Origin of the sequence: Stratiformator vulcanicus, from assembly GCF_007744515.1 — a bacterium.
In the GTDB taxonomy this organism is placed as follows: Bacteria; Planctomycetota; Planctomycetia; order Planctomycetales; family Planctomycetaceae; genus Stratiformator; species Stratiformator vulcanicus.
The window spans coordinates 288,358-346,028 of sequence record NZ_CP036268.1; the positions used below are offsets into that span (position 1 = coordinate 288,358).

A 57,671-nucleotide genomic window follows, 5' to 3' on the forward strand; every position below is an offset into this window, starting at 1 on the left:
GTTCGCATTGAAGAAGCCGTGTACTTGCTTGGGGTAGCCTACGACGACGCAGCGATTACCGTTGTCGTGCATCTTCTGAGCAAAAGCTCTTGCCCCTTCAAACTTTGTCAAAGGGTCGTCTATTCCGTTGACGATCAAAGTGGGCGGTTCATCTTCGCCTACATGGCGATAGGGACACAGGGCCCGCATCTGATCGGGACCGCCGAACCGATCGGAGAGCTTGGAGTGGCGTTCCAGTGAATCCAATTCCTCGCCTTCGACATTGGCGATGATCAGCGCGGGATTAAACAAGATCATCGCGTTCGACTCTGAAGACGTCACGTCCGCCGCGCGGACCTGCTCTTCGATAACGCCGAGGCACGCCGCGAGATGACCCCCGGCCGAGCCGCCCGAAGAGACGATGCGATTCGGATCAACGCCCCACTCATCGGCGTGGTCTCTGACATAGCGAATGGCATCACGAGCGTCCTCGAGACACTTGGCGGGCTTCACGCGGTGCCGACTGTGCACGCGATACTCCGCACTGATCGCGACGATCCCCCGCTTCGCAAAGTGCTCGCAATGCGGAAAGAACTGCTTGGGGTCACCCCCGGCCCAACCACCGCCGAAGAAGAACACGATCGCCGGGCGTGCCTGCGCCTCATCCGATTCCTCGACGGCAGGCCGATAGACATGCAGCTTGAGATCGGAGTCACTGGCATGTTTATAGACGATCTCTTCGCGCTGCGGCGCATCGTCAGCGGTCGCGGCGTGCGAAACGATCAGTAATAAGGCCGCCGCAAGTGATGCGATCGCTTTCATCTTGGTTCCTTCTTCGAAATCGATGAGTCAATAAGAAGCCCCGCCAACCGGTTCTCGCCGGTCGACGGGGTGGAGTCAAGGTTGCGGGCGGTAGCTTCGTTAAGATGAACCGCTCGCATCGGACGGTTGGGTTGCGTGGCCACGCCAGCGGGAAAACATTCTTGCCGGAATCCACTTCGCTTTGTGGCTGCTAATGATTAGAGCGCCGATGAGGGCCGCGATGCTCCAGACCAGTGCCGAGACGGCCATCCAGCCGTAGGTCTGGGCCAGCATTCGGAAGCCGATGGCGATGCCTTCGTAAGCTCCGATTCCCAAACAAATCGCGGCCGAGCCTGCGAAGACCGGACTCCGATGAACGCCCGCGACAATTGCCAGTAGCATCAGCAAAGCCGTCACGTAACCGACTTTGTACTCGGCGGGAATTGTTTCGACCTGCGGCGCGAACAGCACCAAGCCTGTCACGACGGGAAAAAGCCCTGCCCCGATGAGCGAGAAAGTTCGTCCCAGCCAATCCCGACAGGCAAGGCCGATCGCGATCATCAGCGGCCACAGCACGTGCAGGCAGATGGAATGCCGAAAGGCTTCGAGTTCTGTCCCGTCGAGCCACAGGTAAACCGCGCCGACCGCCACAAACGCGGAGGCCGCGAGGGACCAGGAAGACAGCCGGCGGAAGCCGTCCGCCGCGATAATCGTCGCCAGGCCGATCAGCACGTAAGCGTTCGGCTCCGCGAGTGTGTCAAAGCCGATTGTGGTCGGATGCACTACGGTCGCGACGCCCAATGCGGCGACCGCTCCGTATCCCGCCCAGCGGACGCCGCGCAGCCAGCACACGCCATAAAGCGTGATCAGCAGCATGACCGCCATCCACAGGGGCGACCCGAATGTCTCGGTCACATGCAGATAGAACGACTCGAAGACGGCCGTCTGCCCCCATGGGAGCGCGAGTACGACAAGTGCGGGAGCGGCCACCAGGGCGCCGTTGAGCAGGCGGGTATTTCGGCGAACGATCCCCGCTTCCGCGATGAGCACCATGACGGCGAAGAGCATAGGAACGAGAAAGTACGATCCCCAGATCGTCGCCAGTACGATCGACCGTCCGGTTTCATGGATGCTCCAGATCGGGCCGGTCGGGCCGAAGGTGAGCGAGAGCGCATAGCTGCGCAGGGCGGCTCCGCCGGCGAGAAAGGCGAAGATCGACCATGGAAACCACGGCCATGGCCAAGGCGTGCCGCTGGATCGCGCCGTTTCAGCGCCTCGTCGCACCGCCGGAATTAATAACAACAGGATTGCCCCGGCCGCGGTGGGAAATGCCAGCAGCAGCCATTCGACGAGTCGCGCGTCCTGCGTGTCGCCACTGGGGGCAAGTAACCAAGGGGCCGCAAAGAACAACGCCAGGAACAGGTAATATGGCAGTCGATAAGCGACAGCGAGCCGGATTCCCGAAAACAGTAACACCGCTTCAGACAATATAGCCGCAAAGACAAATCCGAGCAGCATCAGGCTCGCCCCGTCGCGGGTCGAATCCATCGCCACGAACAGGTCGTCCGCTCCGACCGATATCGCCAGGAACATTAACAGGCACAGTAGCAGGACCGAGCGGACATCGTCCCACACTTTGCCGAAGCGGATCAGCACGACGGCAATCGCCGCCAGCACCATGGTGTAGACCGCGAGCACGCCAATGAGCATGCCGCAGTTGATATAGCCGATCTGCAACTCACCGTATGCCGCGCGCACCGCGAAGATCAGCAAGACCGCACTGATCACGTAAAATGGATTGTGCGTGTAGAGATATTCCCAAAAGGGTTTTTGCGGTTTGCGAACCGGTGTGGCGAACTTCACCTCGCCGTCCGGGGCTTCGGGAATCTTCTCCGGCAAATTCTCAGGTGTGTTCGACATCAGTCAGCTCCGTGATAGGAAAAGAGAATAACGCATCGATATGTGTTGAATTGTCCTTTCCGAGTGCTGAAATGTCGAGATGAATTACCGCCGACATCCAAAACGCGAAGCGGGCGGCGTTGTCTAATCGTGAATCAGATCGGACAAGTAGAAACTTCAAACTGGTGGTTGTAGACGGCACCTCGACGGCGCTCACAGTGATGGCGTGTTCGGTGGCACCTTGGTGTAGCAATCTCAAGTTCGAAAATTGGCGTTCCGGGGGCGGCGAAAGCGCCATCCCCGGCCACCCGACAGGAATCCCCCGTCGTTCCCACAAAAAAAACCGCCCCCTCCCGGGGCCGGTTTGCGGCTTTGGGAGAGGGCGGCTGGTCGTTTTTGCGTCGGCTGTGACGCGTTAGTTCATCCGCAAACTACGGGTTGATCTGGATGCCGACGCTGGCACCGCGACCGGCGCGGTTGTCGTAGGCTCCGCCGTCACGGGCACCACTGAAGTCCCCGGTGGGGTCTTGGCCGAATCGATCAGCATCGCCACCGCGGAAGCCCGCGGTCACGCGACCACTCTGGCGATCACCGCTCCACTGGCGATACTGGTTCCCGTCCCAGCTTCCTCCGATGTAAACGCGGCGGCCGTTGTGCATCACCGCTCCGTCCGAGGGGCGGCGTCCGCTATCGGCCATTTCGCGGCTGCGTGAGTCATCAGAGCGGACGATCGTGCGTCGCTGATATTGCTCGCCGCGAACGTAGCCCTGTGAATGACTGGACTGGTGCGACCGGCTGTTCGACGCACAGTCGGGTCCGGTGCAGTACGAACTGCCGCTTGAGTGGCTGGGCGAATGATGCGATTCGTAGCTCGCACTTCCGCACGATGAGCATCCGCTTGACGAATGCTCGTGCGACACTGTGCCGCAGGACGAGCAGTCGCTCGACGCGTGCTTGTAGGAACTACTGCAGGCTGTTGAGCCGCCACAATGATGGCTCGCCGTGCTGTAGCTGCTGCAGTGGCTGCCAGACTTCTTGCAGGCAAATGCATCAGCTCCGGTTCCGACCAGCAGCGCCAAGGCGGAACAAATAACAGTCATTTTCAACATTAAGAGTCCTCCAGACAGGTAGGGACGGCTCGGCGGCACAACTACCCACACGGCAGTCTTGAACGCCTCAGGCCGCGAGCCGTGACCGCGATCACCGCGGCAGTCTGGAAGGATGCGCAAACCGTGCCGTTTGTGAGGAAGATTCCGCATTGCTGGGAATCAGTCGGAACGTTCAGTGCCCGACGATCCGCTCGGTCGACGGGCAATCGGACGAGGCCAGTTCGAATTCCAATGTCGAATGTTGAATGCGAAAGTCGTTTTCCAGAAGGGATTTAAGTCGTTGCTTGGTCACCTCGAATGTCAACAAATTCGACTCGTCGATCACCACGTGGGCCTCCAGTGCCCGGTGTTGCTCGTCTTGCTGCCAGACATGAATATGGTGGACGCCACGGACGTGCTCGACGGCCTGCATGGCTTCCACGAGATCACCCAGTTCGATGTCGGCCGGTACGCTGTCCATCAAAATGTGGATGGTCTGCCGCAACATCTCCCAGCCGTGCCACAAGATGTAGAGGCTGATCAATAGCGTGGCGAGCGGGTCGATCCAGTACCAGTCGTAAAGCAGGATCAACGTCCCCGCGATGATGACTGCGACCGACGCGAGTGCATCTGAGACGTTGTGGATGAAGGCCGCGCGGATGTTCAGGCTGTCTTTGCTCTGAGCGTAAGTCAGCAGGGCGGTCGCGACATCGACCACCAGGGCGATCCCCGCGACGATCACCACGATCCAGCCCGCAATCGGCTCTTGTGCCGCGAACCGCATCACCGCCTCGTACATCAGGTAGATGGCCACGAGCATCAACGTGACAAGATTGATCAACGCCCCGATCATCTCCGCCCGGCGATATCCGAACGTCCGCTTTGAGTCGGCGGGTCGCCGCGCGATTCTTCTTGCCACCAGCGCGATGACCAGCGAGCCGGCATCATTGAAGTTGTGCAGCGCGTCGGCGATCAGCGATAACGACCCGGCGATGAGTCCACCGATCAATTGTGCGAGCACGAGGACCAAATTGACGGCGACGGCAACGATCAACCGAAGATCGCTTTGGTCTTTCGCGTGAGCGTGGGCGTGCGAATGCCCGTGTCCGTGATCGTGGCTGTGGCTGTGATTGTGAGGCAACGATGAGGCCCGCGATCGATGAAGGAAAGCAATGAGCAGCGTCGACTTCGCGTTCTGCGACGCGGCAACGACGTAGACCACCGCGGGCGTGCCATTGTTCCGAACTCAGCGTGGATTCCCAACCAACAACGTCGATCTTCGGTTATGATGTCACGGCGTGCAGTGCGGGGTATCGAACGTCCCTCACATCCGACGGTCGATCGAGATGACCAGGAAAGGAAATTATCGATGAAATGGCTCGCCATCGTATTAGCGCTCGTGTGCGCGGTCCCGACGATCGCGCAGGCAGAGGAGGGGGATTTGATTCTGGTCCCTCTCAAGGATCCGACGAAATCATCCGAACTGGCGGTTGAGATGAGTATCTCCCTGCTCGACCGAGAAGCGTGGGGGCAAATGCCCGATTCCCGCGTGAAGGTGCATCACCTGCCGAACCGCCCGCTCTCAGTACGTCATCTGCTCAATAGCATCGAGGCCATCCCCGCCGATTCGGATGATGCGGTCCTGCTGCTGTACGCCGGCCACGGCTATATCAATCAGCAGCGACAGCCTTATATCAAGCTCAATGGCGACGGCAAACCGGTTTTAATTAAAGAGATACTGCGGCGTTTAAAGAAAACCAAAGCCCGTAAGACAGTCGCCCTGTTTGAATGCTGTCAGGCGATCGGCAATGACTCTTACTGGGCCCCCGCCCCGAACTCTCCGCGTGAGCCTTCGAAGCTATTTAAGGCTCTGTTCTTTGATCAGCCCGCGGACATTCCGGTCTGCATCATCTCGTCGAGTGCCGGTGAATATGCGATCGGAGCTCATCTTGAGCCGTCATTCGATGACCCGAATCAACTGCAAGTCGTGAATGGCGGTATTTTCTCCTACGAGATGGCCGGGGCGCTCCATCGACATCGAAACGAGGCCCTGAGTTGGAAGGAGATTTTGGCAGAAGTCAAAACTAAGACCGGGCAGCACTACGCGAAACTAAAAGCTCGCCGTGACGTGGTGCTCCTGTCAGGCAATGCGATCAATGATTTAAAGCAAAAATCACAGACGCCGCAGTTGTACGTTCCGATCGAATTAAAGCGACCTTAAGCGACAGCGTTGATGAAATACGATGACCGTTTCTCGATTTAAGTTTGCACTGCTCGGGGCACTGACCGGGTTGATTCTCTCGCTCGTCTACATAACGGCGCCCGGGGTCAACGCCGAAACGGTGCCGTCCGCTCTGTCGCGCGAGCCGTCGATGGGAAATAGTGCCGGGCAAAATCCCGGTTCCACTGCCGTTGTGACATTCGGAGCAGGTGGTGCGGGATGGAATGCGGGCGATGACGGGTCCCGCGGATACTGGGAGCTCATTGCCACGGAACTGAAATTTGATGGCGTGGCCAAAGCGGTCAGCACGATTCAAGAATTGCCAGACCGTTATACGGACGTGTTCTTTGCCCGCTTGGTCGGGGTCATGATTTCGAAAGTCGAGCAGGGTCACGAAATCAGCATGGAAGACATTCGGTTGCTCGAGCAATTTGCGATGAATCATCTCGACTCCGGACCGGCAGCGTGCCGAGGTTGGAGCCTGCTCGCCACGCTGCGATATTATATCTCCGATTCCGAGACCGAGCCGACATCACAGCAGCTTCTCGCTCAAGCCCGGGCGGCGGTCGAAGAGGACGTCGGACATTCGGTCGCGTCAGATCGCAGCCCGTATCTGCCTTACTTATGGCCGGCGATGGCTACGGTCGGCGGGTTTATCGCATCGCTGTTTATCGCCGGCATCGGGGAGGGCCTCGCCGGAACGATCGCCGCGGGGGTCGGCATGAAGGTCGCCAAGTCGATCGCGAAGACACCGGAAAAATAAAACCGACGACGAGGTTTCAATCCGCGAACTGCGGTCTTCGCGGCACCGCCTACGAATCGATATTCCGCCGGCAGGCGAGAACGATCTTGATATCTTCGTAAGTGATCTCGCCGTCGAGGTGCTGAAAGATCGGCTTTAACATGCGGTCGCCGACTTCGTCGATCGCTGAGAGGACTTTGCTCACGGCGTCGCCGGAAACCCAAGGGGTCGGGTCATCAATACCTTCGTGCTCAATATATTGCAGCAGATAACCGTTGACGGTCGACGCGGCCCGGCCGCATCGCTCGCCGACGTCTTCTCGCGAGCAACCGTCGCGGAAGAGTTCGAAGGCGGCGATCGCGCCGGCTGACGGCCCGCGCTTCTCCGGCATTTCCAAATCATCGGGCAGGCCGACGTCGGTCTGCAACTGTCGCTCAGCGCATTGCTCTTTAATTACGGCGAGAAACTCCTCGCCGTAGGTATCGGCCTTGGTGCGACCGACACCGCGGACCTGCAGGAAGGCGGGAATCGATGTCGGCCTTAAGCGAGCCATATCCCGCAGGGCATCGTCGGCGAACACGACATAAGGCGGTACGCCCTCCTCTTCGGATTTCTGTGACCGGACCTCCCGCAGCGCTTCAAACAGCTCGCGGTCGACACCCTCCCACGACTCGGCCGCGGCGGTCGATCTTTGTTTCGGTTTCTCAGCCGGTTTGAGCAACCTGGGAGTGGCTTCGCCTTTCAGAAGCAACCGCCCCTCCGGCGTCACGCTGAGCGTGTTGTACTCGCCGGTCTTGGCGAGAAAGCGTTGCCCGACGAGTTGTTCAACCCACCCTCGTACCGCCTGCTTGGAATGCTCCGAGAGCAACCCGTAGGTACTGAGTTGATCGTGTTCGGCGGCGAGAATTTTCTCCGACTTCGAGCCGGTCAGCACCATCGCGGTGTAGTCGCCGCCGAATCGCTGGCCCAGCCGCACGACACAACTTGCGATCTTCTGCCCGATGACCAGCGAGTCCTCCACGAGGTCAACCTCACCCAGGCAAACGTCGCACGCCCCGCAGTTGTCGTGCTCCAAATCCTGCCCGAAGTAGTTGACGATCGCGCGGTGCCGGCACGTCGCGCTCTCGCAGAAGCCCTCCATCGCGGCGAGCGACGCGAGAGCCCCGGCATTGGCTTCGCCCTTATCGATCAAGCGGTTCCACAGCTGCACATCGGCGGATGAGTACAGCAGCACGCAGTCGGCCTCCAAACCATCGCGTCCGGCCCGACCGCTCTCCTGCTGATAGTGCTCCAGGCTCTTCGGCATACCCGCGTGGATCACGAAGCGGACGTTCGACTTGTCGATACCCATCCCAAAGGCGACGGTCGCCACAACGACGTCGGCCTCTTCATTCAGAAACATGTCCTGATGCCGATGTCGCTCTTCATCAGCCAGTCCGGCGTGATACGGCACCGCGCGGATGCCGAGACTCTTCAGCGAAGCGGCCGTCTCATCGACCTTCTTCCGGCTGATGCAGTAAATGATGCCCGATTCGTGCTTGTGTCGATCGATGACTTCGCGGATTTGATCAAGAGCCCGTGACCGCCTCGTGACGCGATACAGCAGGTTGGGTCGGTCGAAATGTCCGACGACATATTCCGCCTTCGGCAGCCCGAGTTGGTCGGCGATGTCGAGCCGCACTTTTTCCGACGCCGTCGCCGTCAGTGCGTGGACGCCGACGTTCGGGTAACGCTCCTTGAGCACGCGGAGCTGTCGGTACTCGGGCCGAAAATCGTGACCCCACTGACTGATGCAGTGTGCTTCGTCGATCGCGAACAGCGAGACATTTTGATCGTCGAGGTAGTTGAGCATCCGCTCGGTGACGAGCCGCTCGGGGGCGACGTAGAGCAGTTTCAATTCGCCATCGCGAACGCGATCGGCTACCTCCAGCCGGTCGGCCGCCGAGAGTGTGCTGTTGATACAGGCGGCGGGCACGCCGCAGGCGGTCAGGGCGTCGACCTGATCTTTCATCAGAGAGATCAACGGCGAAACGATGACCGCGATGCCCTCCTTGCAGACGGCAGGAACCTGATAACACAGCGATTTGCCGCCCCCGGTCGGGAGCACGACCACGGAGTCACGATCGGACATCACGTTGTCGATCGATTCCCGTTGCAGCGGCCGGAAACTGGAGTAGCCCCAGTAGCGCCGCAGGGCTTCGTCGAGCGGATCGGCAGAAGAGGTCACGTCGGCGATCTGCGACATATCTCGACTTTGGGCAGGGATACTGGTCAAAAGACAATGTAACCGAATTCAAATCAGCTTCAAATCAGCCGTCGAATTCTCGCGCGATTTGCGTTTCACCATGTTAGTGTGGGGCGACGTCATCTCAATTGCGGTGATGTCGGGAAAATTTTGGCAATTCGAACGTGGTCAAATCAATACCGCGGTGCGAGTTGGCGGCCCACGTGACTCAACTGATTTTCGATCCGGCGCATCATCGCGAGTCATCCGCTCGCTGGTACGCGGGCGGATTTTACTGCATCTCAGGTGCGCACATGTCCTAGGCGTAATGGCCAATCATCGGTTTCTACAACGCTGCAATTCGCAACCAGACAGTCCCCGGATCGTTCTCGACGGTGGGCAATTAGAAATAGTTCGCAACCACACCCTCAACAGTTTACAGCCAGGCGGATTCAAAGAGGTGGCACTCGTTCAACGAGGTGGTGCAGCAGGCATTGGCTGTTCAGTCCAGTCGTGGAATGTTCGCAAACCGATTGTTCCGCTACATGAGTGAAGAGTGAGATGCCCATTGGCCGGCCCGATTGGTTCCTTGTCTATTATCGAAATAGTAAATAGCGACTTATGCTCCGATACGACCGCGTGTGCTTACTTGCTGCGCTTGCTCTGTTCTGTATTCATCGAGAATCGGATTGTGCTGAAACGGTTACTTTTGCACCGCACACTTTCACGATTCCCGGTGGTTTTGAACTCAAGCGTGTGGCCGCACCGCCTTTGGTAAGGCGTCCGATTCATATGTGCTTCGACGATGAGGGCGTTCTGTATGTCACCGACAGCTCTGGCAACACGGATAAGGCCCCGGCACAACTGAAGAACCCCGCGCACCGGGTGTTGCGACTGGTAGATATCGACGGAGACGGCGTTTTTGATAAGTCGACCGTGTTCGCCGATCGGGTGCCATTTCCTGAGGGAATCCTTGTTTACCACGATGCGATTTACGTGGGGGCACCGCCCTATATTTGGAAGATGTCGGATACCGATGGCGATCACGTCGCGGATCAGCGATCCGTTTGGTTCGACGGAGGGTCGATCGAAGGGTGCGGAAACGACCTGCACGGTCCGTATCTGGGACCAGACGGATTCTTCTATTGGTGCAAAGGCGCGTTCGGCCCGCAGGAACACGAACTGGACGGTGGCAAAACACTGAATTCACGCGCCGCCCACATCTACCGTGCTCGCCCCGATGGCAGCCAACTGGAAGTAGTGATTACCGGCGGCATGAACAACCCGGTCGGGCTGGCTTTCGGGGAAACTGGCGAGCGGTTTCTCAGCGGAACTTTCTTCGATTTATCTGAACCCGGCAGGCGTGATGGAATTCTGCATGCCGTCTATGGAGGAACCTACGGAAAGGAACATGAACGAGTTCTGGCGCCGCTTCCCAATACAGGAAGCCTGCTGCCAATTATGGCGCAGCTCGGTCCGGCAGCACCTTCAGGCATCGTCATGCCACGTCATCGGGCAGCGGGTTGGAAAGATGACCTTGTCTGCGCCGAATTTAACACGCGTCGTGTTTCGAGGCATCGGCTATCGATATCCGGTTCGTCCTACTCTGCCGAACCGAGTGTCCTTATCGAAAGCGATCAGTCAGATTTTCATCCGACTGATGTGATCGAGGATGCGGACGGAAGCTTACTGGTCGCCGATACGGGCAGCTGGTACATGATCTGTTGCCCGACTTCTAAGATTGCCAAACCTGATATCCTCGGGGCGATCTATCGAATTCAAAGAAAGGGAACGGCGCCGCACAAGGATCCGCGCGGCCTGAACTTTGACTGGAGTCTTCCCGAAGTCAATTGGCTTTCCGATGAGCGACCCGCAGTGGTCAAGCGAGCGATCGACGCGCTAGCGGCCCGTGGAGAAGGTTCGTCGAATCCTGTTGTCGACGAGCTGCGAGCGGCCACCGCTGGCGTTCCGGCGGTGTGGTCGTTGCACCGAATCCGAAGTCAGCAGGCGCGGTTGGCCGTTAGGAAGTTATTAAATGCGGATGCCTCTGATGTGCGCGTCGCGGCGATCCAAAGCGTTGCACTTTGGCGCGATCGAGAATCCATAGAGCCACTTCTCGCCATTATCTCCGATGATGACGCGCGGCTTCGTCGACTTGCGGCAATGGCTCTCGGCAGAATCGGCGACAGCAAGGCGGTCGAGCCGCTGCTGGCGTCCTACTCCGCCGAACTCGATCCGTTTTCAAAACATGCAATTATCTACGCACTCTACGAGATCGGGGAAGTCCGCGGCCTACCTGCAAATCACCCTGCTGCTCGTCAGGTTCGGAAAATGAGATATGTTGACGAACGAGGTGTTGTTCCGAGTGACTATCCAGAAATTGAGTTTTCGGAACCCTCGCCGCCGGACGAAGAGAAACTCGCCCGACAGAAGAAACGCCTCGACGAACTCTCCACGTTTCTGCCCCGTGGCGATCTACGACGTGGCGCGAAGCTGTTCGAAGATCGACAGAAATCCAAATGCGTTATTTGTCATCTCAAAGGCGAGCGGGGCGCCAGGCTGGGGCCGGATTTGACAAGGATTGGTACAATTAGAAGCGAACGAGATTTGCTGGAAGCGATTGTCTTTCCGAGCGCATCAATTGCGCGTTACCACGAAACCTTGACCGTTCTGACGAAGGACGGGATCGTCGTCTCCGGCCTACTGGTGAAGGAGACGGTGGACACCATGTTCCTTTCTTCTGCGGAAGGGGTCGTTAAGTCGGTCGCGTTTCAGGATATCGAAGAAGCTCGATATTCCAGCGTTTCGTTAATGCCTGACGGATTTGACAAGTTGTTAAATCCTGGCGAAATTGCAGACCTTGTGGCCTTTCTAAAGCAGCCACAGCTGACAATTGAGCCTGCGCAGTCCGACATCGAATAGTAACATCTTTAATGAAATCACACGAGAAATAATTTGCTGTGTTCATTACTGTGAAGAAAGCTGCCACATTGTGTTCTACAATGATGATCCGACGGCGACATCGGTGAGCTATCGGGCTTGGATCGGTTCAAACTCGAACTGGCAAATAAGCGTGGGGCAATTATTCACTGCATCCGTTTCAAATCGGGTGAGGATACCGAAGTCGACAAGAAGCTGATGCAGTTCTCGAAACACTTCGGTGGCCGGTACCACGTCATCGACGTCCGGCAACTTTCCAAAGACTGATGCTCCGCGCCGCTGCAACTCGGATCGACTTATTGAGAGCCAGCCATGACCAATCTGATCACCACAACCCGGCTGGCCGGAAGTTTGCCGCAGACCGTCCCTGCGCGACCTGGGTGGTATCGAGATGCCGCCGATCAGCACGGCGAGGCATCGGCGAATCCCGAGACTGCGGCGCGGTCGGCTTCTTATCTGCCGACCGCTTGGAAGGGACTGGCGGTCAGCTTCCTGGGGCACGCAGCGCTGCTACTGCTGCTCGGCCTGATCTTCTTTCATCGGGACCTGGCACCGGCATCGGAAGCGATCGTGATCTCGACGGCTCTCGACACGGCGGTCGAACCGCTGACAGCCGTGTCGATCGACGTCTCCGATTCCGCTTCGGCTTCGGTCCCGACGTTCGAGCAGACATTCGAGCATGTCGCCTCTGATTCCTTTCTGCCGACCGCCCCGTCGTCCCCATTTGCTGCGAATGTCGGTGCGCAAGCGACGCTCGCGGGTGTGAATCTCGGATCGCTCGTCGGGGACGCCGGCGGGACAACCGGTTCGGGTGGGGCCGCCAAAGGCAAAAGCAAAACGAGCTTCTTCGGCATCGAGGCCAACGGAAAACACTTTGCCTTTATCGTCGACCGGTCCGGCAGCATGTCGACCTTTAATGCGATCTACCATGCGAAGAAAGAACTTATCCGCGCCATCGGCGCGCTCGGCGTCGACTCGCGGTATGACATCGTATTTTACAACCACGAACACGTCGCGGTCGCCTCACCGCAGGGATCTGAAACTCTGCGGGCATCGTTTAAGGAACAACTTCCTCAGCAAATTAATGCCGTCCTGCCGTTTGGAGGCACGAATCCGATGCCAGCGCTGCGTGTCGCTTTGAAAAGGCGACCGGATGTCGTGTTCTTTTTAACAGATGCAAACTTCGGTCTGTTCGACCGGAACGACTTAATGGCGATCTCAAACTGGAACGAACACGGTTCGACGATCCACTGCATCCGCTTTAAGACCGCGGAAAACACGTACGTTGACAGCTTGCTGAATGCGCTCTCGGTGCATCACGGCGGCCGATATAACGTCGTCGATCTCAGGCAAATCGGACTGGAGTGGATTGGTCAGTGATGGCGTTCGAATTGCGAGCCCGCAACCAGATGAATCGCCCTTGCTTGCGCTGCGGGCTATCAGCAGTTCGGGCTTGTCTTCAGCGCCGTGATTAATCGTCGATGTCGACTTCGACGTAGCCATTCTTGAAGCGATAGTTGACTTCGTATTTGCCGTAGGGGCCGTAATATTTTTCGGTGTAGCGGCGCGGTGAAAAGCGGGTCACGGTCGGCAGCGGCTCGTAGACCGGCGGGCGATAAGCGGCGACCGGAACGTAGGGCTCGTAATACGAGAACGCCGGGGCATAGGTGACCGGCGGGGCATAGAATCGCTGCACCACAACCGGCGGACCGTAGTAGTAACTCGGCGCCGCGTAGTAATAGCCCCCCGCTTCGGAACTCGCCGCGTAGAAGGACGCTCCCGCGCTGATCATTAGAGCGACGGCGACGGCACGAATGCCGTGGCTGGAATGCATGCTCATCGAATTCTCCTTCGCAGATTGTCGACCCCAATGCGGACGATCGCCCGCAGGTTCTCATCTGAAATCATACCCGAACACCGCCGCAAAATCCGCGCATGTATTCTTTGGAGAGGGGGTCAGTTTGAATGTAAGGGCAGCTCATTTGTTGGCTGTGAGTGCCTCCTTAACGACTCGCAGAGATCGCGACCTCATTCGTGCCAGCTTGAAGCCGTCACGACTTTGAGATTGCTCGTTCCGGGGGCGGCGAAAGCGCCGTCCCCGGCCACCCGACGCGCCCTTAGGCGCGGCAAACTCTTTTGTTCCGATCGCTTCTGCTACCGAATGGGCCGGAAGATCCGGGCGAAGTTCGGAATAAACGGCACTCCGAACTGCTGGTAGTCTTCGTCGATCGTGACGTAATCGCGGCCGTCAGGGCCGCGCTTGACGACTTTGTGATAGCAGAACCCCTCCAAGCCGGGGATCGCCCAACCTTGCGGGACGCCGTCCTCGGTCTCGTTTCCGATCGGCAAGCCGTGGGGCCACAGGAAGAAGAACGCTTTGCCGACAAGTGCCGACCGATGTACGGCGTAGCGATGCGTCGCCCCGCGGACGTTGCTCCACAACCGGCTGTCTTTTGATCGCTGGCTATTATCGCCGAGCATTAAGAACTCATCCGGCCCCAGTTCATAGCGGTAGACTTCGGGAGGCACGGCCTGAGCCAGCGCGAGCAGATTGTCGAGGTACAACCGTCCCCATCGTTCGGGATCGGTCACGGCGTCGTTGAGGACTTCGTCGGGCACCGCCGATTCCAAAAAGAAGTCGCCGGCCTGTTCGAACCGCTCGAACAGCGGGTTGAGATATTCGCCTCGGTAGTAAATGTCGCGGTCGATTTTTAAGTCGCCGACGGTCAGGTCGACCCCCCGCGCGGCGATCCCCACCGGCGCGAGATCATTCCCTGTCGGTAGCTGCACCTCTAAGGCACCGTAAGGCTGATACTCGGCTGCTGCGCCGAACTTCACCTCCGAACCGTTAATGAGCAGCCGGAGCCGATCGTCGGTGTTGCTGAAGACGACATCGTAGGCCCCCTCGCCTTTGAGCCACGTATCGGCCTCGGCGAGCATCATCTCATCGTCCGGATCGTCCCCCGCGCTGAGCGCGTCGAGAAACGACAGGCGTGCCAGACCTGTGGAGGGATCGATCCGGCAGCGATAGCGCCGCTCGCCTTCGACAAGCTCGATCAGTACTTCGGGATTTTCGCCGATCGCGGCGATGTCGAACGAGGCTGAGACGGCCAGATCGCCGACCCAATACCGCTGATTGTCGATCTGATTGATCCGAGACGACCACGCGTTGTAACCGCAGAAATCAAGAATGAGGGACGCCTGCGGGTCGGGTTGTTCTCCGGCAAGCACCCGCTCCCAATCTCGTTCGGTGGGTGGCAAATGCCGGTAGCGAAGCCAACGCGGCTTATCGCCTGTTGCCGCGTCGCCGGAGAGGGCGAACGTTCGGCTCTCGTAGTCGGCATCCCAGCCGACGGCGTCGAGCGACCAACCGGCCACGTTGCCCGGTGCGCCGTCTTTGGCGGCGGGGAACCATCGCTCGGGATAGCCGGCTTCGCTGAGTGCCGATGCGGGCAGATTATTGTCATAAACGACAAACCGCATCGCTTGCTCTTTGGCATACGCCTGCTTGCGCAAGATTTCGGCCCGCCCGTCTTCGCCGATGCGGTACAGATCGCCCTGCTTGATTTCGAGCGTCTCGCCCGGCAGGCCGACGAGCCGTTTGATGTAGTTCGTCTCCGGGTCTTCGGGATATTTGAAGACGACGACGTCCCATCGATCGGGGTTGCCGACTTCGTAGGTGAATTTGTTGACGATAATGCGGTCGCCGCGGAACGCCGGATTCGATTTGACGTCGAACTCATAGCGGCAGTTGGGGCAGGTCGCCGTTTGAATCCGCTTCGGTGCGATCACGACCCCTTCGAACTGGTTGCGGCCGAATTCCTCGCTCGCACCGATCTCGAAGTGAAAATCGCACTCAGGACATTCAATGTCTTTGTGCCGGCCGAACAGCGTTTCCGCCATCGAGCCGGTCGGTATCACGAAGGCTTCAGCTTCGAACGTCCGGACCAGGAACGCGAAGATGAAGGCGATCACGATCGATTCGATCGTGTCGCGCGTCCCGTCCTTAGAGCGGGATTTCTTCTGCTTGGCTTTTTTCTGTGCCGGAGTCGCACTCGGCGTTTTTTCGCCCTTCGACTTCGTTCGTGCGGCTGCCTTGGCCATCGCGTCGTCACTCCGTTGAAAGGCATCAGGTTCGATCGCGCACCGAAGTTCGATCCGATGTGCAAATTGGATCGCTCAGGGAACTGCGATCAACGAACCCGAGAGTTGCCAATGCCACTGAAATCAATCCCCGCGATCAGCGTACGAATCTTACGCGGCTGAAGTCGGGGATTCGAACGTCGAGCGTTCGATTTCCAAAGTTCAATGTGCCCGGGCGAGATGGCAAGTGCACGACGAACGGTTTGCCGATCAGCAAATCTCCAGCGACGGCGCCTTCCGGCCAGGCCCGGCTGTCGAGCGACACGGGACTGTTATCGCCGAGCACGAAGTACTCGTCGTCCCCGAGCTGATAGGGTTCGTCGATGCCGTTGCGGGCCCGTCCCGCCGTGTAATGAACGTCGCGGAACAGTCGCAGCCGATCGATGGTCACTTCTCCGCGGCGCACCCCGATCCGCACCGGTGACGGACCGGGTTCGTACTCTTCGGAAGAGGCATACGTCAACGGCTCCAGGGCCAATTGGCCGTCGAGTGCCACGAGTACCTGGCGATCGATCACCGACAGCTCGACCGAAATCGGCCCGGTCAAATCATCTGGGCGGAGCGTCGTCTCCCGCAGAATTTCCCCCGGACGCTCGGTCGAAACCAATTGCATGCGGCCGTCGCCGGCATCGATCAAGACCCGGAAATGCTCACGACCGTCGGCGATCTCGAAGGCGATCTCCGCTTTTGGGGAGAGGGTCACATCGGCAACGAGCATCAGATCGCGGACGTCCCGCACCCCGACACCAGCGGGGTCATGGTTGTAGGCGTAAGCATCGGTGATCGGGGCTTCGTGCGATTTGCGGCGCAGTTCGTCGACGGTCGCGTGAAAGATCGGGCTTCCGTTCCATAATTTGATCCGCTCGGCCCAATCGGCTGAGAGCACCCCGGTGACAGTCAGCGTCCGCTTCGACGGGCTCCAGTCGAACGGCATGAGCGGCCCGCTGATGACCGGCTCGATCGGTCCGGCGCTCTTGGGAATCGTGGCCGAAGTCCGGTGCATCCCGCCGGCGCGAATCCGATGCCGATACCTCATCCAGTGATAAGTCGGTTCGCCATTTGATTCGGCGTCTAATTTCGCTAGCTCAAATCGGTATCCGCCTCCCTCGGCGGGACTCCAGCCGCTGCCCCGGGAGGCGGTCCAGCGAGACTGAAAGTCGGGATCACCCAACGGCAGGAACGACGTGTCATGCACGTTGATCCGCATCCCACGTTGCGATTCGAGCGACTTGCGACACAGCTTGCCTTCGACGTAGACGTCACCGTCACGCACCTGCACCGACTCGCCCGGCAGACCGACGACCCGCTTTACGTAAGCCTGCTGCGGATCGCCGGGGTTGCGAAAGACGACGACCTCCCACCGCGCGGGATGTCGAAAATCGTAAGCGTTCTTCAGTACGAGAAGTTGGTCGCCGTGATTGCGTGGCACGATCCCGGCATTGATATGACGCTGCCCGCAGTTCGGGCAGTCGGCCCGATCACGATCCGACAGCCGGATCACCCCTTCGTACGACGAATCGGAGTCGCTCGCGTCACTGTCATCAGACCCCATTGCCGGACCGGTTGGGGAATTCTCGTCGATTGACACGCCGACCGCGAAATATCGTCCACATGAAGGGCATTCGACCCGCTTGTGGTAACCGTACAGTGTCGGAGCCATCGACCCCGTCGAGATCATATAGCCTTCGACCTCGAAGGCGCGAAACAGCACGACCGACATCGCCAGCCCCGCCAACGTTTCCGCCAGCGCGCGAAACCGCGTGCCGCCGGATTCGGCGGTGTCACCGTTCGGAATCTTTTCCGATGCTGCAGACGGTTGGTTGATTGGCACGGCGGGCGGGGAGAGGCGATAGAAATGTGTCGGTCGCGGAACAGCCATGTATGCGGCGCGGCCGCGAGCCGCGGGCGTCGATCATCATTCTAGTCGACAGGGCGGGGGCACGGGAACAGGGAAGCCGCACGATCACGCAGCTCGCCATTTCGTTCGATTATCAACTGGCGATATTGCTGCTTGTGAAGGTGGCGATGGACAGCGCCCGCTGTGATCGCGGCTTCACATTCGTTTCCGACGGGAATATTTCCGAGCAGTTCCGACTTCGAGGGTTTGCGTTCTGGGGGCGGCGAAAGCGCCGCCCCCAGCCACCCAAGAAGATCAATTCCGGCATTTTGAATCCAATCGCGACTTGGATTTGCTGCGCCGCTGCGGATCGAACTGCTACGATGACGGGGGGGCCGTTCCGAATTCTGAGGAGAATCACCGATGCGAATTGTTTGTTGCCGCGAAGTTCTTGCCGCGGTTTGCGTCGCCGCCATCCTTTCCGCGGGCTCGGTGTCTGTGGGCGTTGCGGCTGACGACAAGCCCTCGTACACGGGCCAATGGAAGAACTTCAAGTACGGCACCAGCGGCCCCCTGACCTGTACGTTTCTGGAACAGGATGGCGAGAAGTGGAAGGCCGAGTTCACCGGGAAATTCAAAGGCGAACCGTTTCGCTACCCGGCAACCTTCAGCGCCAACGAGCAGGACGGAGGTATGGCCTTCAAGGGGGAAACCATCCTCGACGGAGACAAGTACGAATGGTACGGCGGTCTGAAAGACGGCAAGATCGCCGGCCGCTTTAAATCGCTCAAAGGCTACTACGGCGAGTTTCATCTGAAGAAGGATGACTAGAAGCGAAAAATCGAAAGCGACCAACGGCCCTCAAGCAACTGGAGCCCCGGCCGTTGGCATCGTCTTTGCGTCAGTGATTCTCCGGAACAAATATCGGCTATCAACGGCTTGAGTAGCGACGAGTTGGTCGCTTAACGACCAATGTTGCCGAGCCGGTTGCCGGAACGAGAGTCACTTTCACAAGCACAATGCCATGATGAATTGGTTCGGAGGTTGGGAACCACTGATTGCTGTCATCGCGACAGCACCGGTCGTCTATCTGGCCGTCGTGGCCATGATCCGCATCGCGGGCAAACGCACGACATCACAGATGAACAATTTCGACTGGATCGTGACCGTCGCGATGGGCTCGCTCGTCGGTTCGACGTTGATCTTGAAAGACGTGTCGGTCGTGACCGGACTGACGGCGATTTGCGCTTTGCTATTCTTCCAGTGGCTTGTGACTTGGGGGCTGATTCGCTCTCCAAGGCTGGAGACGGTCATTCGATCGAAACCGACTCTGCTTTATTATCGCGGCGAGTTTTTGAAGTCTGCCCAACGCGAAACGCGTGTCTCTCAAGGCGAAATCCTTTCCGCCGTTCGCGGGTCCGGAGCTCAATGTATGGAAGAGGTGGCTGCTGTCGTCTTGGAAACAGATGCCACACTCAGCGTCGTCGCGTATGGGGACAATTATTGCAGTGAAGATATGAAGGGGATGGATATTCTCAGCGACATCCCGAACATTCCCGATGACGGATCTCCCACACCGGATCCGGTGAATGCCTGAGCGACATCAGATGACGAAATCGGTCTCGCGGCCGAGGATGCGATCGACCAGATCGAGTGGGAGATCGATCGACAGTTTATCGGGGGACATCATGTCGGTCGGGTTGATGCCGCAGTATTGCGACCACGGCCCGAGATGCCGCCATCGCCCCGCGCGGCCCGGCTCGTTCTCCATGACCGGTGTCGTGCAGCGATTGCAGCCGATCGTCGCGTAGCCTTGGGCGTGCAGCGGATTGACGATCACGCCGTTCTCGCGGATGTACTCGCTCAATTGCTCCGCCGAGAAGGTCGACAGCGGATTGATCCGAATGCAATTGGTTTGCGGGTCGAGAGCCAGAATCGGCAGCTGAGAGCGGTTTCCGCCGTCGGAGCGGCGCAGGCTCGAAATCATCGCATCGAACTGATCGGAAACGGCGAGCAGCGGTTCTGACTTCCGCATGTGACAGCACTGCTGCTGGCCCTCGACCGACAAATACAGCACGCCGTGTTCCTGTGTCTGTTTCTCCATCGACCATTTCGGCATCAGCGTCCGCACCTCGAGTCCGTATTTCTCGATGATGCGATCGCGAGTGTCGTAGGTTTCCTGAAACAGAACGCCGGTATCCACAAACAGCACCGGAATTTTGACATCGAGTGTTGAGAGCATCTGGCACAGCGCGCTACCTCCCCGCTGCATGGAGGAAAGCGCTGCCAATCGGTCGCCGAACATCTCCGCGGCCCAGCGGATCAATTCCTGTGGGCTGCGTTCTTCGAACGTCTCGTTCAGTTGCCGAAGGTCGGCTTGCGTCAGACGGGCCATTCCGGTTCCGGAAGTGTGCGGGACTTAAACAACGGAAATAGATCGGCCCGCATTCTAGGTGGAGGGTCGCAAGTTGAAAACGAAGTCCCGAGAGGGAACGGCAATCCCGACTCTTAGGGCTTCAAAAAAGCAGCCGCGACTGGCAAGGAGCGGGTCATCGAAACGATCCACTTCCTGCCGGGCGCGGCTGCAATCAGCTTGAAACTGACTTTGAAGTCGAGCGAGGAAACTATTTCACGTCCCACCACCACCGCTCAGCCGGGGCGTCGTCCGCGGCGGCTTGGGGAATCGTCGCGAGTCGACCAGATTCCTGCATGATCGATGAATCGGCCAGAATTTTCGTGACGTCGCCCTGCACACCACCCGCCGCCTGGACAACGACTTCGCCGCCCGGGTAGACGCGATGATTGACAGCCGACGGCACGGTCTTGGGCGAAGCATAAGTCAGCGGTTCATAGGCTCCGCCGTTGGCGAACACGCCGCGGTCCCAGGCGGCTCGATCGGCGAGACCTTCCCGCTCAATCACGGCAGACGCGATCGACAGGTCGAAGATGTTCCGTAAATCGGCGAACACCGGTTCTTCTGCCGACAGGGCGTCGTACAGCGCCGTGAACCGCTCGGCGAACGCCCGGTTGTATTCGCCCGCCTGTCCCGTATGAATGCGGCTGCCGTCTTCGGCGATGAATTCGTCTTCCGACTGACAGCGGACTGCCGAACCAACGAACTCGAACACCGATCGACCGGCGTCGTGCATGACGGAATCGTAATTGACCGTCAGCCACCAACGCAGCGCCTTCATCGGCTCATTCGCCGCGTCTTCGCCGGTGAGCAGGTCAAAGTAGCTCGGAATGCCGCCTGCTTCGAGATCGTCGATCCCGATCAGCTTCATCCGATAATCGGCTTCGACAATCACTTGAGCGATGCGCGAATCGAGCGGAACGCCGTTGACCACGACATCCTGCTCGCCGAGCAGCTCTTCGATCCGGTCGACAAAGTTCCGCGTTCCTGCACCGCTCGAAAGCGAACCGCGTGATTGCGACTCGGCGACGAAATCGCGGACGGCCGCGAGATTATCCTGCCGAGGCACGATCAGGCACTGAAACGCACCGAGGCCGGTCGGGGCGAACGTTCGCATCGCCACAACAAGGTCATCCAGCTTGAGAGTCGGCTGATTCGACTCCAGCCCGATGGCCCGGCCGGTCTCATCGTACTTCCAGCCTTCAGCCGGTCCGCCGAGCATCACGTCGCCGCGTGCTTCATCGACGAAGACGTAGCGGACCGACGTGATTCCGGCGAGTTGCTGCATTGTCTGAGGGACAGGGCGACCTTCGCCCAGTCGCTGAGCGACTTCACGCTCCAGCCGAACTAGCGAGACGATGCGAAACGGCGAAGACGCTGCCATGTCGTCGTTCAGGTCGGCCTGTCGGGCTTCGTAGGCGAGCTTGCTCAGGCGATCGGTCTGCTCCTGCCGGGTCAGCGTCGTCAGTCGTCCCATCGGGTCGACATGAACGCCGTTCGTGTATTGAGCGATCGAACCGCCGATCCCGTCGACCGCCATCCACGGACCGGCCGTGTTTTGCTGAATCAGCGCCAGCAGTTCGGCGAAGTTCGCGACCGAAGCTCCCCCGGCCAGCGTGCCGTCCTGGCTTTCCTGCGGCTCGATCAGTCGTCGCAGGGCAGCGCGACGGTTCTGGAACTCGCCCGCGTCCAGCATCGCCTGGGCGATCTGTCGGGTCAGTTGCTCGCGCTCGCTGACATCAGCCGACTCGGCGATGGCCATGGCGCGACCATACTCACCGGCGACCAAATGCTCGGCCACTTCCTCAGTGAGGGCGGTTTCCGCAACCTCTTGAATTGCGACCGACCCGTCGACGACCGTTTCTGCAGGTGCATCAGCCTTCGTAGCCGGAATGACCGGGGCACCGTCCGCCTCAGATGTCACGGCAGGCTTATTCGCGACGACCTGACCGGAAGTCGAATCAGATGAGTCGGAATCGGCGACCGTCCGCCCGTTCGCGTTCCAATAGAATGCGACTGCGGCGACGGCAAAAACCACGGCGGCCGCGGCGACATATCCGCCGCCGGCTGATCGTGTACGGGAAGAACGTGAGGATGGCACGTGGAAAGCTCCGCTGAGTGCATGAAATTCGGTGGCGAAATCACGGCGCACATGTGCACCGGACTGCGCCCTCCACCGTGCGGTGTATTGTCAGAATCGTCCACTGACCGAGCAGCGTCAAGCGGTTTCCCTGGTTTCGCCAGTTTACCGACGACTCCACGCAGCATGTCGACAATCTCGGAAGCTTCGGCAGGACCGACACGGGTGGAACATTACGTCCGCAACCCCCCGAAATCCGGCACTTTCGACGATTCCGTCACAAAACACGTAGCTTCGGAGGCCTCTCAACCGGAATTCCGCTAATTTTCCCTATTTCATCCCTATTTGGATCGTGCCGCCCCTCGCTCGCCACGTCGGCAAGCTCCCCCAACTCAACTCTCGCCTCTCGCCCCTGGACTCTCGCCTCTCCCAATGCCTGAACTCCCCGAAGTCGAAACGATGGTCCGCGGCATCCGCCCGCATGTCGCCGGACGCGTCATCACGCGTGTCGAGCGATGCCGCTGCCGCTATCGACCGATCGACGTCACCCCGTCGATGCGGCAGATTGCGCGAAGAGCGACTGGTCGAACGATCGTCGAAGTCGCCCGGCGGGCGAAGCGCATTCTGCTCAAACTCGATTCCGGCGATTGCTTTGCGATCGAACCCCGCATGACGGGACTCATGTTGGTCGATGCCGCGCCCGATCGCTCGCACCTGCGCATTCGCTGGCGGTTGGACGATGGGAACGACTTGTGGTTCTGGGATCGTCGCGGGCTCGGCACGCTCCGCCTTTACACGCCCGATGAATACGAGGCGGCGCTCGGCCCGGATCGCCTCGGTCCTGAGCCGCTGGATATGTCGACTGCTGATTGGAAGCAGCGATTGACCGGCCGCTCGAGGGAAATCAAAGTCGCCCTGCTCGACCAGAAACTCGTCGCCGGGATCGGGAATCTGTACGCCGCCGAGATTCTGCACGCGGCCCGGATCGACCCGCGGCGCCGCACCGAAGGACTCTCTGGCAGAGAAATCGGCCGTATTGCCGCGCGGGCGATCGAAATTCTCAACGAGGCGATCCGCTACGAGGGCTCCACACTCAGCGACGGGACCTACCGGAACGCGATCAACGGCGAAGGCCGCTACCAGAACGAACACCGCGTGTACGGCCGCGCGGGCCAACCCTGCGGCTCCTGTGGTAAAGCCACGATCGTTCGCATCGTTCAGGCACAGCGGGCCACATTCTATTGTCCGAAATGCCAGCGGTGAGCGGCCAGTCGGCTGTAAGAAAGAAGTGCCAACACTCGTCTCAATACGCCGGATAAAAGGGGATCGCGATGCAATGCCATGTCAGGTTGGCCCGGTTTTCAACGATCGGCTCACCGGCCTCGACCGATTTCCGGAACGCCGCATATTTCTTTTTAATATTGATATCCAACCAACGGCTATGGGCGAGGTCGAGTTCTTTGATCGCGTCGTCATACCGCCCCGCGCGGGCAAACGCTTCGGCACGCACCTGGTGTTGATAGTAGGAAAGCGTCTCCGGCAGTTTGACCTTCTCGGCATGAAAAACCGCTTTTTCCGCGTCGGTTACCGCTTCGTCCGGCGTCGCCGAATGCAATGCAGCGAGCCGAGCATGCACGTATGGCACGATCAGCGACTCCGGATGGTCGTTCAGGCACCGTTCATAGGCGTCGAGCGCGTCTTGATACTTTCCGGCAACGAGTAAACTGTCGCCGCGGTGAAGCAGTAAGATCGGTTCGTTCGGAGTTTGTTTTTCAAGATAGGCAATATCTTCCAAGGCGTGGTCGCGCGGTTCAATCCGTTGTCGGCATTTCATTCGCATGTACCGGGCGTGCCAGTGGTCGGGATTCTTATCGAGAAGAATGTCGAGCCACTCGGTCGCCTGACGAATCTTGCCGGCCTGAAAGCGCCTGCGGGCCTCCGCGAAACCGGTCCGGCTGAGATATTGCAGCGAACCGTTTTCATTGCCCACGATCGGCGGGAGCTCGATACCCATCTCGTTGAGTCGTGCTCCCGCAAGTCGACAGCGGATATCGAAACCGGGAGCTGAAGAAGCGATCTCGAAGAAATAGGCCGCATCGTCCTTGTTGCCACGATTTTTAAGGATCGTACCGATCGCAAACGCTCCCACAGAAGCCGAGCCGTTGTTCATCGCCAGATTAAACAAGCGATCCATGATCGCTTCTCGATCAACGTCGTAAGGGTCGGCGATCAATTCCTTCATCAGCCTCGCTTGCGCGCGAAAGAGCATATGATCGGGGATGTACGTGTTGAGGCACTGCTCAATATGAAAGTCGCGACGTTCCGTATCGCCGAGCCGATCGTAGATGCAGGCGAGGTAAATACGAAATCCTCCGTCCTCAGAATTCGGAAATTCGAACCGCTTCTCAAATAATTCGGCTGCCTTGTCGAGTTCGTCATTCGCGTAATATCTCATCGCGGCACCCGTTACGGAGCCGTAGTCATTCTTCTGGGCATCGGCTTCGACGGTCGGGCGGTACTGTTGCCATGCCTGTTCGAACTCCGGACCGCCATAGCGAATACTCCAGCAGAAATAATCATCCTTGCGGTCATAGCGGTCCCGGATTTTCTCCATATAGTCTCTCGCCTCACTGATGTCGCCTGCCTGCTCGTAAGCCCTCGATAGAACGTAGAGGCCGTTATAAGAATAAGAATCCGCAGCCTTGCGGGCATACGGGATCGCAGCCTCGTAGTTTCCTTCCCTCAATAGAGTGGATGCAATGATCGCGTTGATACTCGAATGCGTAAGGCCCGAGTTCGGCCACGCCAGTCCTCGCTGGAAGGCCTCACGGGTTGCCGCCTCGTCCCAAGCCAGAAGCCCCGCCAGCGGGGCGTGCTTATCGAGGATTTCATAATTGGGGGAGATCGATATCGACTTCTCCCAGCAGCGGGTCGCCTCTTCCAACCTTGCGAAGTCGCAGTGGTAATCGCCGAGTTGTTTCAATACGGCGGGGTCGTCGGAAAAATCGGCCTCGTACTCGTCCAACTTATCGGCCACGCCGGGGATGGCGTACTGGATCATCAGGCTCGCGGAAACCGAAGAGTGCGGGGCGAGCTTTGAGATCGTCGTCGTAATTCTAATCTGGTTACGCAGATCCCACGTCCGAACTCTTAAGTTCGAGAGCTGGTCGGGCAGCGTGTCATCAAGACTCCAATTCACAGCCGCGTGGTGACGTGAATTGTATTGTCGCACATTGGTGCGGCCCGTAATAAACTGTTGTGTGATTTGATATTGTGACGGCTGAATCATCCCGTTCTGCAGCGCGTTATAGACTTTCGTTGCGGACTTGCGGCCCTCGTCGTAGTCGTAGCGAAATAAATTAAGAGATTCATGCAGCCGGTGGGCCGACTCGTATTTCAGCAGCCGTTCGATCTCATCGTCGCAGTTCACACCGTAAACATTGCGTTGCAGGATGATCGTCTCCAACGAAAGTCGCATCGATTCGTCGGACAGAATTCGGCCGAGAAAACCGAGGCTCGGCTCCTGGTTGTCAAGTTTTGCATCCTGATAGCGGATCAATTGGTCGATCAGCCGTTTGCGCTCGTCCTCCTCCGGCGTTCGATTCTCATTTACTTCCGCGAGCGGAAAATTAAACTCTGGTTCGATCGCGATCTGCTCGAGCGGCAGGGGCTTGCAGTCTTCCGGCAAGCCGGCGACGGTGCCGAGCGGTTTGTAAAGCCATTCGGCCACATTGCCGGATGCCTCTCGGACTCCCCGACTTTGCGTGCCGAGACCATACTGCGTATAAAGCTGATAATGAGGCACTGTGGATGACGGTTGATGAGCCTTCAAGAAGGCAATTGTGTTTAAAATCTCGTTGCGATGCAGGACCATTGAGGCATCCCGGACCGCCAGCGCCGCGCCGACCGATTTTGCATCTTGGTCAGAGTAACTGTGCTCGATGAGATCGCGGCGATTTCCCAAGCAATACTGCTTGACCGATCGCACCCATGCGGGAAGGCTGTCGGAAGCCGACTCGGCCGCTTCGATGTCTTCAAGTGCCTGCGCAGGAAGCCCGACTAGCGCATACACAAAGGCCCGGTCGGCCAGTGACGCGGCACTCGACCCGGACAGGCGGACCCCGCGCTGGGCGTAAATTAAGGCCCTCGCATAAAGGGGATCGCTGTGAATGCCCAGATACCCCTCCGCCAGCATTCCGAGAATCGCGTAGGATCTGCCGAGGCGTCCGAAAAGCTGCGGGTCAGCGCCATGTTCTTTAATCAGCCCGTGCAGTTCTCGCACGAGGGCGTATTGATGAAACGAATTCCAAGAGAATTGCAATTTTGAAAGGTTGGCGTCCGGCTCCGCTGCCGCCTCACCGGGTTTCTCTGTCGATTCGATCGAAACCAAGCCCTGTGCCGTTAATAGTTGAACGGCCTGCTCCCGTGCGAAGCGTTCGGCAAAGTCGACCTGCGCGGCGAGATCGCGTTCTCGCCGACTGAACTCGGTGCGATAAACCGGTTCGGGAGTGCCCGGCGGGCTCGTTTGATTTGGTCGCGGGACGTCCGGAGCCTTCCCCTCGAACAGCTCAACGATCACTTCTTTTGGCACGGGTCTGGAGAATCGCAGGTCGAGTTCCAGTACCAAATCCGAGTCGGCATCGTCCGGCGTTTCCAGAATCGCTTCGTCGCGCGTCCATAAGCCGAACTCGTGTCGAGCCGCCATCAGAAGGGCCTGCCGCCACAGTTCCTGCTCCAGAATCTTTTCCCCGTTTCGCTGCACATCACTGCGAAGATAGAGGCAGCGGACGGGGCTCGCGTCGTTGCCCAAGGCAGAGCCCGCTGGGAAGAGCATTAGGCAGAGCGTTGCGGCGGCAATCAATCGCGAGGATGAAGCCGGGGGCACCATAGGATTCACCGTGAAGTAGGAGAGTCGATGCGAGTCTGATTGCGCAGGCCGACATCGCGACGACATTGAAGACCCGAGAGCGAGTGCGTGTCTGTCCGCACGCGCCGGTCTCTTCCGCCCCATTGGCAAGTCGACCATCCGCATTAACTGCACGAGCGTATCCGATCGCCATCCCCCGGCGGAAGCCACTACAGGTCGCGGCAAACGATTTTCACCGCTTTTCTCGGTAGCGATGAAACCCGGTTGGACGATTCGATCCCCGGCGCGAGATTCAATCCGATGTCACGGGAATCTGCTCAGATGCGGCATCGGGATTGTAGGAGCGGTTGAGCTCGTAGATTTCGGCCAGTCGGCGCTCCACCTCTTCGTCGGAACTCGAGCTTCGACGAATCTCGCTGTCCGCTTCGACTTCTACTTCTTTGGTGGGTTGCGGGCCGCGTTCGGGTCTTCCGATCTCGAGTCCGGCGATCGTCGAGATATTCAGCAAGACGGTGTCCGCATTGCGGTGAATTCCGGAACCGTCTCCCGAGGAAATCGTCGCGTTGGAAACCGGGAAGAAATGTCCGAGTTCATTGCAGATCGCGGCGACGGGCGAGTCGGTCGACCGCAACCAAATCTGGCCCTCGATCGCGAACGGACCCGCGAGAACGAAACTGGTGAAGCACTGCTTGCGCACGACCCGAGAAGATCGCTGTAGGGACGATGTCTCACTACCTAAGACGGGAAAGGCCATCAGGAGTCGCGTCTTTTGGACCAGAGCCGAAGCCAGCCGAGTCGGATTTGCGTCGTCTGACCGTGCGGAGACGGTTACATCGGTCACCGAGAGATAATCGGAGCCGGGATCGTTCAAGAGTTCGGCCAGCCGATGGCCCTTCGAAACGACCGTCCCCGTCAAAGAATGTCCTTCGGTGTAAAACTCGGCTTGGAATGCGCGTTGAAACATTGGGAATCCTGTCGTCGACGGGGCGTTGGGCGGTGTTGGCGGGACGTCGTGAAATGAGTGTGGCTCCGGCCTCTTCGCTCAAACATAGCCCAACTATGGCGTGCAAATTGTTTTCTTCCTTCCGAAAACTTGGCGCGCGAGACAACCCGTCATCGTGGTCGGTAGCGATGAGCCTTACTCACTCGTTGGTAACTTTTTCCGGATGGGGTTGCCGAATCGATTGCACCGACCGTGCCGGTTTTGCCGAAAACAGGAGTCATGGGCAGGTCGTACATATCCTTTGCGCACGAACCGTTGGTCGAGGTCATGAGAACTCGATGGGCTTCCGATGCGGCTATGATGCCGTTGTCGACGAAACGGCGCTTGTCCTCGATCGTGTTGCTCGTCGCCCTCGCCGTGCTTCCCGGCTGCGCCGGTTTCAAGCCCGTTCGCGGGATTCCCGTGCAAGAACTCGACCTTGCCTCCTGCGCGCCCAACTCCAATCGGTCCGCACGGTCGACGCTCGATCTTTCGGTATTGCGGCAGGTTCGCCCCGAAGTTCACCGGGTCGATTCCGGCGACGTACTCGGGATTTTCGTCGAGGGCGTCTTAGGCAATGACCGAGACGTCCCACCAATCAACGCCCCGCCGGGCCCGAATTCCTCAGCCTCGCTCGGCTATCCGATTAAAGTCCTCGATGACGGGACGATTCACCTGCCGCTCGTGCGTCCGATCTACGTCCGTGGTCTGACGCTATTCGAAGTCGAGCAAGCGATTCGTGAAACTTACACGGGCCGCGCCGGCCTGTTGCGTCCCGGCGCGGGCCGAATTCTGGTGACGCTGCAACGTCCACGAGAATTTCGAATCCTCGTCATTCGCCAGGAGGCCGGGAATCCGCTGGGGAATCTGGGCGCTGCTCAATCGGTCAATTTCGAGACAGACAAACGGGGAACGGGGCGGATCGTCACGCTTCCCATCTACGAGAACGACGTGCTGCACGCCCTCGCCGAAACGGGCGGCTTGCCGGGTCTCGATGCCGAGAATGCGATCTATATTATCCGGCAACCGCGCCCTGCGCCGCTCGAACCCGTTGGCGAATTCATCGCGAAATTGCCTCCCGCCTCAAATCCGATGCAGCAACCGATCCAATCGGCCTCTTATTTACAGCAGACGGCCCATCAGGATCACCTCTATCCGATCCCGGCGGCACCCGGTCATCCCTCGTTCGTCCCGCCGCCTCCCGGCCCGGCCGATGGTCACGGCGTAAGCTCGGACGTCCCGCTTGCCGGTGATGCAAACGCCGCTGAAGTCCTACCTGAAGAATATCCAGATTACGTGCAGCAGGCGGCCGCCGCGGGTTCCCAGGTCATTCGAATCCCGCTGCGTGTCCTACCCGGCGAGCCTCTGTGTTTCGGTCCCGAAGACATCGTCCTTTACGATGGAGACATTGTCTTCATTGAGGCGCGGGATCAAGATTTCTTCTTCACGGGTGGATTGCTCGGTAACGCGCAAATTGTGCTGCCGCGAGACTATGACCTCGACGTGCTGGGAGCGATTGCCCTGGCGGAACAGGCTTCCGACGGGCCCTATCCGACACCGGCGGTGGGCGGCGTCTCGGTGCTGAATCAGGATGTGTCGGCGGGTGCGAGCAAAGTTGTTGTTCACCGGCCGTTACCGGGGGGCGGTCGACTGCCGATCGAAGTCGACCTCTATCGTGCGCTCAACGATCCGAATGAGAATTTAATTGTCGAACCCGGAGACCGCGTCTTCCTGCGTTACAACCGATACGAAGCCTTCGTCGCGTTCTGCGAGCGGCATCTGATCGAGGGGGCTGTCATCGGTGGCGCCAGCGCGTTGACTTTTGGCAACTAATTCTTGCCGCGATATGGGGTCTTTTTTCCGCCGAGGCGGAATTAAGAGCTAGGCTGAAGAATGAAGACTCATAAGAGTCGGGTTCCTCAGCCTCTGGAAGCAGTCTTTCTAACGGTAGAAGAATTGCGACCGGACTAATCGGTTCATCCGATGACATCCCCCCATTCCGAATCGAAGGACGCAGCCGCCCCGCCCCCGGTCCGCGCCGTCAACGATCTGCGGGCCGCCTTCGGACGCCAATGGCGGGCCATGCTCGTCTTTGTCGTCGGCGTTCTCACGCTCGTCACCATCGGGCTGTTTCTTTGCCCGAAAACCTATATCTCCGAATCAAAATTGTTGGTCCGGGTCGGTCGCGAGAGTGTTTCGCTCGATCCGACGGCGACAACCGGCCAGATTCATTCTCCGAGCGAGTCGCGCGAATACGAAGTTACTTCGGTCCTCGACTTGCTCGAAAGTCGCAGCGTCCGAGAAGTCGTCGTCGAAACGGTCGGTGCCGACGTCATTCTTAAAAAACGGCAGCTCCCCCAAAGCGTGCTCAGCCAAGCGGCTCAGCAGGATCAGACCCCTGAGCAACTTGCAACGCTCGTGCAAGCCCAAAGGGCCGCGGTCGAGCCGTCACCGATGGTCAGGGAGAAGGCGATACGTCAACTTGGTGACGACATTTCGGTTTCAAAAACCAAGAAATCAAATGTCATCGCGGTCTCCTGCTTCGCCGAAAGCCCTGAGTTGGCGAAATTGCTGCTCACGTTATTTCTCGACGAGTTTCGATCACAGTATCTGGCCGCCCATCAGACGGCCGGTTCGCTTGAATTTTTCGAAGAGCAAACCGATTTGATCGGGAAGCAATTCGAAGCCGCCGATCTTGAATTGCAACAGGCCCGGAACGGTCTGGTCGCCGTCTCGGTCGATCGACGTCGCGATGCCCTTCAAGAGCAATTAAGCGAAGTCGAACTCGGCATTCTTCGGACCGAAGCTGATCTGGCGACCAGCGAAGCGACCCTTGCCGATCTCACGCTCAGCCTCGACACGTTGCCGCGGAAATCACTGACTCAGGAAGTCACGGGTTTTCCGAATGATGCGTTAGGGATGACGCGTCGACAGCTCTATGAAATCGAGATTCGGGAAAAGGATCTGCTTTCGCGATTTCGCGAAACGCATCCCGATGTGATCGCGATTCGAAAGCAGAAAGCCGAAGCGCTTCGAATCATCGGGCAGCGCGGCGGCGAAGAATTCGGCCAGGAAACATTGGCTGATGACCCGTCATGGAAAGAGCTGCAAGTTAATCTGCTCGCCGAACGGTCGAAAGCCGAAGGCCTGCGTGGTCGCCTCGCTTCATTGGGGGCTCAGCACGATCAACTGAAACTGCAATTGCAGACTCTGAATTCGCAGGCTGGCAAAGTCGCGCGGCTGGTCGAGCGGGTTGAGCTCTTAAGAAACAAATACGGCAGCTACGAAGAAAAGCTCGAGCAGACGCGGATCGATCGCGCCCTGCTTAAAGACAGGATTTCCAGTCTGAGCGTTGCCCAACCGCCGACTTACGTTGTTAAAGCCGTCAGCCCACGCAAAGGCTTGACGCTAATCATCGCTGCCTTCCTCGCCGCAGTCGGGGCATTTTGCCTTGCCGTGCTCCGCGAGGCATTCGCCGGGCGTCCGGCGCCGTGGCGTCATTTTGTGCGCGGCCCGCAGCCTATCCATTTCGAGAGTCCCGACGATGGCATTACCAAAGTCTCCGAGCTGGTTGAGCAGGCGGCTCACTAAAGTGTCGCGGGGAAACGCGGATTGGCTCCACCCTGCTTCGCTATTTCTTAATCTCGCCAATGTCGAACGCTGCCGTTGCGAACGCACCGGTAACAGTGTTTCCGTGATCGCGTTCGACTCAGTCGACGCGCCAGGTCAAAGTTTTCCCCGGGAGTTCGTCGACCATCTCCACGCGCGGGTTCGCCAGACGGACCATGTCGGAATTCTCCCCGACAATCGCATCGCGGTGCTGCTTTGGAATTCCAACCGTGAAGGAGCAGTCACGTTCGTCGATCAGTTGCAGCTCGACAGCGCATCGGCTTCATTAATGAACTTCGATGTCTTCGAGCATCCATATCAGCCAGATTCTGATGTTAGCGACGGGGACCGGTCCGAACTTAGCGATAAGACCGCCGGACTCACGCGGTGCCTGCCGCTCGAAGCGGTATTCACAAAGCCATTGCCGGCATGGAAACGGCTGATTGATATCTGCGGTGCGGCGTTCGGTCTCGTGGTGCTTTCGCCAATGCTCATGGCGGTCGCACTTGCCATTCGCTTCACGTCGCCGGGGCCGATCTATTTCAGCCAACGGCGGAGCGGAATCGGCGGCCGACCATTCTATATGCACAAGTTTCGCTCAATGGTCCCCGATGCTGAGGCCCTCAAAACGAAACTGATGGAAAAGAACGAACAGGACGGGCCGGCATTTAAGATTGAGCATGACCCGCGTATCACGCCGATCGGCCATTTCATTCGGCGAACCAGCATTGATGAATTGCCGCAGTTGTGGAACGTGCTTCGGGGCGAGATGTCGATCGTCGGCCCGCGCCCCCTGCCCTGCAGTGAAAGCGATGCCTGCAAACCGTGGCAGAAGCGGAGATTGCAAGTGACGCCCGGTTTGACCTGTATCTGGCAGGTTCAGGACCGCCGGAACAAGATTCCGTTCGCCGATTGGGCAAGGATGGATATCCGATACATCCGCAATCGAAGTCTGCGGCAGGACCTCACCTTGGTTTATCAAACCTTCGCGGCGGTCTTCGGTCGCAAAGGCGTATGACCGGCAACGCGTGAATTCGCGTCCGGTTCTAAGGTTTGATGCGCGTTTGCCTCATGTTGCGATCGATCTACGCATCAGCCGGGTCCGTGTGGGCAAAGTGCCTCATCGAACCGCTCTGAGTGAGCTACATGTTTAGGTCGGCACTTGCTGCGCAACGCGCCGACACCGCGCGACTTCTCTTTCAGTGCAGCGAACGCGAGTGTAAGCCTTCATTGTTGGCGACTCAGTTATGTCGACCATAGCGACACCCTACCCGCAGACTTCGGCCGACGGCATCGATCGTGTTGGCGTCGCCTCCGCATCGGCGGTGATGTTGCCGATAATCTGCGCCCTGTTCCTGCTCTCGTTCACGTTTTCGTTTGACGCCGATGGCTCCCCTCTGGCGGGTCTCGATCCTTACGTTTCATTTGCGAAACTCTTAACACGCTGCGGCGTGCTCGCATTGCTCACGGGGCAATGCTTAATATTGCTGCTGAGGCCGACGGGTCTGCAACGGCTGTCGTTATTTATCCCGCTGATCGGTTTCGTGCTATTTGCGCTACTTTCGACGGCATGGTCGCCACTGAAACAGACGACTCTTTTTCAGGCGATCAGCACGGCGTCGCTGGTCGCGTTGTCGGCCAGTTTCGCGCTGAGTTGCCGCAATCTGAAAGACGCGTCATCAGTTCTGGCTTCGGTGTCATTCCTCTTGTGCGGGCTGTTGGCGGCATTCATTGTTCTAAGGTTTGCCGTCCCGTCATTCGCGGTCGCCACGCGGGCCGGGACCGGCCTCTTCCACGCAACCAATACGGCAGCCACAGCCGCAATTGCGATTCTGCTGGTTCTTTCTTGCCGGATGAACTTCGGCTGGGGTTGGAGCCGATGGCTGCTGCCCCCGGTCACCGTTCTTGGTATCGCGGTATTAATCCTATCGGTTAATCGGCTCAGCCTCGGACTGACCGCAGCGATCGGCATTATTCTCATATGCGCGAAATTAGATCGCATCCTCCTTTCATTCGTAGTGCTGGCGACGGTCGTCGCCGGGGCTGTTCTGCTTGCGGTCGATCCTGGATTCGAACTGTTAAGAGCGGTTGGCGGCGATCTGTTTCAGTTTGCGTCCCGCGACCAAGGAATTAATGAACTCTCCGAGTTCTCCGGCCGGGAGGAAATGTGGGAGGTCGTCTGGGCTTCGTATCTGCAGTCGCCGATTATCGGGCACGGGTACTTCGTCACCTCAGCCGATGGCGTTCTTGAAGTGTGGTACCAGGAAGGCAACTTCACCGCCCACAATTTGCTCTTACAAGCGTTAGCGAGCGTCGGGCTGATCGGTACCGGGCTGTTCGTCGCCGGCGTATTACTGCCGATGTCGGTGGCTGGATGGAAATTGTGTGAGACTCCTTCCGGCCGGACCCTCTTAATGGCGCTACTGCCGTTCGGTGCCTGGTATCTGGGATGGGGACTCTTAAATGAATCGGTACTCGGCCCACTTCAGCCGGAGTCGGTCGTGTTCTTCGCGCTCCTCGGCATCGCGGTCGGCCTCGCTTTCCAGCGTGTTCCGTACTCTCACAATGTGCAGCGTCCGGCCGCGCGGATCCAAATCGGGGGGCAATTATGAAGCTCCTCATGGTCCACAACTATTATCAACAACCCGGCGGCGAAGATCGCGTCTTTGAAGAGGAATGTCGACTGATGGAAGCACACGGGCACACCGTGATCCCGTATATCCGCCACAACGATGAAATTAAGAAGAGAAGCCGCATCGCCGTTGCTTCGGACACCGTCTGGAACCGAGGCGCGTCCCGCGAGATATTTGATCTCGTCCGACGAAACAGCGTCGACGTGATGCATTGCGCGAATACGTTCCCGCTGATCTCGCCGTCCATCTATTCCGCAGCCCGGTCAGCGGGGGCCGCTGTCGTCCAGACGCTGCATAATTATCGCCTAATCTGCCCGGCGGCACAGTTGGTCCGCGACGGGCAGTCCTGCTCAAAATGCGTCGGGAAGACTTTCGCCTGGCCTGCGATCCGACACGCGTGCTACCGCGGCAGCAAAGCGGCGACGGCCGTGACGGCTCTCTCAAATGCCGTTCGCCGGATGCCTTCGAATCAGAACGACGTTGATCAATATATTGCCCTCTCTGAGGCAGCCCGAACGGAATTAATTGCGGGTGGGCTGCCAAAAACGCGAATCGTCGTTAAGCCGAATTTTGTTGATCCTGACCCAGGCATCAGGCCGGGGAAAGGAAACTATTTTGTGTTCGTCGGTCGGCTCTCGCCAGAGAAGGGAGTTGAGACACTCCTGTCGACGTGGCGGGACCTGTCCTCCGGATTTCAGCTCAAGATCGTCGGAGACGGACCACTTGCTTCCTTGGTTCAAGCATCCGCGGATGAGCGATCTCATATCAAATGGCTCGGTCGCCGCAGCCCGGACGAAGTCTTTGACATTGTCGGAAATGCTCGCGCTTCCATCGTCCCCTCAACTTGGAAAGAGCCGTTCGGCCGCACGGTGATCGAGTCGTTCGCGACTGGCACACCGGTCATCGGAAGTGATTTGGGAGCGTTGCCAGAAATCATCACGCCCGAACACAACGGATTAATTGTGAAGGCGGGAGATACGGATGCGTTGCGGCACGCGGTGCAAAAAATCGACGCCGCGGGCGATTTCGCGGCGATGCGCCGGAATTCGCGAGATACGTTTGAAAATCTTTACACCGCCGAAGCCAATTATCCGCAATTAATCGATGTTTACGAGCGGGCGGTCGCGGTCCGACATCGAAACTCTCACGCTGCGGCTGAACTTCAGGATTCCTCTTTATGAGCGTGGCTGAACTGCCAACCGTCTCTCCGGCGCTTGAATATAACGAACGCTCGTCTTGGCCACCCAAGGTCGACGTGTTCGGGCTGCAAGTGTCGCCGACGAATTACCGCGAAGCGACCGAGTCGATCATCGAAGCAGCACGGGAGCACCGTCCTGCCGTCGTCTCGTGCCATGCCGTTCATGCGTTGATCACGTTTAGCGGGAATCCAGAACTCCGCGCGAAAGCCAACACTTTTGCGATGATCACGCCCGACGGGCAACCCGTGCGGTGGGCGTTAAATCTTCTGCACGGCACGAAGCTCGGCGATCGAGTCTATGGACCCGATCTGACTCTCTCGCTGTGTCAGGCCGCGGCGGAAGAAGGTGTCTCCATCTATCTGTATGGCGGAACGCCGGACGTTCTCGCCTCATTAGAGCACAATCTGGTTAACCGCTTCCCTGCGTTGGAAATTGCCGGGTCGGAGTCCCCGCCGTTTCGGACCCTTACTCCGGACGAAGACGCTGCTGTTGTCGAGCGGATTAACCGAAGTGGAGCGGGTCTCGTCTTTATCGGACTGGGATGTCCGAAGCAGGATCTCTTTGCCTTTGACCATCGCGAGCGCATCGACGCGGTCCAAGTCTGTGTGGGGGCCGCATTCGACTTCCATGCCGGGGTCAAACGCACGGCCCCCCCGTGGATGCAACGGACGGGATTGGAATGGCTCTTTCGGCTTTGCGAAGAACCGAAGCGGCTTTGGAAACGCTATTTCGTGACCAATTCCATCTATCTTGGCCGGTTGACGGCCGCACTGCTGAACGTCCCGAACATCCGCCGGCAGCATCGCATCTGGCGTGACAGAAAACGCTCTTAACCACCGTGAGTGAAACGACATCCTGATTTTATACCAACCGTCATTGAAAGACCGAAGGGATATCCATGAATAACAACCTTATTGTCATCGCAGGCGCCGGCGGATTCATTGGCGGTCACCTGGTACGCTATTTCGAAGACCGCGGGTATGTGAATATCCGGGCGATCGATATTAAGCCGTTGGACGAATGGTATCAGGTCTCCGAAGTGGCGGAGAATGTTGTCGCCGACTTAAGTGAAATCACGGCCTGCCATGCCGCGTGTCGCGGAGCAACAGAGGTCTACAACTTAGCCGCCGACATGGGTGGAATGGGCTTTATTGAGAACAATAAAGCTCTGTGTATGTTGTCCGTGCTGATTAACACGCACTTATTGATGGCTGCGAAGGACGCCGGGGTCAGCCGGTACTTCTACGCGAGTTCAGCCTGTGTTTATAACGCGTCGAAACAAGTCTCGGAAGACGTTACTGCGCTGAAAGAAGAAGATGCTTACCCGGCAATGCCTGAAGACGGCTACGGTTGGGAAAAGCTCTTTTCAGAAAGAATGTGTCGGCACTTCCGCGAAGACTTCGGTCTTATCACCCGTGTCGCCCGCTTCCACAACGTCTATGGCCCCGAGGGGACGTGGGAAGGCGGCCGGGAGAAGGCCCCGGCAGCGATCTGCCGGAAGGTCATCACCGCAAAACACACTGGCGAGCATCAAATCGAAGTGTGGGGCGACGGCAAGCAGACCCGCAGCTTTATGTATATCGATGACTGCGTCCAAGGCATCGACCGGATCATGCACAGCGAAATTCTGGAGCCGATTAATCTGGGCTCAAGCGAGCTGACATCGATCAACGGTTTGGTCGACATGGTGGGTGAAATCGCCGGCATCGATATCGAGCGAAACCACCTGCTCGACGCACCCAAGGGCGTTAACGGTCGCAACAGCGATAATTCGCTGATTCAAGACTATCTGGGCTGGGAACCGTCGATCCGACTTCGTGACGGCATGAAACGGACCTTCGACTGGATCGAGTCGGAGTATCTCGAAAAGTATCAACCTGTCACGACGGCTTAAGTCCCTCCGCTTTCCGTCTCAGTTCGTCCTGTTTATTGAGCCGTTATCGTGTCCGCCGTTGCACCGATCACCATCGGAATGCCGATTTACAATGCCGAGCGGTATCTCGAGGAGAGTCTCGAGTCACTGCTGGGGCAAACGTGTGGCGATTTCGAACTGATCATTTCGGACAACGGTTCATCCGACCGAACGGAAGAGATTTGTCGTCAGTACGCTGCCGACGATTCCCGCATCACTTATATTCAGCACGATCGAAATCGAGGGGCGGTCTGGAACTTTAATCACGTGTTCGAGAGGTCTCGCAGCCCGTTCTTTAAGTGGGCATCTTATGACGATGTCTGCCGACCGACATTTCTCGAAGCGTGCTATGAACCGATTCAGTCTGATGACGATATTGCGTGGGTTCACCCGTTGACGAACCATCTCTCGGAAGATGGAATCGTTCAATCGGGGAGCGATGACCCGGAGGTTCCTTCAGGGCGCGATTCTCACAGTTTGCTTTCCGACGCCACATTAAAAAGCGATTACTCTCGCCAGAGTCTACATCCACGAGATCGGTTTGCCGCGGTGGTCTTGGGGACGACCTGGTGCTCAGACAGTTACGGGTTAATGCGTGCTGCCGCAGTGAAGCGGACGAGGCTGTATCTACCCTGCTACGGTGCGGAAAAGGTGTTGCTCGCTGAGCTCAGCCTCGTTGGTCGTTTTGCAGAAGTTGAGGAGCCGCTCTTCCTGCAGCGCGTGCATGACGCGGCATCCGGCTCACTCACGTCAGCGTCGGCGCAAGCTAAGTTCATTGCTCCTTCAGCGGCCCGCCGATTCTCCAGCACTAGATTCACGCTGCTTCACGGATTCGCGACAGCGATTAAGCGTTCTGATCTTGGCCTGTCAACGAAGGTCGGCTGCTACCGAGTGCTGGGGCAATATATGTTTCAAGTCCGCAAGTGGAGCCGAGTCTTATCGCAAATGGCAGGTGGCCGTGGCATGGCCTTACCGAAGGCAGCGAAAGGCCAGCGAACAACCGACGTCCTTCAAACCACGTCGAGCTAGGAGGACGATATGTCGCAACTTACGCTTGATGAGCGAGTGACGCTCTCCCCGCTCGAAGAAAATCGGGGCGGAGAGACCACCGCTTCGCGAATTGCATCAGCCAATCAAGTACCGGTCAATAAGACCGCGGCACTGCGGGTGTCGCCGGAGCGCATCTTGCTTGCGCTTGTCGGGATTATTGCAACGCTTGTCGTGATCGGCATCGCATCGCGCCTTACAATTTATAGCGTTGCTCCCAACTTTCATGATGACCCGCAAGCCGCACCAAAGATCGCCCGATTGTTAAGTCGATTTGATCTCGGGTTCGAGCCGAGTGTGTCGGCCTGGTACTCGTCACTCGCCTTGTGTGCGTCGGCCGGTACGCTTGCGATTGTCGGCCTTCTTCATCGCTCGCGGAATGAACCGTCGGTGATGTGGTTCCTGCTCGGAATCATCTTTGTCGGCCTGTCGCTCGATGAGATGGTGATGTTCCACGAGACCCTCGACAACACATTAAGAAGTCGCTTGGGGACCGGGGGGCTGCTCCATTTTGCGTGGGTCATCCCGGCATCATTGCTTGTATTGGCCGTCGGACTCACCTATTTGCGGTTTCTAATGAATCTTCCACTCAGAACGCGAGCACTGTTCCTGTTGGCAGGCGGATTGTTCGTCGGGGGCGCGATCGGCGTCGAGCTTCTCGAAGGAGCGATCGTCGATTCCGGAGGCCTTAACTCCGTGACGTTCACTCTTGTGCAAGCGCTCGAAGAGGGGCTTGAAATGATCGGCGTCGCGGTCTTCCTTTACGCACTTCTCGACTATCTCCGCAAGGAATTCGGTGTGTTCCCGCTTAACTGGTCACAAAATTATCTTCAGCCGGAGCAATCAGCATGATTGATGTCGCAACCCTCTCCGACGATCAAATGCAGCAGGACATTCACGGCGTCCATCGATGCCCAGCGTGCGGGGCATTCGGAGTCACGGACTTCTTTGAAGTTCATGACGTCCCGGTTCACGTCGGACTATTCTATGGATCCGCAAGAGAGGCCACGCAAGCTCCTTCAGGCGATATCGCTCTGAGCTACTGCCAAAGTTGCGGATTCATCCACAACCGGTTGTTCGACCCGTCGCTCATCAATTTCTCTCCAGGTTATGAAGTCGGGCTGCAATATTCGGAAACGTTTCAGAAGTTCATTGAAGGTGTCGCAAATCGGCTGATTGCCCGCTTTGGACTCAAGCGTAGCCGCATCCTTGAGATCGGGTGCGGAAACGGCTTCTTCCTAAAATTGCTTTGCAACCTCTGCGAAGGGCACGGGATCGGTGTCGATCCAGCCGTTCCCACGGTCGGGGATGAAAGAGCCGGTCGGGGCACCGTCCACTTCATCCGCGACTATTTCGATGCAGACCATGCGAAACTCGAGGCCGACCTCATCTGCTGTTTGTCCGTGTTCGAGGATATCCCGAACCCCGGCGAATTCCTGCGCATCTTGCGGTCCGAGATCAAACAGAGAAAACCAGCCGTCTATTTTGAAGTCTTTAATGCGGTGGAAGCGATTGAGCGTCGCGAGACGTGGAGCGTCCACTACGAGCAATGCAACTACTACAGCGAGCGAACATTAAGAAACCTGTTTTTGCGGAATCATTTTGACGTTCTGCAGTCGGGCACATGCTACGAAGGTGGGCAATATGTGTTCGTTGAAGCCGTCCCGGCTGAGATGTCGTCTGTTAATGCTACAGCAGTGCCATTAAAGACCGACGGCGAGCAGAATTCAAAGTTGCCTGAATCGATTCGGCAGTTCGACAGCGCGCACCAAGATTGTTTGGAGTTCTGGAATAGGAAGCTGACGCGATTAAAGAACGACGGTAAGAAGGTCGTTCTCTGGGGCTCGGGCGGCAAAGGGATCATGTTCCTGAACTCGGTCGAGGCGGCATCAGTCATCCAGTACGTCGTGGAGATTAATCCGAACAAACACGGCAAGTTCATTGCCGGCACCGGACAGCAGATTGTCCCTCCGGAATTTCTGGCCGAGTATCGCCCCGACGTTATCGTGATCACAAACGCGCTTTACGAGCCCGAAATGAAGAAGCAGGCACGTGATCTCGGCGTTGATGCGGAATTTCTTATTGCCGGTGATTGCGAAGAGCGGCACCTATCGCATCGCAAATAGAGACGTTGTTCACCGTTCAAAAATACAACTCCCTGAATTTTAGGATTCACTTCCATGCTCCGTCCATTCTCGAACGCATTCGCAGGCAAGTCGGTCTTTGTGACCGGGCACACCGGATTTAAAGGGTCGTGGCTTTGCCTCTGGCTTGAGCGGCTCGGTGCTCACGTTACCGGCTATGCACTCGCTCCCCCGACGGATCCGAATCATTACACCGTGGGCCGGGTGCGCGATGTGTTGACCCGTGACCATGAGGCCGACATCAGAGATCAGGATCGGCTGAACGCCGCCATGAAAGAGGCTGATCCTGACGTTGTGCTGCACCTCGCCGCTCAGACGGTGGTCCGCGAGGGTTATCGGTCTCCTAAAGAAACTTTTGATGTCAACGTGATGGGCACAGCCTGTGTCCTCGAGGCTGTCAGGGAGTTGGGAAAGCCACTGTCGGTTCTATGCATTACCTCAGACAAGTGCTACGAGAACGTCGAGCAGATTTGGGGATATCGAGAAACCGATGCCTTCGGTGACCATGACCCCTACGGCGGAAGCAAAGGGGCCGCTGAGGTCTTAATTCGCTCCTATCGCCACTCGTTCTTTCATCCGGAAAAGCTGCAAGAACACGGCGTCAAATTGGCCAGTGCTCGTGCCGGAAATGTGATCGGCGGAGGAGATTGGACCGCCAATGCGTTAATCGTCGATCTTGTCGATTCCCTGCGGAAAGACCAGCCGGTCGAGCTTCGTAACCCGGTCGCCTATCGCCCGTGGCAACACGTGCTGCAGGCGCTAAGCGGTTATTTGACGATCGCATCGCGGTTATTGCTGAGCGACGATCCGACGTACTGCTCCGGATACAACATCGGGCCGTTGCCCGGCAATGAACTGTCCGTCCGTGAGGTCGTGGAGTGCTTTATTAATGAATGGGGCGACGGAAGCTGGGTCGATGTCAGCGATCCTGATCAACTTCACGAAGCCACGCTGCTGCATCTGGCGATTGATAAAGCCCGTCGCGAGCTCGGGTGGAAGCCGGCCTGGACGGTCGAAGACTCCATTCGCAAGACCGCTCAGTGGTATCGCTGGCTGCAGGACGATGCTCGTTCGATCGGAGAATTAACCATCGCGCAGATTGCCGACTACGAAGCCGCAATGTCCGATTGCTGCGACACGTCGGATAATAGCAACGGCGATGTTTCCGAAACGCATCCCGCCATCATCTGCTAGATGGTCCTCGCGAGCGGGATCGGGGGAATTAACCTTGCAAAATCTGCAAGATTACCCCCGGCACTTTTTGACCCGTGGAAAACATGGCTTAACTTTCAGCAACAGTTGCCTTCTGACAACACTCCTCGCAAGCCAGCTCTCGCTCGCCGACTTGCCTGCCCTTTGAACGGATCACCGTTGTGACCACAGTCGCCGAACCGATTGCCGACATCTATAAGCAGTCGCGCAAGTTGCAGGCTCAGGCTCACCGGCTGATCCCCGGCGGATGCCACACGTATGCAAAAGGTGACGACCAATTCCCGCAACTCGCTCCCGGACTGATCGACCATGGGAAAGGTTGTCATGTCTGGGATGTTGACGGCAATGAATTTATCGAATACGGCATCGGATGCCGGGCCGTTACACTGGGCCACGGCTACGAGCGTGTCGTCGAGGCCGCTCGCAAGGAAATGGGGCGCGGGCTTAATTTTACACGACCGGCAAGGATCGAAGTTGAAGCCGCCGAGGCCCTGCTTGAGATGATCCCCGGCGGGGAAATGGTCAAGTTTGCCAAGAACGGTTCCGACGTCACGACGGCCGCGATCAAGTTGGCACGAGCTGCCACAGGGCGGACACATGTGGCCTTGTGCGCGAGTCATCCCTTCTTCTCAATCGACGACTGGTTCATCGGAACCACCGCGATCGACGCCGGTATCCCGCAGAGCGTAAAAGACCTTTCGCTCACTTTCCGCTACAACGATATCGAAAGCGTCCGCAACCTCTTCGCTGGTCATTCAGGTCAAATTGCGGCCCTAATTCTTGAACCCGCGAAACATGAAGAACCGGCTAACAACTTCTTACATGAAGTCCAGCAGCTCTGCCGCGATAACGGAACAGTCTTAATTTTTGATGAGATGATCACCGGATTTCGCTGGAACAACGGCGGCGCACAGGCGGAATATGGCATTACGCCTGATCTGTCGACCTTCGGCAAAGCACTGGCGAACGGGTTTTCTGTCTCGGCACTGGTCGGTAAACGTGACCTGATGGAACTCGGCGGCTTGCACCATCACGGCGATCGCGTCTTCTTACTGTCGACGACGCACGGCGCGGAATCTCACGCTCTGGCAGCCGCCATGGCGACGATCAGAACGTATCGCGATCTCCCGGTCGTCGAGACCCTCCACCGACAGGGGGCACGACTTCAAGATGGTCTTAATGAAATTATCGCTGCCCACGGGCTCAGCCAGCACGTTAAGGTTCCCGGTCGCACTTGCAGCCTGGTGTTTGCGGCGCTGGATCGAGACGGGAAGTCATCCCAGGCATTTCGCACGCTCTTAATGCAAGAGATTATTCGTCGCGGCATTTTGGCGCCCTCGCTTGTCGTCAGCTATGCCCATACGAACGACGACATTGACCGGACGATTGAAGCCTTCGACGGTGCACTTGACGTTTACGAACAAGCACTTAGCGACGGTCCCGAACACTTCTTGGTGGGGCCTCCGACCAACGTGGTGTACCGAAAGCAGAACGGCGTGCATCCGGGAAGCTGGGTACAGTCCCATCTGCAGAACGCAGTGGTTGTGGCACCGCTCTCCGAAGAGATAGACCTTAACTCTGATCAAGAGACAGAGGAGTCGGATGGCGAGGAGTTGCACCGACTTTGCGAGACACTGTACCCGATTTGTCGCAGCCAGACCGGCCACGGTGTTCGCCGCACATTGGCCCAGCTTCAGAACTTAATCCCTCTCGACATCCACGAAGTGCCAACGGGAACCGAAGTCTTTGATTGGGTCGTCCCGCAAGAGTGGAATATTCGCGATGCGTCGATTCGCGATCAGGATGGCAACAGGCTGATCGATTTTAAAGACAGCAACCTGCACGTCGTCAACGGCAGTGTGCCCTGCCGCGAAACGGTGACGTGGAACGAATTAAAGTCCCACCTCCATACATTACCGGAGTACCCGAACTGGATTCCTTATCGCACGGCATTTCATAAGCACGATTGGGGCTTCTGCTTGACACAGCGTCAGTATAATGAACTGGAACGACGCGGCGGCGAGCAGGCCTATGAAGTCTGTATCGACGCAAGTATTAAAGACGGATCCCTGACCTTCGGTGAATGCTTTCTTCCCGGCGAATCGGAAGAAGAAGTCTTTATTTCGACACACGTCTGTCATCCGTCGCTGGCAAACGACAATCTGTCGGGCATCGCCGTCGCGACATTTCTGGCGAAAGAACTGTCTCAGCGAAAACGCCGGTTCTCTTATCGGTTTGTCTTCGTTCCGGCAACGATCGGTGCGATCACCTGGCTCGCGCTCAACGACCGGCAGACTGACAAGATTCGGCATGGCCTGGTCCTTGCACTGCTGGGAGACGCCGGTGCATTGAATTACCGCCGCAGTCGCAGTGGCGACGCGGAGATCGATCGAGTCGCAGCAGCAGTCCTGCGGCGAGATCAACATGCACGACTCCATGACTTTGAGCCTTACGGGTACGACCAGCGGCAATACTGCTCGCCCGGATTTAACCTTCCGATGGGGACGCTGACGCGGACGTTAGACGGACAATTCCCGGAGTATCACACATCGGCTGACAACCTGGGCTTCATTAAGCCCGAGTCGCTGGCAAACTCTTTAGAAACGTGCCTTTCAATCTGCAGTGCGTTGGAACGTAACCAGGTTTATCGCTCGCTCAACCCGAAATGCGAGCCCCGGCTGGGGCACCACGGGCTTTATGAGTCGTTCGGGTCAGGAACCGACTCAAAGCAATTGCAACGGGCCGTTCAGTGGGTGCTGAATTTCTCCGACGGCACACATTCGGTTGTCGATATTGCAGAACGTGCCGACTTCGACTTTGAACTCATCGCGACAGCGGCAGAGCGTCTTGAGCAGTGTGGCCTTATTGAGGCCGTCGATGATAGGTCTCAACTCGGGATGGACAACGCATGAATACCGTTTATTTCAACGCAACTCACGATGATGACCGCAGACGGGACGGCCTCTATAATGGCCAGCTCTACGTCTATACGACCACGCGCCACACGCGGGCGCTTCGCGACTTCGCCCGGGACATGTGTGAGCAGGCATTCGCACCGCATCACCCGCCGGAGGCTCAACATCACCTGCCGGTCGAGCAGTATGTCGAAATCCTGAAAGAGTTGAAGCCGAAGTTCATTCATCACCCGACTTGCAAAGAATTAATCCGCGGCATTCTAGCTGATGTTGGGGCCGACCTGGAACAGACTCACTTCGACGTCCCCAGGCTTCGAACCGCATGTGCGGGGGACTACTTAAAGTCGGGACTGGCTTACGCCTTTAAGCCGCACCGCGATACTTGGTACTCCCCGCCGCAGTGTCAGCTCAACTGGTGGCTGCCAATCTATGAGGTCGAATCAGAAAACGTCATGGCATTTCATCCGAAGTATTGGACTGATCCGGTCAGTAATTCCTCGGAGGAATTCAACTATCAGGATTGGAATCAAAACGGGCGAAAGGCAGCGGTTTCGCAGGGCAAAGTCGATAGTCGCCGTCAGTCCGAGGCGCTCGAAACGTTGGAACTTGATCCCCAAGTTCGAGTCGTTACGGAGCCGGGCGGGCTATTAATCTTCTCGGCGGCCCATCTGCATTCAACGGTTCCAAACACCACAAATCAAACAAGATTCAGTATCGACTTTCGGACAGTCGACCGTCGCGACCTCGAAGCCGGTCGCGGTGCACCGAATATCGACAGTAAATGTTCCGGAACGACGATTCGCGACTACTTACGGGGTAGCGACTTCAGTCAGCTTCCCTCTGATTTGATTGCACGCTTCGACCGTGAAACAGCTCCCGCAAATCAAGAACTGGTCGGCGGCTGAGTCGGCCACCTTCCATCATTAATACCGAATTCGATACCTCCCGCTTCCTTACTGCCAGAAAGAACCGAAATGTCCGCTACCGCCGTTAATACTCCGGAAGTCCAGCCAACGTCCAGTCTGGCCAGTAAAAAGCGGCCGGCCCGTCATGGCTGCCGGTTTTGTAATCATCCGCTGACACACACGGTGGTCGATCTGGGGATGTCGCCGCTTTGCGAGAACTTCCTTACCTACGAACAATTAGGCGAGCCGGAGGTCTTCTATCCGCTGCACACTTATGTCTGCGAAAAGTGCTGGCTGGTGCAGGTGGAAGAGTACGTGCACGGTGCCGATATCTTCGGCGGTGAATACGCCTACTTCTCGTCGTTTTCCGACTCGTGGCTCAAGCACGCGGCCGCCTACGTCGACATGATCACGCCGCGGCTCGGTTTAACCGAGAAGTCGCAAGTCGTTGAACTCGCCAGTAATGACGGCTACCTGCTTAAGAACTTCGTGGCCAAGAACATTCCCGCGCTCGGAATCGAGCCGGCGGCCAATGTTGCAGAGGTCGCGAAGTCGGTCGGCGTTGAAAGTCGCAACACCTATTTCACGACCGAAGCCGCTGAGGAACTGGTTGCGGAGGGCATTAAAGCCGACCTGTTGATCGCCAACAATGTGCTCGCCCATGTCCCTGATCTCAACGATTTCGTCGGCGGGATGAAGGTCATTCTTAATGAGGGCGGCACGATCACGGTCGAGTTCCCGCACCTGCTGCACATCATCGAAGAAACCCACTTCGATACGATGTATCAGGAGCACTATTGCTACTATTCGCTGCTAACATTGCAGGCCGTTTTCGCCCATCACGGATTGACTATTTACGACCTCGATACGATTCCGACCCACGGCGGCTCGCTTCGGATTTATATCCGTCACGACAACGACAATACGAAACCGGTCACGTCGACAGTCAGTGAAGTGATTCAGCTTGAAGAGGCCTCCGGCTTCCGCGAAGTCGAAACCTATACCGCCTTCGCCGGCCGCACCGAGGAATCAAAGCGACGCATCCTCGAGTTCCTGATCAATGCGAAGCGTGAAGGAAAGACGGTCGTCGGTTACGGGGCTCCCGGTAAGGGCAACACGCTTCTGAATTACTGTGGCGTTCGGGAAGACCTTCTCGAGTACGTCGTGGATCGCAACCCTTACAAGCACAATCGTTTTCTCGCGGGGACGCACATCCCTTGCTACGGACCGGAGAAGATCGCGGAAACGAAGCCGGATTATATTCTCATCCTGCCCTGGAACCTCAAAGACGAGATCGCCGAGCAGCTTGAGTACACGCGGGAGTGGGGCGCCCAGCTTGCGGTGCCGATTCCGACGCTGACGGTATTCTAAGTCGGCGAGCGCTGAATTCACAGGAATTAACTTGGAGGACAGGGATGTCCTGAGCCGGCAACTCGGCGATCAATTTTCTCAGAAGATGTCACGCGGGAGAAACCAGTGAAAGTCGTGTTGTTCTGTGGCGGAATGGGCATGCGACTCCGAGAATACTCGGAGTCGATCCCTAAGCCGATGGTGGATATCGGTTATCGGCCGGTGTTGTGGCATGTGATGAAGTACTACGCCCACTTCGGGCATAAAGACTTCATCCTTTGCCTCGGCTGGAAGGCCGATGTAATTAAGCAGTATTTTCTTGAGTACGATGAGTGCGCTTCGAATGACTTCGTCCTTTCGGGCGACGACAAGTCTGTCGATTTGCTGGCCAGCGATATCCATGACTGGCGAATCACATTCGTCGATACCGGTGCAACAAAGTGCATCGGTGAGCGTCTTAAGGCGGTCGAACCTTACCTGGAAGGCGAACAGACCTTCCTGGCTAACTACACGGACGGGTTGTGCGATGTTCACTTGCCGAACTTGATCGATCTACATGAGCGTCGTAATTCGGTGGCGACATTCCTGTCGGTGCAGCCAACGCAATCGTTCCATACGGTCGTTACGGAACCGGAGGGAAGCGTCTCGCGCATTGACTCGGTGAAAGACAGCGATCTGTGGATTAATGCGGGCTTCTTCGTCCTCGATCAATCTGTCTTCAGCTATATGCGGAATGGCGAGGAGCTGGTTGAACAACCGTTCCGCCGATTAATTGAGGCTGAAAAGCTCAGCAGTCTGCGACACGAAGGTTTCTTCGCCTGTATGGATACCTTTAAGGAAAAGCAGTTGCTCGATGACATGTATGCCCGCAGTGAGACCCCTTGGGAACTGTGGAAGAATGAGAGCCGCCGTACGGATTCGGGCGCTGTCGAAGAGCCCGAGGATCGATTGGCGAGAGACGTGAGTGAACTCGCCGACGAAGTCGGGCAACGGGTTGGGTTAAACGAAGTCAATTCGGCTCCCTCGCTTCAAACGACTTAGTCGGTGATCATCCATGTTGTCGCTTCAATTTAACGACGTTCGTGAGATTCTCTGTCTGGGCGCCCATCCCGATGACATTGAAATTGGATGCGGGGGAACGATTCTCCGATTGATCGAGCAATATCCGAACGCGAAAATCCGCTGGATTGTTTTCAGTGGTGCTGGGACACAGAGAGAGTCGGAGGCCCGTGCTGCGGCCGAGTCGATCCTCGCAGATTGCAGCGACTTCGAAATTGAAGTGCAAGGTTTCACCGACAGCTTCTTCCCTGCCGAATATGAATCGATGAAACGCTGGTTCTCACAGCTTAAGAATCGCTGTGCGCCGGACATCGTGCTGACGCATCGAAGGGAGGACGATCATCAGGATCATCGCGTGCTGGCCGATCTCGCCTGGTGCACGTTCCGCAATCACGTTATTTGGGAATATGAGATCCCGAAGTACGAGGGCGACCTCGGTAAGCCCAACATGTATGTCCCACTCGACGAGCAGACGTTAAGTCGCAAGTTAGAGGTCCTGCTGCGAGCGTTTCCGTCGCAGCAGGAAAAACAATGGTTCAGCCGATCCACGTTTGAAGGGCTAATGCGAATCCGGGGCTTGGAGAGCGGGTCACCTTTGGGTTTTGCGGAGGGTCTGTACTGTCGCAAGTTGTGCATTTAATTCGATCAAAGATCATCAATAATGGCACAGCTCACGCCGCCGCGAATAGATACTGAGGCCGATGGTTCAGAGCCGCCGCGCGCTCGTACTGCTGAGCCGAGACGGAGACTGTCGAGTCGGCTGAAGCAACAACTTAGTCTCCTGATCGAACGCAACCTGGGTCTTGTCACGCTGCTTGATCAAGCCACAGTCAGCGGGACGCGATTTCTGATCGGTGTCGCGTTGGCTCGCTTTGCCGGACCGGCGGACCTCGGCATCTATTCGCTTGCTTTTGCGGCGGTAATTATCGTCGTTTGCACGCAAGAGTCATTGGTTTGCCGGCCTTATACCGTCTTCTGGCGATCGCGGCACGACGCGAGGCGGTTTCGCGGAAGCTCGCTCTTACATCACCTTGTGCTGAGCGGATTCTCGTCGGCTGTTGCTCTCGTAGCTGCCGCCTTCTTCTATGTTCTTAATTCTGAAGTGGCGTTGATTGCGGGCGTTCTCGCCATCGTACTACCGTCGGTCTTGCTGTGGGACTTCGCGCGGCGAAACTGTTTCGCCCATCTGCAGATGGGAACGGCCCTCGCGATCGACGGTTTCTCATCGGCTTTTCAATTGCTCACAATCGCGTTACTTGCTTACGCGGGATTTCTATCGGCCTCGTCGGCTTTGTTGGTCGTTGCCGGGGGTGCGCTGCTGACTTCACTTGCGTGGCTGGCTCTTTGGCGAAAAAACTTCTTAATCGGTTATCGCGATTCGTGGGGGGACTGGGCTCACAATTGGCGTTTCGGGCGTTGGGCATTCGCGACACAACTTGGGGGTAGCCTTAACGGCCAGGTGCCCGGTTGGTTGCTTCTGTATTTTGTCGGCGTGGCGGCGACCGGTACTTTTACAGCTTGTGAAAATATCGTGCTGCTCTCCAATCCGCTCTTACTGGGGCTTGCCAATTTATTGGAGGCCCGTTCAGCGGAAAAGGCGGGAACACAGGGGCAAGAGGCACTTGCGAGCTACGCCAGAAAATCGTTTATCATGCTCACGGCGATTACATCGGTCATGGCAATTACGATCTTCTGCGTGGCCGATTGGCTCTTACTCATTCTGTTCGGGCCTGACTTCACTCACGCCGCGGGAGTCGTCCGCATTCTGGGGATCGCCGTTATTGCCTGGGGCTGGATTGTCGTATTCGCCGGAACGCTCGCGGCGTTGGGGCGACCCGATGCATCCTTTAAAGGCACCGTCGCCGGCTTAATCGCGACAATTCTGGCGGGAATCGCCACAGTCCCGCTCGGTGGGATCGCTGGAGCTGCCGTCGCGCTTGTCATCGGCAGTTACGTCAGCGGCGCCTGGCAAGGTCTCAGCCTTGTTGCGGTGCTGTCAGAGGGACGCGCGCCCTGCACTGCCGCAACCCCGACGACTTAAACGATCAGCAACTCGAGAAGCCGTTTCGCTTCGGAGAAGGCGTCTTAATTGACTTTCGACTCCACGAACGTGCGGACCCGCTCCACGAACCAGAGGCCGATCGAGCGTGCTTCGCCTCGCCAGCGCACCGAGCCGATGTTCCCTACGGCCAGATCCTGCGGCGGATCAATAATTTCAACGGTGGCAGAAAACTGCGGCTCGAACATTTCATGACTTTGCGGGCTGGCTTCGTCCGTAGCATTGGAAGGGGGGCGAACAGGGATCGGTCCGCCGTTGACCGCAGATAACTTCATGTCGTGGAGTTCTCTTGTCGCTGTCGGCGTAAATTGCTCACAGCGACCCGATCGCTTGCCAAGCCCGGGGAAATGTACGGTCAACTCTCCCGGCTTTGCTCTCTTAAGACTGTCGGAGTAGATGTGCGAAACGACGACCTTAATCGATTTGCCGTCTTGTCCGCCGATCGTCAAAATCGAGTCACCTCGTTCGAAGTAAACACCCACCAGTGAAGCCGGATCAGGTTCGACGAGCACACCGTCGACCGGGGCTTTTAAAGTGAGTTGCTCTACTTCTCTTTGCTGCTCAGCCAATTGCTGTTTCAATCCGACCAGCCGTTCCTGTTCGACTTGAGCGACTGCCATTTCGCCTTGTCTAATTAGAAGTTCCTGGCGGAGTTGGGAGCTTTCGACTTCATATCGAAGTGTTTCGAATTCTTCAGCGACTTCATCATTTATCAAAGTCGCAAGAGGCATCCCTTGCGTCACTTTCTGGCCGACCGACACGTGTACGCTTTTGAGAAACCCTGGTGTGGACGCTCTGATGTCCGCGTGGGGCGAGAACTCGACGATGCCCGGGGCGGAGCATTGCTGCGGCCATGCCAACACGAAGACGAGGGCGACAATCGTGACGATCGTCGCAGTGGAAACCGCAAGGGCACGGGTCGACTTTAATGTGCCGTTGTGTCGTTCTTCGACCACTTGAGCGACGATGCGCTGGGCGGGTCGAAAGAATAGTCCAACTAGCACGGCAATGACGAGAATCTCTGCTCGCAAGCCGATCGCTTTGGAAAAACCCAAAGCGAGCACGATGTAAATGAAGAGACGGTATAGGCCACTCAGTGGCGCATAGACCTGAATTAACAGCCGCTTCCATCTTGGATACGGCAATAGCGGAATTCGTTTTCCAATTAGAAACCACGTGACGACCGACTGCAGATGTTGGCGAGAGACGGACGAAAGGTTCGGGATGTCGACGAGGTCGGACAGCACATAGTAGCCGTCGGCACGCATGAGCGGATTCGCGTTAAACAGGATGGTAATCGCCCCGCCCACAATCACAGTGTAATAAAGCAACGAACTGACAGGCCCGGGTGCCATAGACGCCCACAAGATTGCCGCGATAGCCGCGACCCACGTTTCAATATATATTCCGGCGAGCGCGATCTGGATGCGCTTCCAGCGTGACGTCAGTCGCCATGACGACGTGACGTCGATGTAGGCCAGCGGCGCAAAGAAAAATAGCAACACTCCGGCTTCGCCGACCTTAATGCCGAATCGTCGGCATGCCACCGCGTGAGAGAACTCGTGCAGTATTTTTAAGACCATCCATACGCCGAGCAGCCATATCCATTGAGAGGGGGCAAAGATGCCGGTCGATTCGACCGCGAAACGGATCGAGTGCGATGAGATCTGCCAGAGCGCCAGCAGGCAGGCCACGCACCAGGCAGCGACCATGACCGGTGAGTGCATCCAGGCGAACAGGGTGTTGTAGCGGCGCAGGAACGGGTCGGGACCGAAGAGCGGAATCTTGGAGAACAACGGATTTCCGCCGGCGAATATTCCGGCTTGGCCATCGCGTTGATGCCTCTGCGAGTGACTGTTCTTAAGATCGGGCGAAACGACGAGTCCGGAGTCGATCAGCCAGCGGCTGATATGTTGGCACTCTTCCGCTGAAAGGTCTTCACCAAGAGTGTTCTGACGCGCGCGGGAGTAAGCCTCAGCCAGCGTCAGGCTCCCGTCTAGCAAAGAGATGAGGGCATACTCTTTGGTGCCGACGCGAAAGAACTGGTCCTGCGAAGGAACCTCGATTTGATACACCCAACCCCCGCGATGTGCGCGGAGCGGGGTGAAAGTGAGGTCCGGGATTAATTGGAGACGAAGGTCCCCTGAAAAAGGGGCATCCTCTTGAGAATTGGATGTCATGGCTCACCATCCCAACCAGAAGAGCAGCCGATGAACCGGGCGTCGCATCATTGTCCATGCCAGTGGGGCCGAGTCACCCGTGACTTCCGCATATCCTCGCATTCCGGGTCGCAATTCGTTCTGACTATTTTCGACTTCGATTTCCGCGACGAACACGTTCCGCTGGTTGCGAAGCTGAGAGCTCGGAAGGATGCGTGCGACGGTCCCGGATCGTTCGGTCCATCCGTCCGCTTCTAAGCTGACGTCGACCGGCATGTCAGTCTTAATGAGGCGAATGTCCGATTCCGGAACCTCAATTTCGACGACCATGCGATCGAGTGGCGCGACTTGAAAAAGCGTTTGCCCTTTCGAAAGTTGAACACCTTCAGCTCGCTGCAAATCGCCTTCAATAATAACACCGTCGATCGGGCTGCGCACGTCGAGCGAGTCAAGACGGTGCTGCAGCATTTGCTTGCGAACGGTGATTTCATCGATCTCAAGCTGGGTCAGTCTGGCGGCACCGTAATCGCGTTCGGCCAACTGTGTATTCTGACGTTTCATCGCCTGCTGAATTTCCGACTCGACTCCGGTTAAAGCTAGTGCGACTTCGTGACCATCGAGACGGGCGAGCAAATCACCTGCCTCAACCTCTTCACCGGCTCTGACGAAAGCCTCCTCCACCGCGACGTCGAAGGGGGCGGCCACATAGCGTTTGACCGTCGGCTGCACTTCACATTCGCACGAGACCGAGTGCGGAACGGGCAACAACCCGATCACCACTGCGAGTAGCAGTAGTCCGACCCACAATGTCGTGGAGCGAACTCGGGTCATCCGCGTCAATTTCCTGACGGCCCGACTTATTCTATCCCCGTCTGCTTTTTTAAGGATTGCCATGCTCGCAGCGATCCTTGAAGCCGCCAACGAGGCGATCTGTAAGGCGCGGCGGTCTGCGAGCGGGTTTTTCTTTAAGACAAGTAGCAGCGCTCCCCGCAGCTTCCCGGTCGGGTCTTTCAGTGGGAAACTGACCAACCCTTTCGTCCGAGTCACTTCAGCAAATTGCTTGTGAGCGAGCAGCGCATGGCGGTGTTGATCGTCCGGAGGCGGCCACGCAGTGACGGTGTCCCGAATGACCGCCTCGTTCAATGTAGCCTGGATTTCTAAGTTTTTGTCCTCAGAGTTCGCAAGGTTCGGCCGTGATGCGATAGCGACAAGTGTGGGTACTGATTCTTCAGCTTCCGTCAGGCCGAGCACGACGTCGTCGCAGCCGATGGCGTTACGGAGCCCTTCAACGAATCGGCGCAGCGAATCGTGAAGCGAATCACAGACTTCGATTTGCGAAAGCAAAGCAGAAATTACGACGATCGTTTGCAGTTCAGAAACCGTCGGTGACTTCTTCGTTTTGTCTTCTGGGGGGGCGGAGCCTGGATCGGCAGCGGCGGTTGGGGCAATTGGAGTCGAACTCAGGTTGACCATTTTCGGACTTAATGCGGAACCCGATGCTTCGGTCGCTCGGGGGCTTCCCGTGTCTGATTGTGATTGAGACATGACGCGACTCGAGCAGATGGGTCAGTAGTGTTTTCAACAGGCCGGTGGATGGCTCAATTCGACCTAATTGAGCAACGTTCTCCGCTTCTTAACTTGAGCTGGGGGTTTGGAATTCGGACCCGAACTTCAACCGTGCCGCTTCGTGCTTCGGTAACGGGTGAAATATATTCAATGATTCCACGGGCCTTCTGACGGTCATCGAATTTGACTTCCACGCTCGCATCAGTTTTCAGGTTGCGTGCCAAATCTCTCGTCGTGGAGAACACGGCGACGAGTGGATTTAATTCAACGACCGTTGCGATGTCGGGTTGATTCGCCGACGTAAACTCTCCCTCGTCCCTATGGATGCGGATCACAACTCCGTCGATGGGAGAGCGGATCATCCGCTGTTCGATCTCCGCCAGAACTCGTTCATGCTCCAGTTGCTTTAACTCAAGCGACTCGACGGCACCGTTGAGCCGGGCCTGGGCAATTTGAAACTCGATCTCGGCACGTTCGAGTTCTTCATTGCTGGCCGCGTTGCGTGCGTGCAGAGACCTTAAGTTGTCCATCCGCTCGCGGCTGAGATTCGCTTCTGCTTCAGCCACGTGGAGCGCGCTGCGCGATGTCGCCGTCTTTTCTGCAATTCGAGACGCAATCGCCAACACGCGATGATCGAGTTCGCCGACGAGGTCTCCCGCGGAGACCTGATCTCCCTCTCTTGCATGAATCTTGCTCACGATCCCCATTTGCGAGGCGGCAACGTCGATGGTGCGATAAGGCTCCGAGAAGCCGATCAGTTCTTCGGCGTCTGCGCTGGGAATCCCCACAAACGTTGCTGCGGCAATTAAGAGAGCCAGCGCCCATATTCGCGACTTGCCTCGCTTAAAACAATCGGTGATCGAATCAATTTTAAGCATATATTTGTTCCGTGAGCAGCTTGCGCGGGACCGATTTCCGATTAATTCACCGAGTCCACGATTGTTCCGGCGTCGATGTTGACGGCACTCGGGGCGGGCTTTTGATTTGCCTGCCCCGGTGCAAGATATTGAAGCAGTGTGCCGGTGCTCCGCTTCCACTCCAGTACGGCGAGGGCGTGCCGAACTTGAGCCGTCACAAAATCTTGTTCCTCGGCGACAAGTCGGTCCTGGGCGTCCAAGAGTTGTTCGAGCAATAACGAGGCAACGCGTTCGTCTTCCGGAACCAGTTGCCAGCGCATCGCGAGATAGACGACTTCGGTGGCGGCCGCTTCCATCGATTCACGCCGGCTCTGCATTTCCTCCCAAGTGGCTTCCGTTTCTTGGACGGCGATTTCGACTTCGGACATCCCGACCGCCACGGTGGTGTGAAAACTCGCTAACGCCCGCGACATCTCCAGTTCACGCCGCTTTAGTTTGGCCTGAGCTGCGCGATTTCCCAGCGGGATTTCAAAGAACAATCCGACCGAATAACTCGGTTCACCGACGGTATATTGATTCGCGAATCCCTGTGCGATGTCTGAATTGCCGTCGAGTCCGGAGACGTAAGCCTGCATGGCGAAGTCGAGGACGGGAAGCAGTTCATGCCGGGCCATTCCTGCGCGGACACGGGCGGCCTCAAGATCGGATAATTTCTTCGCGAACTCGGGTCGATTTTCCATCGCCATCGCTCTGGACGTTTCGAGATCGAAGTGCCAATGCTCGCCACTCGGCAATTCCGCGGGCACAAACTCTTGCTGCGACCCATTTCTTAAAATGGGGGAATTGACCAGCGCGCGTAATTTTGATTCGGCACTCCGTAAATCGGCGAACGCGCGGGTCAGTCCCGCTCGTCGGGCGGCCACCGCCGCTCTGGCACGGGCAATTTGGTTAGCCGCGACGTCGAACACACGTCGCTCTTCGAGCTTCCGAAGGACCCGTTCGCCTTCCTTAAGCAATCGACTTCGCTGCAGCACGAATGATCGCGCCCGGTAGAGTGACCAGTAGGCTCTTGCGACTTCGAATAAGTGGTTCGCAAGCTCTTCCATTCCTTCCTGTCGGGCGGTCTGGCTATTAATTCCTGCGAGAATGATTCGGCTTTCGTTGTAAGACTGCCCGCTGCCGCGAAGGAACGGCTGCGTAAAGCTCACCAGCAATTGGCCGGTGCCCTGCTGGGGCGGCGCGAAGAAATCGGAGTTATTGTCTTGATAGGCCAGTTGCTGAGCCGCCTCGAACTCGCCGCCCCATTGAGATTTTCTGCGGATGCCCGCCCGTCCGATGGCGTACAGATCACGAAACCGGGTCGGCCCGCCTGTCGTTAAGGTATTTCCAACCGGGTCACTCAGGTCATCGAGCCGCGATTCCGCGAAGGCCGTCCAATCGAATTCGGCGATTGACTCAGGAATAAACGTCTGCTGAATATAGGGTGTGACTTCGATTTCCTTCACGCGATGCGAATGCGTGAGCGCTTCGGCGATCACGAGGTCCAACGTGAGGGAGACCGGCTGTGTCTCATCGTCAAAGGGGCGGGTGACATAATTAGACCACCAGGGCAGCTCGATTCGCTGATCTTCGGAGACAGGGGCAGAAACCTGCGGTTGAGGTCGCCAATCGATCTGTTCGACTCCGCTGATCTTCCCGCGTCCTTCATAGCTTGCCGAGACGACGGCCTGCCGATCCGATGCGCCTCCGGCAGTGGGCCGAATCAATTCGGTTCGCCGTCTGTTTTGTGATGAAGACGCGTCTTCGGATGAGCGGTAGGACCGATAGGGATCACTGCTGGTGTGGCGATGGTTCACTGCCGCCGCCGAATCGCTAACAGCCGGAACGCTATGGCCGAACTGAAAACCGCGGCGAGATCGACCGTTTTCCGCAGCGTCCCGGCCGGCGGTCGAGGTGAGCGACCGATAGTCATCCATCTCGCCCGCGAACGACTGCGGCACACCCGACGCGACGCATATCAGCGCCGTCGCCACGTAAACCAGAACGGTCGCGGACGGGCTCCTCGAGGTCGAGGTCCGTTGTCGACTTTCGTTGCGATGTTGAGGTGTCGATCGCAATTTTTTGCCTGATGGTGGCGAGCCATTGAGTGCGGCAGATTCCAGCCGCAATCGCCGGTATTCGCATTCAGATTGGGAAGCGCAGCGCAACAGCGTGCATTTACTGCGTATCCCATCTATTGGATCGGCCTAATCCGACGCGATCGATCACACTAATTGTGTGAATAATTCGGGCGCTATCGATTTTGCACCCAAGTGAATGCGGCGAACTTGAGTCGGTCTCCAGGCTAGGGGAAACCCCCAAATTTGATGCAAGGCCCTTCCCGGGGAACGGTTACGTCGACGACCGAGCCGCGTCACGACCGAAGCTGCCCCGTCATTCACGATTGAGCCGGCTGTGATTCCGGATGATTCCGATCGAAGCGATGTTTCGGTGTTTCCATAATGCAACAAAGCGCAAATGCCCTAATTGCCCCAAACCGCCGTCTGCGGCGTGATCGACACGACCTGCCAACGAATTGCCTCGTAGGTTTTGGAACAACCTGCCCAAGCTTCCAACCCCTCCAGGATTGCCTTGGCACTACATGTTCCAAACTTGCTCGATTCGTTGTTGCGCTCGGTCTCATCCAGGACCGCCGGCTCTGATGAAAGTGTGGCCAACCGAAACCGACCCGTCGATGAGCAGCCGCCCCTGCTGATGCGGCTGGAACCGCGGATCATGTTCAGTGCCACGCCGGTCGGCGTGGCCGTCGATGGAGCACTCCCCGATGGC

42 protein-coding genes and 1 pseudogene (2 of these 43 only partly in view) are annotated in these 57,671 nt (G+C 57.6%); 27 read left to right on the plus strand and 16 right to left on the minus strand.

The annotated features are described in order from the left end of the window. From Pan189_RS01125 to Pan189_RS01140, 4 genes are all read right to left on the minus strand, one after another. A protein-coding gene (locus tag Pan189_RS01125; protein WP_310820910.1) for an alpha/beta hydrolase crosses the window boundary here: on the minus strand, window positions 1-801 show its 5' portion. Its footprint begins 135 nt before the window's first position; 801 of the gene's 936 nt are visible here — the first part of the coding sequence; it begins with the start codon at window positions 799-801; its stop codon lies beyond the left edge, outside the window. 99 nt (window positions 802-900) lie between these two features. Then, entirely contained in the window at window positions 901-2,700 is a 1,800-nt protein-coding gene (locus tag Pan189_RS01130; protein ID WP_145362138.1) for a hypothetical protein, read from the minus strand. Window positions 2,701-3,110: 410 nt separating this feature from the next. Then, a complete protein-coding gene (locus tag Pan189_RS01135; protein ID WP_145362139.1) occupies window positions 3,111-3,788 on the minus strand; it encodes a hypothetical protein in 678 nt (225 codons plus the stop codon). 172 nt (window positions 3,789-3,960) lie between these two features. Next, window positions 3,961-4,908: a cation diffusion facilitator family transporter gene (locus tag Pan189_RS01140; RefSeq protein WP_145366061.1), complete on the minus strand. Its 948-nt coding sequence runs from the start codon at window positions 4,906-4,908 to the stop codon at window positions 3,961-3,963. A gap of 228 nt (window positions 4,909-5,136) precedes the next feature. On the opposite strand from Pan189_RS01140, the gene Pan189_RS01145 reads away from it, so the two are divergent. Together Pan189_RS01145 and Pan189_RS01150 are read left to right on the plus strand one after the other, a co-directional pair. Further along, window positions 5,137-5,988, plus strand: a complete 852-nt coding sequence (locus Pan189_RS01145; RefSeq protein WP_145362140.1) for a caspase family protein — start codon at window positions 5,137-5,139, stop codon at window positions 5,986-5,988. A 22-nt stretch (window positions 5,989-6,010) separates the two neighbouring features. Beyond that, the gene (locus tag Pan189_RS01150) at window positions 6,011-6,751 is read left to right on the plus strand and encodes a hypothetical protein (protein ID WP_145362141.1); all 741 of its coding nucleotides are present in this window, start codon (window positions 6,011-6,013) and stop codon (window positions 6,749-6,751) included. Between the two features lie 49 nt (window positions 6,752-6,800). On the opposite strand, the gene recQ is transcribed toward Pan189_RS01150, so the two are convergent. Next, window positions 6,801-8,975: a DNA helicase RecQ gene (recQ, locus tag Pan189_RS01155; protein ID WP_145362142.1), complete on the minus strand. Its 2,175-nt coding sequence runs from the start codon at window positions 8,973-8,975 to the stop codon at window positions 6,801-6,803. Between the two features lie 600 nt (window positions 8,976-9,575). Between recQ and Pan189_RS01160 the strand changes: the two genes are divergently transcribed. From Pan189_RS01160 to Pan189_RS01165, 3 genes are all read left to right on the plus strand, one after another. Further along, entirely contained in the window at window positions 9,576-11,876 is a 2,301-nt protein-coding gene (locus tag Pan189_RS01160; RefSeq protein WP_145362143.1) for a PVC-type heme-binding CxxCH protein, read from the plus strand. A 117-nt stretch (window positions 11,877-11,993) separates the two neighbouring features. Next, entirely contained in the window at window positions 11,994-12,161 is a 168-nt protein-coding gene (locus Pan189_RS21110) for a hypothetical protein (RefSeq protein WP_310820912.1), read from the plus strand. A gap of 45 nt (window positions 12,162-12,206) precedes the next feature. Continuing rightward, entirely contained in the window at window positions 12,207-13,274 is a 1,068-nt protein-coding gene (locus Pan189_RS01165) for a vWA domain-containing protein (RefSeq protein WP_145362144.1), read from the plus strand. 91 nt (window positions 13,275-13,365) lie between these two features. Here Pan189_RS01165 and Pan189_RS01170 read toward each other — a convergent pair whose 3' ends face one another. The 3 genes from Pan189_RS01170 to lepB (Pan189_RS01180) all read right to left on the minus strand — a co-directional run bounded on the left by Pan189_RS01170 (window position 13,366) and on the right by lepB (Pan189_RS01180) (window position 17,916). Continuing rightward, complete coding sequence (locus Pan189_RS01170) at window positions 13,366-13,734, minus strand: hypothetical protein (protein WP_145362145.1); 369 nt, start codon at window positions 13,732-13,734, stop codon at window positions 13,366-13,368. A 314-nt stretch (window positions 13,735-14,048) separates the two neighbouring features. Beyond that, the gene (gene lepB, locus Pan189_RS01175; protein WP_310820913.1) at window positions 14,049-15,998 is read right to left on the minus strand and encodes a signal peptidase I; all 1,950 of its coding nucleotides are present in this window, start codon (window positions 15,996-15,998) and stop codon (window positions 14,049-14,051) included. A 136-nt stretch (window positions 15,999-16,134) separates the two neighbouring features. Next, complete coding sequence (gene lepB / locus Pan189_RS01180) at window positions 16,135-17,916, minus strand: signal peptidase I (protein ID WP_145362146.1); 1,782 nt, start codon at window positions 17,914-17,916, stop codon at window positions 16,135-16,137. Window positions 17,917-18,297: 381 nt separating this feature from the next. Between lepB (Pan189_RS01180) and Pan189_RS01185 the strand changes: the two genes are divergently transcribed. Both Pan189_RS01185 and Pan189_RS01190 read left to right on the plus strand, forming a co-directional pair. Then, window positions 18,298-18,705, plus strand: a complete 408-nt coding sequence (locus Pan189_RS01185; protein WP_145362147.1) for a hypothetical protein — start codon at window positions 18,298-18,300, stop codon at window positions 18,703-18,705. A gap of 193 nt (window positions 18,706-18,898) precedes the next feature. Next, on the plus strand, window positions 18,899-19,471 hold the full coding sequence (locus Pan189_RS01190) for a DUF421 domain-containing protein (protein ID WP_145362148.1): 573 nt from the start codon (window positions 18,899-18,901) through the stop codon (window positions 19,469-19,471). 6 nt (window positions 19,472-19,477) lie between these two features. Here Pan189_RS01190 and Pan189_RS01195 read toward each other — a convergent pair whose 3' ends face one another. Both Pan189_RS01195 and Pan189_RS01200 read right to left on the minus strand, forming a co-directional pair. Beyond that, the gene (locus Pan189_RS01195; protein ID WP_145362149.1) at window positions 19,478-20,269 is read right to left on the minus strand and encodes a phosphoadenylyl-sulfate reductase; all 792 of its coding nucleotides are present in this window, start codon (window positions 20,267-20,269) and stop codon (window positions 19,478-19,480) included. 229 nt (window positions 20,270-20,498) lie between these two features. Then, window positions 20,499-22,388, minus strand: coding sequence for a DUF1598 domain-containing protein (locus Pan189_RS01200; protein ID WP_145362150.1), 1,890 nt, complete (start codon window positions 22,386-22,388; stop codon window positions 20,499-20,501). 411 nt (window positions 22,389-22,799) lie between these two features. Here Pan189_RS01200 and mutM point away from each other — a divergent pair, with 411 nt between their 5' ends. Further along, the gene (gene mutM / locus Pan189_RS01205) at window positions 22,800-23,630 is read left to right on the plus strand and encodes a DNA-formamidopyrimidine glycosylase (RefSeq protein WP_145362151.1); all 831 of its coding nucleotides are present in this window, start codon (window positions 22,800-22,802) and stop codon (window positions 23,628-23,630) included. Window positions 23,631-23,670: 40 nt separating this feature from the next. Here the strand turns inward: mutM and Pan189_RS01210 are convergent, their stop codons facing one another. Both Pan189_RS01210 and Pan189_RS01215 read right to left on the minus strand, forming a co-directional pair. Beyond that, entirely contained in the window at window positions 23,671-27,201 is a 3,531-nt protein-coding gene (locus Pan189_RS01210) for a tetratricopeptide repeat protein (RefSeq protein WP_310820914.1), read from the minus strand. A 325-nt stretch (window positions 27,202-27,526) separates the two neighbouring features. Next, entirely contained in the window at window positions 27,527-28,198 is a 672-nt protein-coding gene (locus Pan189_RS01215; RefSeq protein ID WP_145362153.1) for a DUF6812 domain-containing protein, read from the minus strand. A 363-nt stretch (window positions 28,199-28,561) separates the two neighbouring features. Here Pan189_RS01215 and Pan189_RS01220 point away from each other — a divergent pair, with 363 nt between their 5' ends. From Pan189_RS01220 to Pan189_RS01305, 18 genes and pseudogenes are all read left to right on the plus strand, one after another. Next, window positions 28,562-30,049 (plus strand): polysaccharide biosynthesis/export family protein, encoded by a 1,488-nt coding sequence (locus Pan189_RS01220; protein WP_310820916.1) that lies wholly within the window; start codon window positions 28,562-28,564, stop codon window positions 30,047-30,049. 150 nt (window positions 30,050-30,199) lie between these two features. Then, a complete protein-coding gene (locus tag Pan189_RS01225) occupies window positions 30,200-31,807 on the plus strand; it encodes a GumC family protein (protein ID WP_145362155.1) in 1,608 nt (535 codons plus the stop codon). 1 nt (window position 31,808) lies between these two features. Continuing rightward, entirely contained in the window at window positions 31,809-32,843 is a 1,035-nt protein-coding gene (locus tag Pan189_RS01230) for a sugar transferase (RefSeq protein ID WP_310820917.1), read from the plus strand. Window positions 32,844-33,072: 229 nt separating this feature from the next. Next, the gene (locus tag Pan189_RS01235; RefSeq protein ID WP_145362157.1) at window positions 33,073-34,437 is read left to right on the plus strand and encodes an O-antigen ligase family protein; all 1,365 of its coding nucleotides are present in this window, start codon (window positions 33,073-33,075) and stop codon (window positions 34,435-34,437) included. Then, the gene (locus Pan189_RS01240; RefSeq protein WP_145362158.1) at window positions 34,434-35,639 is read left to right on the plus strand and encodes a glycosyltransferase family 4 protein; all 1,206 of its coding nucleotides are present in this window, start codon (window positions 34,434-34,436) and stop codon (window positions 35,637-35,639) included. Before Pan189_RS01235 ends, Pan189_RS01240 begins: the two co-directional genes overlap by 4 nt. Then, window positions 35,636-36,490 (plus strand): WecB/TagA/CpsF family glycosyltransferase, encoded by an 855-nt coding sequence (locus tag Pan189_RS01245; protein ID WP_145362159.1) that lies wholly within the window; start codon window positions 35,636-35,638, stop codon window positions 36,488-36,490. Before Pan189_RS01240 ends, Pan189_RS01245 begins: the two co-directional genes overlap by 4 nt. Before the next feature lie 65 nt (window positions 36,491-36,555). Beyond that, window positions 36,556-37,551 (plus strand): NAD-dependent epimerase/dehydratase family protein, encoded by a 996-nt coding sequence (locus Pan189_RS01250; protein ID WP_145362160.1) that lies wholly within the window; start codon window positions 36,556-36,558, stop codon window positions 37,549-37,551. Between the two features lie 48 nt (window positions 37,552-37,599). After that, window positions 37,600-38,598, plus strand: coding sequence for a glycosyltransferase family 2 protein (locus Pan189_RS01255; protein WP_145362161.1), 999 nt, complete (start codon window positions 37,600-37,602; stop codon window positions 38,596-38,598). 9 nt (window positions 38,599-38,607) lie between these two features. Then, entirely contained in the window at window positions 38,608-39,468 is an 861-nt protein-coding gene (locus Pan189_RS01260; protein ID WP_145362162.1) for a DUF8692 domain-containing protein, read from the plus strand. Then, entirely contained in the window at window positions 39,465-40,742 is a 1,278-nt protein-coding gene (locus Pan189_RS01265) for a class I SAM-dependent methyltransferase (RefSeq protein ID WP_145362163.1), read from the plus strand. The genes Pan189_RS01260 and Pan189_RS01265 overlap by 4 nt, the downstream gene beginning before the upstream one ends. Window positions 40,743-40,796: 54 nt before the next feature. Continuing rightward, window positions 40,797-41,954 carry a CDP-glucose 4,6-dehydratase gene (gene rfbG, locus Pan189_RS01270; RefSeq protein WP_145362164.1) on the plus strand — a complete coding sequence of 386 codons (1,158 nt, stop codon included), beginning with the start codon at window positions 40,797-40,799 and terminating at the stop codon, window positions 41,952-41,954. Between the two features lie 200 nt (window positions 41,955-42,154). Further along, window positions 42,155-43,465: pseudogene (locus Pan189_RS21595) on the plus strand (glutamate-1-semialdehyde 2,1-aminomutase); the annotation flags it as partial. 51 nt (window positions 43,466-43,516) lie between these two features. Further along, complete coding sequence (locus tag Pan189_RS21600; RefSeq protein ID WP_375154920.1) at window positions 43,517-44,884, plus strand: DUF4910 domain-containing protein; 1,368 nt, start codon at window positions 43,517-43,519, stop codon at window positions 44,882-44,884. After that, a complete protein-coding gene (locus tag Pan189_RS01285) occupies window positions 44,881-45,792 on the plus strand; it encodes a phytanoyl-CoA dioxygenase family protein (protein WP_145362165.1) in 912 nt (303 codons plus the stop codon). Before Pan189_RS21600 ends, Pan189_RS01285 begins: the two co-directional genes overlap by 4 nt. A 69-nt stretch (window positions 45,793-45,861) precedes the next feature. Further along, window positions 45,862-47,163: a class I SAM-dependent methyltransferase gene (locus Pan189_RS01290; RefSeq protein ID WP_145362166.1), complete on the plus strand. Its 1,302-nt coding sequence runs from the start codon at window positions 45,862-45,864 to the stop codon at window positions 47,161-47,163. 114 nt (window positions 47,164-47,277) lie between these two features. Continuing rightward, on the plus strand, window positions 47,278-48,183 hold the full coding sequence (locus tag Pan189_RS01295) for a sugar phosphate nucleotidyltransferase (RefSeq protein ID WP_375154921.1): 906 nt from the start codon (window positions 47,278-47,280) through the stop codon (window positions 48,181-48,183). A 13-nt stretch (window positions 48,184-48,196) separates the two neighbouring features. Beyond that, entirely contained in the window at window positions 48,197-48,841 is a 645-nt protein-coding gene (locus tag Pan189_RS01300; protein ID WP_145362167.1) for a PIG-L deacetylase family protein, read from the plus strand. 21 nt (window positions 48,842-48,862) lie between these two features. Then, on the plus strand, window positions 48,863-50,242 hold the full coding sequence (locus Pan189_RS01305) for a lipopolysaccharide biosynthesis protein (RefSeq protein WP_145362168.1): 1,380 nt from the start codon (window positions 48,863-48,865) through the stop codon (window positions 50,240-50,242). Window positions 50,243-50,286: 44 nt separating this feature from the next. Here the strand turns inward: Pan189_RS01305 and Pan189_RS01310 are convergent, their stop codons facing one another. Genes Pan189_RS01310 through Pan189_RS01325 form a run of 4 tightly spaced genes read right to left on the minus strand, consistent with a single transcriptional unit; the run spans window position 50,287 to window position 56,875 of the window. After that, window positions 50,287-52,440, minus strand: a complete 2,154-nt coding sequence (locus Pan189_RS01310; RefSeq protein WP_145362169.1) for a site-2 protease family protein — start codon at window positions 52,438-52,440, stop codon at window positions 50,287-50,289. Between the two features lie 3 nt (window positions 52,441-52,443). After that, on the minus strand, window positions 52,444-53,964 hold the full coding sequence (locus tag Pan189_RS01315) for an efflux RND transporter periplasmic adaptor subunit (protein ID WP_145362170.1): 1,521 nt from the start codon (window positions 53,962-53,964) through the stop codon (window positions 52,444-52,446). A gap of 53 nt (window positions 53,965-54,017) precedes the next feature. Further along, window positions 54,018-54,863, minus strand: a complete 846-nt coding sequence (locus Pan189_RS01320; RefSeq protein WP_145362171.1) for an efflux RND transporter periplasmic adaptor subunit — start codon at window positions 54,861-54,863, stop codon at window positions 54,018-54,020. Between the two features lie 41 nt (window positions 54,864-54,904). Continuing rightward, window positions 54,905-56,875, minus strand: a complete 1,971-nt coding sequence (locus Pan189_RS01325) for a TolC family protein (RefSeq protein WP_310820921.1) — start codon at window positions 56,873-56,875, stop codon at window positions 54,905-54,907. Window positions 56,876-57,551: 676 nt separating this feature from the next. Here Pan189_RS01325 and Pan189_RS01330 point away from each other — a divergent pair. Next, on the plus strand, window positions 57,552-57,671 hold part of the coding region annotated (locus Pan189_RS01330; RefSeq protein ID WP_145362173.1) for a DUF4347 domain-containing protein (this coding region is incomplete at its 3' end). Its footprint extends 1,316 nt past the window's final position; 120 of 1,436 annotated nt are visible.

What these genes read in the sequence shown, in the direction of transcription:
- Pan189_RS01130 (WP_145362138.1), bottom strand. Translation starts at nt 2,700, where the DNA reads ATGTCGAACACACCTGAGAATTTGCCGGAGAAGATTCCCGAAGCCCCG.
- Pan189_RS01135 (WP_145362139.1), bottom strand. Translation starts at nt 3,788, where the DNA reads ATGTTGAAAATGACTGTTATTTGTTCCGCCTTGGCGCTGCTGGTCGGA.
- Pan189_RS01145 (WP_145362140.1), top strand. Translation starts at nt 5,137, where the DNA reads ATGAAATGGCTCGCCATCGTATTAGCGCTCGTGTGCGCGGTCCCGACG.
- Pan189_RS01150 (WP_145362141.1), top strand. Translation starts at nt 6,011, where the DNA reads ATGACCGTTTCTCGATTTAAGTTTGCACTGCTCGGGGCACTGACCGGG.
- recQ (WP_145362142.1), bottom strand. Translation starts at nt 8,975, where the DNA reads ATGTCGCAGATCGCCGACGTGACCTCTTCTGCCGATCCGCTCGACGAA.
- Pan189_RS01160 (WP_145362143.1), top strand. Translation starts at nt 9,576, where the DNA reads ATGCTCCGATACGACCGCGTGTGCTTACTTGCTGCGCTTGCTCTGTTC.
- Pan189_RS01165 (WP_145362144.1), top strand. Translation starts at nt 12,207, where the DNA reads ATGACCAATCTGATCACCACAACCCGGCTGGCCGGAAGTTTGCCGCAG.
- Pan189_RS01170 (WP_145362145.1), bottom strand. Translation starts at nt 13,734, where the DNA reads ATGAGCATGCATTCCAGCCACGGCATTCGTGCCGTCGCCGTCGCTCTA.
- lepB (WP_310820913.1), bottom strand. Translation starts at nt 15,998, where the DNA reads ATGGCCAAGGCAGCCGCACGAACGAAGTCGAAGGGCGAAAAAACGCCG.
- lepB (WP_145362146.1), bottom strand. Translation starts at nt 17,916, where the DNA reads ATGGCTGTTCCGCGACCGACACATTTCTATCGCCTCTCCCCGCCCGCC.
- Pan189_RS01185 (WP_145362147.1), top strand. Translation starts at nt 18,298, where the DNA reads ATGCGAATTGTTTGTTGCCGCGAAGTTCTTGCCGCGGTTTGCGTCGCC.
- Pan189_RS01190 (WP_145362148.1), top strand. Translation starts at nt 18,899, where the DNA reads ATGATGAATTGGTTCGGAGGTTGGGAACCACTGATTGCTGTCATCGCG.
- Pan189_RS01195 (WP_145362149.1), bottom strand. Translation starts at nt 20,269, where the DNA reads ATGGCCCGTCTGACGCAAGCCGACCTTCGGCAACTGAACGAGACGTTC.
- mutM (WP_145362151.1), top strand. Translation starts at nt 22,800, where the DNA reads ATGCCTGAACTCCCCGAAGTCGAAACGATGGTCCGCGGCATCCGCCCG.
- Pan189_RS01210 (WP_310820914.1), bottom strand. Translation starts at nt 27,201, where the DNA reads ATGCTCTTCCCAGCGGGCTCTGCCTTGGGCAACGACGCGAGCCCCGTC.
- Pan189_RS01215 (WP_145362153.1), bottom strand. Translation starts at nt 28,198, where the DNA reads ATGTTTCAACGCGCATTCCAAGCCGAGTTTTACACCGAAGGACATTCT.
- Pan189_RS01225 (WP_145362155.1), top strand. Translation starts at nt 30,200, where the DNA reads ATGACATCCCCCCATTCCGAATCGAAGGACGCAGCCGCCCCGCCCCCG.
- Pan189_RS01235 (WP_145362157.1), top strand. Translation starts at nt 33,073, where the DNA reads ATGTCGACCATAGCGACACCCTACCCGCAGACTTCGGCCGACGGCATC.
- Pan189_RS01240 (WP_145362158.1), top strand. Translation starts at nt 34,434, where the DNA reads ATGAAGCTCCTCATGGTCCACAACTATTATCAACAACCCGGCGGCGAA.
- Pan189_RS01245 (WP_145362159.1), top strand. Translation starts at nt 35,636, where the DNA reads ATGAGCGTGGCTGAACTGCCAACCGTCTCTCCGGCGCTTGAATATAAC.
- Pan189_RS01250 (WP_145362160.1), top strand. Translation starts at nt 36,556, where the DNA reads ATGAATAACAACCTTATTGTCATCGCAGGCGCCGGCGGATTCATTGGC.
- Pan189_RS01260 (WP_145362162.1), top strand. Translation starts at nt 38,608, where the DNA reads ATGTCGCAACTTACGCTTGATGAGCGAGTGACGCTCTCCCCGCTCGAA.
- Pan189_RS01265 (WP_145362163.1), top strand. Translation starts at nt 39,465, where the DNA reads ATGATTGATGTCGCAACCCTCTCCGACGATCAAATGCAGCAGGACATT.
- rfbG (WP_145362164.1), top strand. Translation starts at nt 40,797, where the DNA reads ATGCTCCGTCCATTCTCGAACGCATTCGCAGGCAAGTCGGTCTTTGTG.
- Pan189_RS01285 (WP_145362165.1), top strand. Translation starts at nt 44,881, where the DNA reads ATGAATACCGTTTATTTCAACGCAACTCACGATGATGACCGCAGACGG.
- Pan189_RS01290 (WP_145362166.1), top strand. Translation starts at nt 45,862, where the DNA reads ATGTCCGCTACCGCCGTTAATACTCCGGAAGTCCAGCCAACGTCCAGT.
- Pan189_RS01300 (WP_145362167.1), top strand. Translation starts at nt 48,197, where the DNA reads ATGTTGTCGCTTCAATTTAACGACGTTCGTGAGATTCTCTGTCTGGGC.
- Pan189_RS01305 (WP_145362168.1), top strand. Translation starts at nt 48,863, where the DNA reads ATGGCACAGCTCACGCCGCCGCGAATAGATACTGAGGCCGATGGTTCA.
- Pan189_RS01310 (WP_145362169.1), bottom strand. Translation starts at nt 52,440, where the DNA reads ATGACATCCAATTCTCAAGAGGATGCCCCTTTTTCAGGGGACCTTCGT.
- Pan189_RS01315 (WP_145362170.1), bottom strand. Translation starts at nt 53,964, where the DNA reads ATGTCTCAATCACAATCAGACACGGGAAGCCCCCGAGCGACCGAAGCA.
- Pan189_RS01320 (WP_145362171.1), bottom strand. Translation starts at nt 54,863, where the DNA reads ATGCTTAAAATTGATTCGATCACCGATTGTTTTAAGCGAGGCAAGTCG.